This window comes from Barnesiella sp. An22 (assembly GCF_963931395.1).
In the GTDB taxonomy this organism is placed as follows: domain Bacteria; phylum Bacteroidota; class Bacteroidia; order Bacteroidales; family Barnesiellaceae; genus Barnesiella; species Barnesiella merdigallinarum.
In genome coordinates this window covers 2,583,187-2,640,857 of record NZ_OZ007014.1, presented here as the reverse complement: position 1 = coordinate 2,640,857, position 57,671 = coordinate 2,583,187, and the positions used below count along the sequence as shown (strand labels likewise).

The following is a 57,671-nucleotide window of genomic DNA, read 5'->3' as shown; positions in this document are numbered from 1 at the left end:
GGGCTGAGCGGCACTGGCCGTACTGTCGGCGGGAGCTACGGTTGTGGCCGATAAACCGGTTACAGAAAGAATACCGATAAGAAGTGTGGTCATTCGTGAACCCATAGAGTCGTATATATTTTGTCGTTTGTAAATCCATGTCTCGGAGCATGAAACCCCGGCAGGACATTTTCCTCTTGTTAAATTATTTTACAAAGATAGCAAAAGGTGAGCGACAAGCAAAAATGCTAGCATTATTTGCTTGGCCGAACCGCCATCTTTCTTCGTGTAACAAAGATAGCAAAAGGAGAGCGCAGAGACAAAAGAAAACGTAGTTTTCAATTTTGATTTTGCCGAACCGCGCCTGTCTATCCAAAGATAGCGAAAAGCGTGCGGAGTGGCAAAAAGGAAACCGGGTTTTCTCATCTGCAAATAATTCTCCGGTACATTATGCAGGTATGTAGATTATTTTTCTTAATTTTGTGCCCCGTAGTGTAAATACATAAAACCATATTTTATCGTGGAAACTAAATATATATTCGTTACGGGAGGTGTAACCTCGTCGTTGGGAAAAGGTATTATTTCGGCCTCTTTGGCCCGGTTGCTTTTGGCTCGTGGATATAAGGTGACGATTCAGAAATTCGACCCCTATATCAACATCGACCCGGGTACGCTGAACCCTTATGAACATGGAGAATGTTATGTGACGGTCGACGGCCATGAAGCCGACTTGGACCTGGGCCACTACGAGCGGTTCACCAATACGCCCACGACCCGGGCCAACAACATCACGACCGGCCGCATCTATCAGAATGTGATCGACAAGGAACGCCGTGGCGATTATTTAGGAAAAACGGTACAAATCATTCCGCACATCACCGACGAAATCAAACGCAACATCAAGTTGCTGGGCTCGAAAAACCAGTTCGACTTTGTGATTACCGAAATCGGCGGTACGGTGGGCGACATCGAGTCGTTGCCCTATCTCGAGAGCGTGCGTCAGTTGCGTTGGGAGTTGGGCAAGAACTGTGTGTGCATACACCTCACCTATGTGCCCTATATCGCTGCTGCCAAAGAGTTGAAGACCAAACCTACCCAGCACTCGGTAAAACAGTTGCAGGAGGTAGGTATCCAGCCCGATATTCTGGTGCTGCGTACCGAGCACGACCTTTCGCTGAACCTGCGCAAGAAGGTGGCCCTCTTCTGTAATGTAGACCCGGCTGCCGTCATCCAGTCGATCGATGTACCCACGATTTACGAAGTGCCTTTGAAGATGCACCAGCAGCATCTCGACGAGCTCGTGCTCACCAAGACCGGCCTGCCCATCAATGGCGAGCCCCATTTGGAGCCGTGGATGAACTTCCTCCACCGCATGAAAAATGCCACCGAAACGGTTCGTATCGGTCTGGTGGGTAAGTATGTCGAGTTGCCCGATGCCTACAAGTCCATCAACGAGTCGCTCTTCCAGGCCGCTACCTACAACGACCGCAAGCTCGATTTGCAATACATCCACTCCGAGAAGCTGAACAGCGGCAATGTCGACGCCATGCTCTCGTCGCTCGACGGTGTGATTATCGCTCCGGGGTTCGGACAACGCGGTATCGAAGGCAAGTTCGTAGCCCTCAAGTATGCCCGTGAGCACGATATACCTACCTTTGGTATCTGCCTGGGTATGCAGTGCATGGTCATCGAGTATGCCCGCGACGTGATGGGGCTGACCGATGCCAACTCGACCGAGATGGATGTAACCACCAAACACAACGTCATCGACCTGATGGAGGAGCAGAAGAGCATCACCAACATGGGCGGAACCATGCGTCTGGGTGCCTACGACTGCGTGCTGGCCGAGGATTCGATTGCCGCCAAGGCCTATGGTACCACTCACATCCGTGAGCGTCACCGCCACCGTTTCGAGTTCAACAACGAGTATCGCCAGGCCTTCGAGGATGCCGGCATGCGTTGTGTGGGCGAAAACCCCGAAACTCACCTGGTCGAGGTGGTCGAGGTTCCCTCGTTACGCTGGTATGTAGGTGTGCAATATCACCCCGAGTACAACAGCACCGTGCTCAATCCCAATCCCATTTTCGTCGATTTCATCAAAGCCGCAATCTCGAAAAAATAAATTTTTAGTAATCTCAAAACCGAAGAATGGACAAGAACACGATTTTAGGTCTTGTACTGATGGTAGTGGTCGTGCTGCTCTTCTCGTGGTGGATGCAGCCATCGCCCGAGCAGTTGGAAGCTCAACGCCGGTACAACGACTCTATTGCTGCCGTCGAGGCAGAACGTATGGCCGAGGCCGCTGAGGCAGCCGCTCCGGCTCAAACCGATACCCTCTCGCCCGAGATGGCCGACTCGCTCAAGCAGGCCGGTCTGGTGGCTCAGTTTGGCGAATTTGCTCCCTGTGCCGAGGGTACCGAAGAGTTTACGACTCTCTCGAACAACAAGGTGACCCTGAAGTTTTCGAACAAGGGCGGCCGCCTCTACGAGGCCGTGCTCAACGATTATATGGCCTACGACTCGACGCAGGTGACTCTCTTCACCGGCAACGAAAACGACTATGGCTTCATCGTGCGCACCAATGCCCGGGTAATCGATACCCGCGACCTCTACTTCGAGCCGGTAGTCAACGACAGTACCGTAGACATGACGCTGACACTGGCCAACGGCAGCCGGCTGGGTATCCGCTACACCTTGCCCGAAGACAGCTATATGCTCAAGATGGACATCTGGCAGAAGGATATGGACCGGGTCATCCCCTCGAGCGTGGTCTACTGGGATTTCATCTGGGACCAGACGATGCGTCGTCAGGAGCAGGGACGTATGTTCGAGGAGCGTAACAGTGCCCTCTATTACAAGTTTGCCGGCGACGACGTAGAGCACCTGAGCGAATCGGGCAGCGACGACGAGAAGGCGACCACCAGTCTCAAATGGATCGGTTTCAAAAACCAGTTCTTCTCGACCGCCTTCATTGCTGACGGCAAGTTCAACGACGGAGCCTTCACTTCGGAGTCTTTCAAAGAGGGTAAGTACCTGAAGCGTTTCCACGCCGAGAGCACCATCGACTACGACTCGAAAGAGCCGCAGGTGGCCGGTTTCAACATCTTCCTGGGACCCAACTCGTACCCCCTGTTGTCGTCGTATGACGACGGCCGTTCGGGCGACCAGACCCTCGACCTCGACAAACTCGTGCCGCTGGGCTACAAGTTCTTCCGCTGGATCAACACCCTTATCGTCATCCCGGTCTTCACCTTCCTCGGCAAGTTCTTCAGCAACTACGGTGTCATCATTCTGTTGTTGACGATTTTCATCAAACTCGTCCTCTTCCCCTTCACCTACAAGTCGTACAAGTCGCAGGCCCGCATGCGGGTACTGGCTCCGCAAATCAAGGAGATTAACGACAAGTACCCGGGGCAGGAGAATGCCATGGAGCGTCAGCGACTCACGATGGACCTGTACAGCAAGGCGGGTGTCAACCCCATGGGTGGCTGTCTGCCGCTGCTGTTGCAGATGCCTATCCTCATTGCCATGTTCACCTTCTTCCCCTCGTCTATCGAGCTGCGAGGTGAATCGTTCCTGTGGGCCAAAGACCTTTCGACCTACGATGCCATCGTAAGTTGGGATACCTACATACCGCTCATCACGCCTTACTTCGGCAACCACATCAGCCTTTTCTGTCTGTTGATGACCATCACCAACTTGATTTATACCAAAATCAACATGCAGAACACGGCCGGCCAACAACAGATGCCCGGTATGAAATTCATGATGTACCTCATGCCCATCATGTTCCTGGTATTCTTCAACAACTATTCGGCCGGTTTGAGCTACTACTACTTCCTCTCGTTGTTGATTACCATTATTCAAACCTACGCTTTCCGTAAGTGTATCAACGAAGAGAAGGTATTGGCCGAGCTGAAAGAGAACCAGAAGAAGCCTCGTAAGAAGAGCGGTTTCATGGCTCGCCTCGAAGAGGCTCAACGCCAGCAGCAGGCTGCCCTGCGCGAGCAACAGAAACAACGTGCCAAACAGCAACGTCGCCGTTAAGCCGTTTTAGATATTTTATATGAGAGAGGCGCTCTCCCGAGTAGGGGGCGCCTCTTTTTTTTCGTTATGACTATTGAAGTATAGTATAGAATAGCCATGCGATTGAAAAAGTTCATTTGTCTCTTTACCGCTGTTTTGAGCCTTTCGCCGCTTGCGGCGCAAGAGGTTGTCTCCAACCATTCGGTTTCGGTCGAACTGGCCGGATTGATGTATGCCTATGAGTGCCCGCTGGGCGACCGGTTTTCGCTCGTGACCCGGGTCGGAACTCAGGCCGGCATCCAATATGCGTCGTATAGCAGCTTTTGGGGCGAGCGGGAACACCGCTGGAGCGTGGGCCTCTATCCGGTCTTCTCGGTGGAACCGCGCTACTATTACAACCTCTCGAAACGCTACGAGGCCGGGAAGAATGCGTTCAAGAACAGCGGCGGATTCCTCTCCTGCAATCTGCAATACTATCTGCCGCCCTATTATCGCCGGCATGTCGATAACTCGGGAGGTTTCGTGATGACTCCCTTTTGGGGATTTCGTCGGGTGTGGTACCGTCACCTGCTGTTTGAACTGGGCGGGGGGCTGAACCTCGCCTCGACCGATTTCAAGAGCGTGTCGGTAGGCCCGGCCTTCAACGTGCGGCTGGGGTATCTTTTTTAGTCAGTCATTTACAGACATACTTTGACAGCCTGGCCCGAGGTGACTACGATATAGGTTTGCCCGGGTTGGGAGTTTGTTATTGTTGTGCAGCCGCTCTCTGCCACCGTGCTTTGGATAAGCCGTCCCTTGAGGTCATATACGGCAATGGATTGGCCCGGAGCGACACCCTCGACCTGAATAAGATTGTTGCTGGCAAAGATGCGGATTCCGTCGTCTGTTGCCGGCTCTACGGTCGAGGCGCCCCGCCGGTAAATCTTGTAGGCCGCCATGCCGTTGTTGGGTGCCAGCAAGTAGACGATGGCATAGTCGTCGACATACTCCACGCACAGCGGGGTGGTGAGGTTGGCATTGGCTCCACGTCCCATGGCCGGGGTGGTGTTGCCGATAACAGTAGCTTGTGCCAGTCCGCCGGTAATGTTGAATACTTTGAGAATGCCTACCTTATTCTCGGCCGAGACGAAAATCTCTTTCCCGCCTAATGTGAAGCATACGGCACTCGAAGCATCGGTGGCCGGTCTCTCTTCGCCGAACTCACCGATTACTTCGCCGTTGAGGTTGTAGAGTTTGCGGGGGCAGTATTGTCCGGTGATGAAGAACGAACTCGCATCGCGGATGACCGCTTGCGAAGCGGGGGCCGTCATGCCGTGACCCGGTATGACGCGAGGCTCGCCAAACGTACCGTTGGCAAAGGGTATGATAGCTGCCATTCCCGAGTTCCCGGCTGTGGCCAGATAGCCCCCTTCGGCCGAATAGAAGGCTCCGGTGGCAGCCAGATAGTCGGCCTCGCCCAATCCCGGTACGGGCAGGGCAAACTGTTGTACGATGTCTCCCTGTTCCCGGTCGCACTGTGCGATATAAAGTGTATCGGAATCGCCACCGGTACCACCCAGCAGCATGGCTCCGTCGTCGGTAATGGCCAGTCCGCTCATCTTGCGGCCCGAAAGTCCGGTGTCGTGTTCTGCGATGAGGGAGCCGTCGGTTCCGTCGACTACCACGAAGCGGCCCGTCTCGCGGTTGGGTATGTAGAGTTTCCCCTCATAAACACCCATTGCGTTTTGTCCTTCGGTCGTGAGGTAGGAGAGTTCGCTTTTCCGTTTCGACCAGAGCGACGAAATACCCACCGAGATGTCGGCCGTGATGTCCGATAGCTTGAAGTAGTCGGTCGTCATCATGTCGCACCCGTAGTCGTAGTAGGTGAGGAAGTTGCTCTCCGAGTTGACGGTCCACACGTTTACCTTCAGTCCCGCATCGTGAAACTGCTTGACGGCCTTCTCGTCGAAATAGCCTATTTGTATGTCTACGTCGAATCCCTGTTCGACACACCAGTCGAAGTGGTTGGCCCAGTATTGGCCGGTGAGGAATTGTATCTGTATCTCGGGGTAGTTGCTGCGAATGTATTCGAGGCATCCTCTCATCGACGAGAGTATCACCGCCTTCTCGGCAAGCCCCTTTTCCCGGATGAGGCCGATGAGACCGGGTATCTTTGAAAAGTCGTTGTTGCCCGATTCGTTGGAGTGTATGCCGGTGCACCATTTCAGTTCGATTACGGGGAAGCAGTCGTACTGGTTGCAGATGTCGAGATACTCGGCCAGCGTGCAGAGTCGGCCGGTATAGGCCACCCCGCCGCGGGTCTGGCTCAACTCCAACTCCTGAAGCGAGGCGAGGGTAGAGCCCTCGATCGAGACCGAATGGCCCAGGCGAGACAAATCGTCGTCGTGCGAGATAACATATTCGCCGTCGGCCGTAATCTTGATGTCACACTCCAGGCCGTCGTATCCGGCCCGGGCTCCGTTGACAAAGGCTTCGGCCGTGTTTTCCACGCCCCAATAGCTGCCCCGGTGGCCCACCAGTTGCGGCTGGGCCTGCAACAGGCTCGGGGTCAGAGCCAGGCAGGAGAGGCCGATGAGAATCTTTTTCATGGTATGCAGGTTTTTTGGTTTGTTCAAAAATAATGAAATTTTTATATACAATATTAAAAAGCCGGGTAAATCTTCTTACACACCCCGGGATGGTCGAGTTACGTTTGTATGTGGCTATGGAGGATGTTACGGAATAAATGGTCGGCCGGGTGCACATCGTTCTAGGAAAGACGCCGAATGGTGAAAAAACGAGAGAGGACTCCGTTCCCAGCCGGGAATACGGAGGCCTCTCGCTATATAAACTAAACCTATGGCTCGATCAGTTGTTTTCGGGGCGCAATTTGCGCACGGTAACACCGGCTTGCCACATTTCGCTGTCGCGCAACTCCTTCAGCTCCTTGTTCAACCCTTCGCGGTATCCCTCCTTGCTGTTGGCGTCGATCGAGCGTTGAGCCTCGTTGCCCTTGGCTACCTCGTCATACAGCTCTTCGAATACCGGTTTGGTGGCGTCGCGGAAACGCTTCCACCAGTCGAGGGCTCCCCGTTGGGCCGTGGTCGAGCAGTTGGCATACATCCAGTCCATACCGTTCTCGGCGATGAGGGGCATGAGCGACTGGGTAAGCTCCTCGACGGTTTCGTTGAAGGCTTCCGAGGGGCTGTGACCGTGAGCCCGCAGGGTGTCGTACTGGGCGGCAAAAATACCCTGGATGGCCCCCATGAGGGTACCGCGCTCGCCGGTGAGGTCGGAGTAAACCTCGCGTTTGAAGGTGGTCTCGAACAGATAGCCCGAGCCGACCCCGATACCCAGAGCCAATACCTTCTCCTTGGCGTGCCCGGTCGCATCCTGGAATACGGCGTAGCTCGAGTTGAGGCCGCGGCCTTGCAGGAACATGCGGCGCAGACTCGTACCCGACCCCTTGGGGGCTACCAGTACCACGTCGACATCGGCGGGAGGCACGATGCCTGTACGCTCTTTATAGGTGATGGCAAAGCCGTGCGAGAAGTAGAGCGTCTTGCCCGGCGTGAGGTGCTTCTTCACCTGCGGCCACACCTCGATTTGTGCGGCATCGGAGAGCAGGTATTCGATGATTGTGCCCCGTTTGCAGGCCTCTTCGATTTCGAAGAGCGTTTCGCCGGGTACCCAGCCGTCGGCTACCGCCTTGTCCCAGGTCTTGGAATTTTTACGCTGGCCTACAATCACCTTGAAGCCGTTGTCGCGCAGGTTCATGCTCTGTCCCGGGCCCTGCACGCCATACCCGATAACGGCGATTGTCTCGTTCTTGAGTACTTCTCTTGCTTTCTCCAAAGGAAACTCTTCGCGGGTAACTACGTTCTCGTCAACACCGCCAAAATTCATGATTGCCATGTTCTTTTACGTTTTGAGGTTATGGAATTTGTATTTATCTGTTTTCAAAAATGATTCGTCCTTTGCAATAGACGGTCTGGTCGTCGCGTATCTCGAGGGCGAAGTTGTCGGGCGCCTCCTCGGCTTTGAGCAGTTGCAGCGGGGTGCCGTAGCGGGCCTCGTTGGCATAGCTGATTTCGAAGCGGTGCACCTGCTGGCGGTCGTAGCGCTCGAGGTCGAAGAGGTCGAGCAGATGCTCGATATACTTCACGCTGTTGACGTGCCGGTTGAGGTCGATGTCGATGTATCCCACGCGATGCGTGGCGGGATGGTCGTCGTGCACGTCGCGCACTCGCGACTGCTTGTCGATGGGGCAGGGACGGTCGGTGATGTTGCGGGCGATGTAGTCGAGCTGGCTGAGGTCGACCGATGCCCGGGTCTCCAGGTCGATTACCACCCATATCGTGCGGGCATAGCCGCAGGGGGTTCCGTCGGCCCCGTAGATGGCAAAGTTGCGCGACGAGAAGTGCTTGTTGTACCCCTCGATCCAAGTCTCGAGCGTGTAGTTCTCGTGGATGCGTGGGTAGCGGGTCATCTCGATACTCAGTCGCGAGAGTACCCACACTTGCCGCTGTTTGATGAGGTCGCTGTACCCGATGCCCCACGATTCGGCATGCAGCGTGGCTACCTCGAGTATCCGCTTCACCAGCAGGGGCAAGGGCAGCTCCTGTTGGGCATTGGCCTCGGCCGGTTCTACCGTATAGCTGTGGGTGTAGACCGGCTGGACGGGCGATTCCGAAAGTGCTTGATTCTCTTTCATAGTTGGTTCTGGCGATATTGTTGTTCTTGTAAAAACAGGCTTACGTGCTCGACCGTCGATTTGGTGATGGCCACGCGGCCCGACCGCACGAACTGCATCACCTCGTAGCGGCTCAGCTCCTCGAAGAGGGCTTGGGTTTCGTCGGTATGCCCCGATTTCTCGATGACCGTGTAGGTACGGTTCACCTCCAGGATGCGGGCGTTGTGTTTCCGTATCAGCTCCTCGATACGGCTGTCGTCGAGCAGTTTGTCGGTAGGCACCTTGTAGAGGGCCACCTCTTGGAATACGATTTCGTCGTCGGTGTAGAAGAAGGCTCGCAGTACGTCGATGCGTTTCTCGATCTGCTTGACCAGCTTCTCCATTGTTTCGCGGTCGCTGTATGTGGTGATGGTGAACTTGTGTATCCCCTCGGCGGCCGAGGCCGATACCGACAGGCTCTCGATGTTGAGCTGTCGACGGGTGAAGATAATCGAGATTTGGTTGAGCAAGCCCACCTGATTCTCGGAGTAGACGGTTACGGTATATAATGTTTTGTCTGTCATATCGTTATTCATATTTTTCGGTAGCGTTGAGCATGATGTGGGTTACACAGGCTCCGGCGGGAGTCATGGGGAATACCATACCGTCGGGGTCTATTTGTACGTCGAGCAGGTAGGAGCCGCGGTGAGAGAGCATCCGTTCGATGGCATCGTCGAGCTCCTCGCGGGTGGCTACCCGTTCGCCGTCTATGCCGTAGGCTGCGGCTATCATTGTAAAGTCGGGGTTGAGCATGGGGGTCTCGGAGTAGCGGTGGTCGAAGAAGAGGGCCTGCCACTGCCGCACCATGCCCAGAAAGTTGTTGTTGAGGATGATGATTTTCACATCGATGCCGTATTGCATGATGGTGCCCAGTTCCTGGATGGTCATCTGTATGCCCCCGTCGCCGGTAAAGAAGCAGACGGTGCGGTCGGGGTTGCCTATCTTGGCGCCGATGGCTGCCGGCAGACCGAATCCCATCGTGCCCAGACCGCCCGAGGTGACGAGGCTGCGCGGGTGCTTGAACCGGTAGTAGCGGGCCGACAGCATCTGATTCTGGCCCACGTCGGTTACCAGAATGCTCTCGTTGCCGGTCGCCTCCGATACCTTGCGGGCCACCTCGCCCATGTTCATGAGCGGCTTTTGCGGGTGTATCTCGGGCTCGATGACCTTGACGCGCTCCGCCTCTTCGCAGGGGACAAACGACTCGAGCCACTCGGTGTGTCGGGCCGGTTCCACCTTCGGGAGCAGGGCCTGCAGCACGGCCCGGGCGTCGCCCAGTACCGACACGTCGCACTTCACGTTTTTGTTGAACTCCGAGGGGTCGATGTCGATGTGGATGATGCGGGCCTGTCGGGCATACTGGTTCACGTCGCCCGTTACCCGGTCGTCGAAGCGCATGCCTATGGCGATGAGCAGGTCGCATTCGTTGGTCTTGATATTGGCGGCCACGCTGCCGTGCATGCCCAGCATGCCCTTGTAGAGCGGGTGGTCGGTGGGGATGGCCGAGAGGCCCAGCAGGGTGCAGCCCACGGGGATGTCGGCCTTTTCGGCCAGAGCGGCCAGTTCGGCTTCGGCCTGGGCGATAATCACGCCCTGTCCGGCCAGGATAAGGGGTTTGCGGGCCTGGTTGATGAGGCGGGCGGCCTCATCGATTTCGGCCGGCTTGATGGCCGGGTAGGGGTTGTAGCTGCGGATGAACTGGCAGGGCTGGTAGTCGAAGTCGGTCAATCCCGTCTGGGCATCTTTGGCGAAGTCGAGCACTACCGGGCCGGGGCGTCCGTTGCCGGCAATGTAGAAGGCGCGGGCCACGGCCCAGGCAATCTCGTCGCTGCGGCGTATCTGGTAGCTCCATTTGGTGACCGGCTGGGTGATGCCCACCACGTCGGTCTCCTGGAAGGCGTCGGAGCCCAGCAGCGACGAACCTACCTGCCCCGTGATGACGATGAGCGGCGTGCTGTCCATCATGGCATCCGACAGGCCGGTGATGATGTTGGTCGCCGCCGGTCCCGAGGTGACCAGCACGACACCCGTCTTGCCCGATACCCGGGCGTAGCCCTGGGCGGCGTGGGTGGCGCCCTGCTCGTGGCGCACGAGTATGTGGTTTATCTGGTCGCGATAGTCGTAAAGTACGTCGAATACCGGCATGATGGCTCCGCCCGGATACCCGAAGATGTATTCTGTCTGTTCTGCAATCAAGGCTCTGATGAGCGCTTCTGCTCCGCGTATTTTTTCTGTTGCCATAATCGTTTCGTAGATTTTAGAGGGGGATTAGATGAGTCGAACGGCACCTTTGTCGGCCGAGCTGACCAGGGCCGCATAGGCCTGCAGGGCTTTCGATACGGTGCGTTGCCGTTGTCGGGGGGTGAAGGCCGCCTGGCCTCGCGCCAGCTCTTCGGCGCGCCGCCGTTCCAGTTCGGCATCGTCGACCAGCAGCTCGATGCTTCGGTTGGGGATGTCTATCTCGATGAGGTCGCCGTCGCGTACGAGACCAATATTGCCTCCCGCCGCAGCCTCGGGCGAAATGTGGCCGATCGACAGTCCCGAGGTGCCGCCCGAGAAGCGTCCGTCGGTAATGAGGGCGCAGGCTCTGCCCAGGTGTTTCGACTTGATGTAGGAGGTGGGGTAGAGCATCTCCTGCATGCCGGGGCCACCCTTGGGGCCTTCGTAGGTAATCACCACTACGTCGCCGCTTTCGACCCGACCGCCGAGTATCCCTTCGCAAGCCTCTTCCTGCGACTCGAATACCTTGGCCCGGCCCTTGAAGTGGAATATCTTTTCGTCGACACCGGCCGTCTTGACGATGCAGCCATCCTGGGCGATGTTGCCGAAGAGCACGGCCAGGCCGCCGTCTTTGACATAGGCGTGTTCGAAGTCGCGAATACAGCCTGTGCTGCGGTCGGTATCGAGGTCGCTGTAGTAGTTCTCCTGCGAGCCCAGTACCAGGTTGAAACGGTTGCCCGGTGCGCTGTGCCACACCTGTTTGGCCTTGGTCGGGCATACGCCGCCACGTATGGCATAGGCTTCGATGGCCTCGGCCAGCGTGTGGCGGTCGACCCGGTGCACCGAGGTGTCGATAAGCCCCTCGTCGGCCAGGATAGCCAGAATCGAGAGGATACCGCCGGCCCGGTTCACATCCTGTATGTGGTAGTGTGAGTTGGGGGCCACCTTGCAGAGTACCGGCGACTTGCGCGACAGCCGGTCGATGTCGCTTATCGTGAAGTCGACACCCGCCTCGCGGGCGATGGCCAGCAGGTGCAGCACGGTGTTGGTCGAGCCGCCCATGGCGATGTCGAGCGTCATGGCGTTGAGGAAGGCCGCGCGGGTAGCTATCGAGCGGGGCAGCACGCTCTCGTCGCCGTCGCGGTAGTAGGCCTGGCAGTTTTCGACAATCTGTCGGGCCGCTTCGACGAAGAGCCGTTCGCGGTTGCGGTGCGTGGCCACGATGGTGCCGTTGCCCGGAAGGGCCAGCCCGATGGCTTCGTTGAGGCAGTTCATGGAGTTGGCGGTAAACATGCCCGAGCAGGAGCCGCAGGTGGGGCAAGCCGCATGTTCCACGCGGCGCACCTGCTCGTCGTCGATGCTCTCGTCGGCCGATTCGACCATGGCGTCGATCAGGTCGAGGCCCCGTCCGTCGAGGTGTCCGGCCTCCATGGGACCGCCCGATACGAAGAGGGTGGGGATATTCAGCCGCATGGCAGCCATGAGCATGCCCGGCGTTATCTTGTCGCAGTTGCTGATGCACACCATGGCGTCGGCCTTGTGTGCGTTGACCATGTACTCCACGCTGTCGGCGATGAGGTCGCGCGAGGGGAGCGAATAGAGCATGCCGTCGTGTCCCATGGCTATGCCGTCGTCGATGGCGATGGTGTTGAATTCGGCGGCAAAGCACCCCAGTTTCTCAATCTCTTTTTTGACCGTCTGTCCGATTTCGTGCAGGTGTACATGCCCCGGGACAAACTGGGTGAACGAGTTGACTATGGCAATGATGGGGCGTCCCATCTGCTCGGCCTTCATACCGTTGGCCCGCCACAGGGCCCGGGCTCCGGCCATTCGCCTGCCGGCCGTACTGGTTGTGCTTCGTAACTGATGTTTCATCGTATCTACTGTTTACAAAAAAAAGAAAAACCTTTCCGCGCAGGTGGAAAGGTTTTACAATTACTCTTGATTGTTTATAACTATGAATTGAAGTAACTACATACGCCTTTCCACCTTACCGACTCACGACAATAAGTTCGCTAATAATAATCGATAGAGAAATGACATGTAGTATCATAATCATCATGCTGTGTGATTAAATGGTATTGCAAATGTAAAACTCTTTCGTGAAATAAGCAAGAGTTTTGAAAGAAAATTTGTGGCTGAAATTTAATTTTGCTTTTATTTTGCTTGTTTTTGCAACAAGAAGATATATAATAATGTGTCTTTGCCAAAACTCCTCAACCGGAGTGTAGCCCTCGGTTGTGCATCTCGCCGGCAAATAGAGGGGATTTGAAAAAATAAAGTGTATATTTGCAGTGCCTTATTACGATAACGAGATAGGTATAAAATCCATATAATTCGGGGAACCTTGAGAATGCGACGTTTCATAACAGCCTGTGGAGTAGCCATCGCCTGTGGGGTGTTGGTGGCGTGCAGTCCTACCCGTCATGTCCCCGACGGCAGCTATCTGCTCGACCATGTGAAGATAGAGACCGATGCGAAGGAGGTGAAACCCTCGGATCTGAAGTCGTATCTGCGACAGGAGCCCAACCACCGGATGTTCGGTCTGTTTCGTTTCACGCTGGGGCTCTACAACCTCTCGGGCAACGACTCGACCAAGTGGTTCAACCGCTGGGTGAGAAATGCCGGAACCCCGCCCGTCATCTACGACCCGATGCTGATGGAGAACTCGCGCCTGCAGATGGAGAAGGCGATGTTCAACAAGGGCTATATGTCTGCCCGGGTCGAGGCCGATACCACTTCGCGGGGCAAGCGCATGGATGTGGTCTATCGCGTGTCGGCCAATACGCCGCACTATATAGCCAATGTCGATTATCACATTGCCAACGATACTCTGTCGCGGCTGATCGAGCGGCGGTTCTCGAACCATTCGCTCTTGAAGAAGGGCGACAACTTCGACCGGAACGTGCTCGACGAGGAGCGGCAGCGCATCTCCGACATCTTGCGGAGCGACGGTTTCTATGCCTTCAACAAGGAGCTCATCACCTATACGGCCGATACCGCCGACCACTCCAAGGCGGTGAACCTGACGCTGAACATACGGCCCGATTCGATGGTCAACACGTCGGGTTATCGACCTTACGAGCGCTACTACATGCGCAAAATCTATTTCGTGCTCTCCTACGACCCTACGGCTACCGATGCTATCGACGTCTCCAACGCCGGGGAGTACAAAAACTACTATTTCATCGAGGGCGATCACCCCTATATACGTCGCGAGACACTGGTCGAAAACTGCTTTATCCGGCCGGGGCTCCTCTTCAGCAGCCGCGATGTCGACAACACCTATACCGCTTTCGGCCGGTTGCACATTGTCAAGTATGTCAATATCCGTTTCGAATCGGCCGGTCGAAGTGCCGAGGGGCGCAACGAGCTCGACTGCTATATTCTGCTCAGCGAGGACAAGCCTCAGTCGGTTTCGCTCGAGGTCGAGGGTACCAATTCGGAGGGAGACCTGGGGTTTGCCGTGGGGGCCACCTACGAGCACCGCAACATCTTCAAGGGTTCCGAGACCTTTTCGACCAAGGTGCGCGGGGCCTACGAGAGTCTCTCGGGCGACTTGAGCGGACTCATCAACGACCGCTACACCGAGCTGGGGGGCGAGGTGGGCATCACCTACCCGAAGTTTCTCTTTCCCTTTCTGCGCACCGATTTCCGTCGGCGCATGAAGGCCAGCACCGAGTACAGCGTGAACTTCAACTTCCAGCAGCGGCCCGAGTATACCCGTGTCATCTGGGGCACGGCCTGGAAATACAAGTGGACGACCAATCGCGGATTCTTCCGCCACAACTACGACCTGCTGGATATAAACTACGTCTATCTGCCCCACAAGACCGACGACTTCCTCGAGACCATCGCCCCCGACAACCCGCTGTTGCGGTATAGTTACGAGGATCACTTCATCATGCGCATGGGGTATACCTTCTATTGTTCGAACCTGAACCCCTCCAATCCCGTGCAGCGTCGCACCAACGTCTATACGCTGCGGGCTGCCGGGGAGGTGGCCGGCAACGTGCTCAACGCCTTTTCGCGGCTCACCTCGAAGTCGCAGCCGACCGACGGTTACAAGATATTCGGCATCCGCTATTCGCAGTATGCCAAGTTCGATTTCGATTACAGCTTTACCCACCTGATCGACGACCGCAACTCGGTGGCTTTTCACGTGGGGGGCGGTATCGGTATTCCGTACGGCAACTCCGATATTCTGCCTTTTGAGAAACGCTACTACTCGGGTGGTGCCAACAGTGTGCGGGGGTGGTCGGTGCGTACGTTGGGCCCCGGTAGCTACAATGGCAACAACCTGGTGTCGGAGTTTATCAACCAGTGCGGCGACATCCGGCTCGACATGAATCTCGAGTATCGGGCCAAACTTTTCTGGAAAGTCGAGTTAGGCGCCTTTGTCGATGCCGGCAACATCTGGACCATTCGCAACTACGAGGCGCAGCCCGGCGGGCAGTTCCGACTCGACTCGTTCTATAAGGAGATTGCGTTGGCCTATGGTCTGGGCATTCGTCTCGACTTCAGCTACTTCCTCTTGCGGTTCGACTTGGGTATGAAAGCCTATAACCCGGCTGCCGGACAGGAGCATTGGGCCATTGCTTCGCAGAATTTCAAGCGCGACTCGGCCTTTCACTTCACGGTGGGGTATCCCTTCTGATGCACGGGCTTGGGGGTGTAGCTAAAAAAAGTAGATTCTTATATTTGGAATATCGCGAAATATCCCTAACTTTGCAGCACTTTTCTATGAAAGGTCGGTTGAGTAGCTCAGCTGGATAGAGCAACAGCCTTCTAAGCTGTGGGTCTTGGGTTCGAATCCCAACTCAATCACCTCAAGGGAGCAAGCATTTCGTTTGCTCCCTTTTTTTATGGCCCAATCTTCAAAGCCCCCGGGTGGCAGGCTGGTATTGCCTGTACAAGGGGCTTGGCATCGCATTCGGGCGATATGTTCAATCGGGAATAGAAGTAGTGGGGTAATGTGCTTTTTCGTGAGGCGTATGTATAGCGCATGCAGCGGCCATTGATAGGTGTGTCGGTTGCCGTTACGTGTGGGGTGTTGTGTTTGATAAGAGGCGTAGAGTGGCGGTTATGCGCCCAGCGAGTCACACTCGTCGCTGCCACCGCCCACGCTGCCCACTTTTACCTGTTTGCTCGACTTGAATACCAACATGTCGGCCACCAGGTAGTTGAATACACCCGAGATGAGCAGGGCGGCGAGATTACAGTAGACTACATTCCACTCGAATATCTTCTGGAAGATGAGCAGGAATACCATCTTGATCAGGAATCCTGCACCCGACGAAAGATTGAATACCAGGAATCTGAGGCAGAAATCGCGTGTGGAGCGATGTCCCAGACGGCTTTTCCAAATCCAGAAGTAGGAGCACATGAAGTTGCTCAGTACGGCAAATTCGAAGCTGATGGTGGGTGAGAGTATGTATTTGCCGAAATAGCTGGTGAATATGAAGTGGTCACATATCCATAGCACGAAGGTGTCGACCCCTGTACCAAACAGGCGGCTGACCACGAATTGCAGATAGATGCGTAGTTTCAATATTCCGGCTTTCACGACCTTTTCGCTTCGTTACTTATTTCTGGAAGGGTTTCAACGGGTCTTGTTGCGACAGGGCGCGGCGGTCGGTTACGAATTGCACGAGCCAGGCGATGAAGAGGAAGCAGGCGATGAAGAGGCCGGCTACATCGAACAAGCCCAGTGTCTGGCCGCCGATAGTCCATTTGATATCTTCGAGCGAAGTATATATGAATATGGTGTTAATCAAGATGATAACCAGTCGCAATTCGGTGGGGCCCAGTTTACCGTAGGTAAGCAGGAATTTGCCTTTGACGATGGTCGAGATATAGGTATAAATCGAGAGCACCAGATAACCGGCCAGTACCAGCATGGCTACATCGAGGCGGAACATCGGCGACAAACCGGCACCGATACACATGATGCAGATGGTGATGGCATCGAGCGAGTGGTCGATAAAGAATCCGTAGACCGGGCGTTGCGTATTGCGCACACGTGCCAGCGTGCCGTCGAGGCTGTCGCCGTACCAGTTGATGAACAGACCCAGTGACGAAAGCCACAAGTAATTCTTATCGATATGTGCCAGTATAAAACCGACTGCGCAGATGACTGCACCCAGCAGACCCGTATAGGTGAGGAAGTCCGACGTAACCCACGAGGGCTGACGTTGAGCCAACCAAACTAATGCTTTTTTCTCTGCTGCATTGAGCAGAGAGGTCTGAATCCTTTCTGATGTTTCTTTCCCCATATCCTAAATTTTGTACAAAAGTACAGATTATTTGGAAAACCGAGTAAAAAAAATCCATGAATTTACGGGGGTGTGTAAAAGATTTGAAATTTCTGTTTCGGTTCGGTGAAGCTCTCTGGCAAGGCTTTTGTCAATTTAGGACCAAAGTCCCTTGTCATCGGCATTCTGTGAGATTCTGGCTAATCGTTTTTATATGAGAAGATTATCGTTTCGGCGATTTGGGCATGCGGCAAGCAATAACCTTTTGTTATGGAAAGTAAAAAAGAATGATAATCAAAATCGGGTTTTACTTGTTATCTTTGTTACACGAATAAAGGATGCACTTGGCATAGTCAAACTGGAAAACTTCGGTTTTCTTTTGCTTCTGCACGGCTCTTTACCTATATTCGTCATGTAGTTCAAATACGAAATACAGAACTTAAAATAAAAACGATTATGGAATTTTTGACAAACGAGAAATTGACGATCGTCGGCGCAGCCGGTATGATCGGTTCGAACATGGCTCAAACGGCCTTGATGATGCACTTGACTCCCAATGTATGTTTGTACGACCCGTATGCTCCGGCTCTCGAAGGGGTAGCCGAGGAGTTGCGTCACTGTGCTTTCAAAGGGGTGAACCTGACCTATACGAGCGATGTGAAAGAGGCTCTTACGGGTGCTGCTTACGTGGTATCGTCGGGTGGTGCTGCCCGTAAAGCCGGTATGACTCGTGAAGACTTGCTCAAGGGTAATGCCGAGATTGCTGCCGAATTTGGTAAAAACCTGCGTGCCTATTGCCCCGATGTGAAACATGTTGTCGTTATCTTCAACCCGGCCGATATTACGGGCCTCATCGTTCTGCTCTATTCGGGTCTGAAACCTTCGCAGGTATCGACGCTTGCCGCTCTCGACAGCACCCGCCTGCAAAGCGAACTGGCCAAATATTTCCATGCCGTTGCCGACGAAATCGAGAATTGCCGTACCTATGGCGGTCATGGCGAGCAGATGGCTGTCTTTGCCTCGACGACCAAGGTGAAGGGTACGCCGCTCACCGACCTGATCGGTACCGACAAGTTGCCTGCCGAAGATTGGGAGAAGATTCGCCATCAGGTAGTACAAGGCGGTAAACACATTATCGACCTGCGTGGTCGCTCGTCGTTCCAGAGCCCGGCTTACCTCTCGATCGAGATGATTGCCGCCGCCATGGGTGGAAATCCCTTTACCTGGCCGGCCGGTGTGTACCTCTCGGAAGGGAAGTTCAACCACATCCTCATGGCCATGGAGACGATTATCGACCGCAACGGCGTTCACTACAACCCCGTTTACGGTACGCCCGAGGAGGAGAAGGAACTTGAGAACAGTTACAAACACTTGTGCGAACTGCGCGACGAAGTGATTGAAATGGGTATTATCCCGCCCATCGCCGAGTGGCACAAGCTCAATGCCAACATCGACTGATTGCCGGTTTGAGAGAGATAGCCTCGTGTGAGGGGCAGAAACAGAATAGCGGTCTCGAGAATGAACTCGAGGCCGCTATCTGTTTTTATCAAATTGAAGAGGTGTGTTGTGTACCTTTAGCGTCCGAAGTTGAATATCGTGGACGGCGTGTGTTCACGGTCCATGATGACCTTCAGTTCCTCTACCTTGTCGGGGTAGGTGTTGGCCAGGTTATTGTCTTCGTGGGGATCTTCGTCGATGTTGTAGAGCTCGTGGGTAGGATTGCCGTTCTTGATATTCTGGCGTATCAGTTTCCATTCACCGGCTCTCACGGCCTGGCGTCCGTTCTCTTCGTGAAATTCCCAATAGAGGAACTCATGCTGTTGTTGCTCGCCTTTACCGGTGAGGGTAGGGAGTATCGACAAGCCGTCCATGGCCTCGTCGCGCCAGTTGGGACTTTCGCCCAACAGTTCGACGAAGGTTGGCATCATATCCCAGCCGGCAGCCATCAGGTCGGTAATCGAACCGGGTTGAATGGTTCCGGGCCAGTAAGCGATGTAGGGTACACGCATACCGCCCTCGTACAAGGCGCGTTTCAATCCTCTTAGCCGCTCTTCGGTGTTGAAGAATGTGGGGTCGGCACCGCCTTCGTTGTGAGGGCCGTTGTCGCTGGTGAAGATGAAGAGGGTCTTCTTGGCGATACCCAGCTCTTCGAGTTTGTCGATGATTTGGCCTACATAGGTATCGAGGCGGGTAATCATGGCAGCGAACTGGGTGCGCGGGTCGGTCGCCGTTCCGTAGTCGCCGTCGTTATACCAGGGTTTGGGCTCCTGGAATTTGCCTTTATACATGTCCACAATGCTGTCTTGCGGCTGGCGCAGCTCGGCATGCGGGATGGTATAGGTGAAGTAGCCGAAGAAGGCTTTATCCTTGTTGTCTTCGATGAACTTCATGGCATGCTCGTGGATGGCATCCTGCGAGTAGCGCCCGTTTTGATACTCCTTGGTCTTGTTGTTCCACAGATATTCGGGGTAGTAGGAGTGGGCCTTGCGCTGGCAGTTGTAGCCGTAGAACACGTCGAAGCCCATGTCGTTGGCTTCGCCACCAGAGCCGGGATAGCCCATGCCCCATTTGCCGAAGCAGCCGGTTACATACCCGTTTTTTTGGAACAAGTTGCCCAAGGTCTCTACGTTCGGGTCGAGCGGTTCCTGCCCTTCGGGCTGAATCTCTTTATTGCCACGGATTTTGGTGTGGCCTGTGTGTTGGCCGGTCATCAACGAGGCTCGCGAGGGGGCACTCACGGCGGTGCTGGCGTAGAATTGGGTGAAGGTCATACCCTGGTTGACGAGCCGGTTGAGGTTGGGAGTCGAAATCATTTGCTGGCCATAGGCCTCGATGTCGCTGTATCCCATGTCGTCGCAGAGCAGGTAGATGACGTTCGGACGTTCGGTCGTGGCTACGGCATCTCTTTCTTGGGCAAAGCACATGCCTGAGGTGAGGAGCAGGCCGCTGGCCGGATATATAAATTTACTGGTATTCATGTTGGTATGTTTGATATTTAGAGTTTGCTGTCGAGAAGTTTGAGTGAGGTGGTCTTTCCTGTTTCCGATTCGATGACTACGATGATGAATCGCTCGGAGTATCGCAGGTCGCCTTCGAAGGTGGTATCGGTTGCCAGATAGTCGCCCAGCAACTGTCCCGAGAGGCTGATGACTCTCACCCGGTTGCGGCCGTCGAGACCGGTTACCGTGAGGTGTCCGTCGTAGAGCCGGGCCCGAGGAGCTACGCTTTGGGTTTCATCGTCGATAGCGGTGGGTGTTTTGATTGACACCTTGTAGAAATACCAGCCCGACCCGGTACCGATACCGGCATTGTACAGCACTACGCTCCACACGCCGTCCTTGGCATTGAGCAGGTAGGAGTTGTCGCCTTCGTATTTGATCGAATAGCTGCCGTTGGCGTTTCCGCTGGGGGCGATTTCAAACCGGTTGCCGGTAGCCGAAGCCGTGAAGTTTACAGTCTCGAGCACTTTCGATCCCGATATGCGCAGGTCGGTGCCACGGTTTACAATATACACCTGATTGTTGCCGGCGTCTTCGAGCCGCCACAGGAACTTGTCGGTTTGGTTGGCCGGCTTCTCTACGCGCAATTCGGTGGTATAGTCGCCGCCGATGTTTGTGTCGTAGGCAATATAACGCTCTTTGCGGGTTTCGGAGGTGTGGGCATTCATAATCTGATACCAAATGGGATTCTCGGCCGTGCTCACCTCGGGGGTAGCCAGTTGGGGAACAGCCGCTTCGAATACGGCGATGAGGCTCGTACTCTTGCTCACGGTAAAGGTGTAGACTGCCTCTTCGCTCACGATTTCGCCGCCTTCTTGCCAGCCTTTGAAGTCAATCACGGTTTCAGACTCTTCGTTGATAACGGCCTTGACGGTAACCTGGCTGCCGATTTCGTAGCGGCCGGCTTCGTTTGGTGCTGTTTCGATAAGAGCCGTTCCCAATTCGTTGTTGTTCGAGGTTACGCTGATGAAGCAGTCGGTCCGATCCGAAGCCTCCATCACATAGACTACGAAGTCGTATATGCGTCCCGAAATCGAGGCATCGGCCGACGAGGGGGTGGACGATTCGACTCTTATCCGCACGCGGGTCTTACCCAATGCAGCCGTCTCGGGGATGGTGATGGGTTGCACGAAACTGCGGGTCGAGGCGTTTACTTGTGCCGTTTGCGACTCTTTTTCATATATACCGTTGCGGTCCCAGTCGGTATAAGCCGTGATTACGTAGCTCGACGGGTCGACCGACATCGTGGCATTGAGTTCGAAACTTTCGCCGGCAATCAGCAGCGAAGTCTCTTTCGATACGATTGTAAAGTAGCTGCTTGGGGCACTCGATTTGACATATCCCAGCGGATAGATAATGGCATTACCCGAGGTGGTAGCCGAGGTGATGTATCCGCCATTGGCCGAGCCTGCCGGCATTTGGTAGATGGGGCTGTTTTCGCTGATGCGTCCCAGACGGACCATTGTTTCGAAAGGATCCGACGTGATGTAGCTGTCGGCTGTCGTATCGGCTGCCGCTATCGGTAAGGCCGAGGCTACAAGAGGAATGATGAATAGGGATTTGAAAAATTTGTTCATGAGGAGTTTCTTTAATTTTTTTTGGGGGGGAGGGTGAGTAGAAACAAAGCGTAGGGGAGGCTTTCCGTTTGTTTTCCTCCCCTACGAGTGTTACTGGATTATTTGATGAATTTAATCACCTTTCCGTCTATGTGAGCTACATATACACCTTTAGCCAGAGCTGCAACCGAGATAGCATCGGCATTTTCGGCTTGCAGTACGACTTGGCCGGCGAGATTGTAAATGGCGGCTTTCTCCATGTGGGGTGCTACGATAGTCTGAGCCTGCGAGTCGTAGTAGATGGTCTCGGCAGCTACGCTTTCGATACCCGATGCCGGAGAAATCTGAATCTCGAAGTCATAGGCGATACCGTTTCTCAGCTCGTTGTAGAACTCACCGAATACCTTGTTAATCCAGCCGTCAACCGGATCGGGGGCCATGTAGATAACACGCATGCGGTAGGTACCGGCTTCGGTCCCTTGAGGAATAGCGATGCTGCGTTGCCAACCCTCGGCAATGCTACCGTTGGGGTCGCCGAAATTGTTGGTGGCGCTGTTTTCGCCCATCGATTCGTAGATTTCGTTTGAGCCGTTGAACTCCATGTCGTTGTTCCAGTCGACATATACGGCTTGACGAGTCCATACCAATTCGGGTTCGCAGATGAACTCTTCTTTACCGTTGTTATAGGAGATATTGTTGTTGTATTGTTTGAATTTCAAGGTAAACGATTCAACCCCTTCGGTCAGTTGAATGGGCGTTTCGGTCTTGTCGATGACAGCACCTTCGATTTGGGGGGTATGCAGTTGTACATACGGGGTGAAAGGCAGGTCGCTTTCGCTCTCGCACGAGAAGATTTCGTGAGTTTCACTGCCTGCGGTATAGGATGCTGCACTCAGGTAACGGTTTTGTTGATTCAAATCGACTACATAGAAACGGGTCATAATGGGGTAGTCCTTCTCTACAAATTCGGCCACGAGATTGATGCTCTCCTCTCCGGCATAGGAGTAGGTGGGGCGGTAGCTGACTGCATTTTCGGTACCCTCTTCAACCCAACGGTAAAACATATAGTTCTCGGCGGCCTCTGCTTTTACGGTTACGGCGTCGGTCGAGCCAACCTCTACGCTGTTTTCGTTGCTGCCCTCGATTGAAACAGAGCCTTTGCTGTCATCGCTTGATGCAATGGTGACAGTTTTTTGCACTGCCGGAGAGTAGTCGGTCTCGTAGAAGAACCAGCCCGAGGCTTGGTGTACGCCGGCGGCGTAGATGGTAACGCCGAACTGGGTGCCGCCGTCCATGGCATTCATGAAGGCACGAGCCCCGCTATATCCGATATATTGCAATGCGTATTGGTTGGCAGCACAATCGTTGCTGATACCGGTCGATTGGCTGGTGATTACGTCCCACACCGTACCGGTCTCGTTCATTTCGAGCGGGGTATTTACGTGTGTCGATCCGTCTTCTGCTGTAGCCGAAGTGGGAACAAATACCCGCTGACCGTTGCTGTTGACCAGATAGGCGTGCGTGCTTGTACCATCGTTGGCCGACTCCAAGCGCCAGATGAAGGCCTCGGTTACTTGACCTTCGGGAATGCCCGACATGAATTGTTCGGTGCACAATGTGGTGCCGTCCAATTTCAGAAAGCGGTTCTTACGGGTGTTGTCCGAGAGGTGCGACGACATCAGCAGATACCATTTGGGCGAATCGGCGGTGCTGATTTCGGGTACTACGGCTCCATCCAGAGGAGTAACGGCTGCTTCGATGTGATTGGTGGTAAATAAACCTGTTACAAAAAGTAACGATAAAAGTAAATTCTTTTTCATAAAGAGTGTTTTTAATGGATATTTGGTTTTTAAATTTGTTGTTTCATGGTAAGCGAAAGCTTGAAAAAACGAAACCTTCGCATAATATTAAACCGGGGGAATCGAGTTATCCCTAATGTGATAAATATATTTTAACAATATTGTCTCGTGTTTTTGTATTTGGTAGCGCATCTATCGATTTATTGGAACTCGTTTGGAGGTAAGAGATGTTTTTCTTCTCTTTTTATTGTGAAAGGTAAATGGATGTGTAGGGCAGAATCTTTGATGTAACTTTGAAACATAATGAAACTTGTATTGTATTTTTTCTTAAAAAAGTCGTAAATTGCGACGGATTTTAAAATTTCAGGTTATGAAAAAATATTTGGTTACCGGCGCGGCCGGTTTTATTGGGGCTAATTTCTTGAAATACATACTAAAAAAGTATGGGAATGATATTTACGTAATTGTTTTGGATAAGCTCACCTATGCCGGCAACTTGGGTACAATCAAGGAGGAGATTGCCGACCCTCGGGTACGATTCATCAGAGGGGATATACGCAATGCCGAATTGGTAGCCAATATTTTTGCCGAGACCGATATAGACTATGTGGTCAACTTTGCGGCCGAGTCGCATGTCGATCGCAGTATCACCAATCCGCAACTCTTCCTGGAAACCAATATTCTGGGGGCCCAGAACATGCTTGACTGCGCCCGCAAGGCGTGGTATCGCGGGAAGGACGCCGAGGGTAAGCCGGTCTATGCCGAAGGGAAGAAGTTCTTGCAGGTGTCGACCGACGAGGTGTATGGTTCGCTGACCAAAGACTACGACGAACCGCATCCGCTCGAAATTACCGACCCCGACGTGCGCAGGGTAGTAAGCGGCCGTACCGACCTGCACACCTATGGCAAGCACTTCTTTACCGAGACGACGCCGCTCGATCCGCGTTCGCCCTATTCGGCTTCGAAAACCAGTGCCGACCTCTTTGTGCGGGCCTATCACGAGACCTATGGCATGCCGGTAAACATTACCCGCTGCTCGAATAACTACGGGCCGTACCACTTCCCCGAGAAATTGATTCCGCTGATTATAAAGAATATCCTGGCCGGCCAGAAACTTCCCGTTTATGGCAAGGGCGACAATGTGCGCGACTGGCTCTATGTCGAGGATCATGCCAAGGCTATCGATGCCGTGCTGGAGCGCGGCCGCATAGGCGAGGTCTACAACGTGGGCGGATTCAATGAGGAGAAGAACATCAACATCGTGAAACTGGTGATTTCCATCATTGCCCGCATCATGCGCGAGGAGCCCGAATATCGTCGGGTATTGAAGACCGATGTCGAGAATATCAACGAAGATTTGATTACCTTTGTGGGTGACCGCCCGGGACACGACATGCGCTACGCCATCGACCCGTCGAAGATTGCCCGCGAGTTGGGCTGGTATCCCGAGACTCCCTTCAAGGTGGGTATCGAGAAGACCGTGCGTTGGTATCTCGACCATCAGGACTGGGTCGACGAGGTAGTAAGCGGTGATTATCAAAAATATTACGAACAAATGTATGGCAATCGTTGATTGCCTGTTAGAACAGATATACAATGAAAGGCATAGTATTGGCCGGAGGTTCCGGTACGAGATTGTATCCCATTACGCGGGGTGTGTCGAAACAGATGCTGCCCGTGTATGACAAACCCATGATTTATTATCCCATATCGGTATTGATGCTAGCTGGGATTCGCGAGATACTCATCATCAGCACGCCTACCGACCTGCCCGGGTTCAAGCGGTTGCTGGGCGACGGCAGTCAGTTCGGCGTGAAGTTCGAGTATGCCGAGCAGCCTTCGCCCGACGGGTTGGCCCAGGCCTTTATCATCGGCGAACGGTTCATCGGCAACGACACCGTTTGTCTGGTGTTGGGCGACAATATCTTTTATGGACAGAGTTTTACCCGCATGTTGCGGCAGGCCGTGGCCGAGGCCGACAAGGGCATGGCTACGGTGTTTGGCTATCGGGTGGGAGACCCCGAGCGCTATGGCGTAGTCGAGTTCGATGAGAGTGGGCGAGCCATCAGTATCGAGGAGAAACCGGCCAAACCGCGGTCCAACTATGCCGTGGTGGGGCTCTATTTCTATCCCAACCGGGTGGTCGAGGTGGCCAAGCAGGTGAAACCCTCGGCTCGGGGCGAGTTGGAGATTACCTCGGTAAATCAGGCTTTTCTCGAGTCGCAGGCACTGGGTGTTCAGTTGATGGGGCGTGGTTTTGCCTGGCTGGATACCGGTACGCACGAGTCGCTCTACGAAGCTTCCAACTTCATCGAAACCATCGAGCACCGTCAAGGCCTCAAGGTAGCTTCGCTCGAGGAGATAGCTTACCGTATGGGATGGATCGACCGGACTCAACTGCTCGAGCTGGCCGAACCGATGAAGAAAAACCAGTATGGACAGTATTTGATAAGATTGGCAAACGATGATCTTTGATCGAGTGCGATTGATTGATTTGCCCAAAGTGGCCGACAAGCGGGGCAACCTGTCGTTTATCGAGAGCGACCGGCACATCCCGTTTGAGATTGCGCGCACCTATTGGCTCTACGACGTGCCGGGCGACGAGCGGCGCAACGGTCACGCCTTTCGGCAGCAAGAGGAGTTCATCGTAGCCCTTTCGGGTAGCTTCGACGTGGTGCTGAACGACGGCACCGAGACGCGGCGCTACCACATGGCCCGCTCGTACTACGGGCTTTATGTGCCTCGTATGATGTGGCGCGAGCTCGATAACTTCTCCACCAACTCGTTGGCGCTGGTGCTTTCGTCGACCCCCTACGATGCCGCCGATTATATCGAAGATTTCGAGGAGTATCGCACGTTGTTGAAAGGAGGTCGAGATGAGTAAACGGGTTTCGGTAGACGATTGCCGCATCATCCAGTTGCCCAAGCACATGCAGGAGAGCGGCAGCATTACGGTGGTGGAGAACAACCGCGAGTTACCCTTTGCCGTGAAGCGGGTCTATTATCTCTACGATGTGCCGGGCGGCGAGGAGCGTGGCGGCCATTCGCACAAGCAGCTGTACGAGTTTCTGGTGGCAGCCGGCGGCTCGTTCGACGTGTTGCTCGACGATGGCGAGCACACCCGCACGGTGACGTTGAATCGTCCCTATTACGGCTTGCTCATCGTGCCGGGTATCTGGCGGGTCCTCAACAACTTTTCGTCGGGCTCGGTGTGTCTGGTGCTGACCTCCGACTATTACGACGAGTCCGATTATGTGCGCGAGTATAACGATTTTAAGCAGATAGACAGTCAAGAATGAAATATCCCCACCTCTCTTTGAAACGGGCGAATGAACCCTATATGGCCGAGATGAAGGCCGTCGCTGCCGAGGTAATCGAGGGCGGCTGGTATATCCGGGGCAAATATGTGTCGCAGCTTGAGGAGCTGTTGTGCCAATACCTGGGTTGCCGCTATGCGGTGGCTACGGGCAACGGGCTCGATGCGCTGCGGTTGATGTTGCGAGCCTATATCGAGAGGGGGGTAATGCAGCCGGGCGACGAGGTTATCGTACCGTCGAACACCTATGTGGCTTCGGTTCTGGCCATAACCGACAACCGACTGGTGCCGGTTTTTGTAGAGCCTTCGGTCGATACCTACAACCTCGACACCTCGCTGATCGAGCAGGCCATTACCCCGCGCACGCGGGCCATCATGGTGGTGCACCTCTATGGCCGGGCCTGTTGGGACGAGACACTGAAGTCGGTAGCTGCCCGTCACGGACTCAAGATTGTCGAGGACAATGCCCAAGCCTTCGGGGCCGTCTCGTCGGTCGCCGGACTGCAAGGTTCGCACCATACCGGGGCGCTGGGCGATGCCGCAGGCGAAAGTTTCTATCCCACCAAAAACCTGGGAGCCCTGGGCGATGCCGGGGCCGTGACTACCGACGACCGCGAGGTGGCCGATGTGGTGCGGGCCTTGGGCAATTACGGCTCGGCCGTGCGCTATGTCAACGAATACAAAGGGGTGAACAGCCGCATGGACGATTTGCAGGCCGCCTTCCTTTTGGTAAAGTTGAAACACCTCGACGAGGAGAACCGCCGTCGGGTCGAGATAGCGCGCCTCTATACCGAGTCGATTGACAACGAGCGGCTCATCCTGCCACAGGCCGGAGAGCCCGGCGAACACATCTGGCACCAGTATGTGGTGCGGTGCACCGAGCGCGACCGGCTGATGCGTTATCTCGAGTCGCAGGGGGTAGGCAGTCTCATTCACTACCCCATACCGCCGCACAAGCAACAGTGCTATCGCGAATACAACCACCTGCATCTGCCGCTGGCCGAAACGCTAGCCCACGAGGTATTGAGCCTGCCCATGTCGTCTTATCTGACCGACGACGATGTGCACGAGATTGCCTCTATCATCAATCGGTTTGCGTAATACCATATCTTTGTTTTTGAATGGGAGGAATACCGTTTGGTGATTCCCTTTCAAGAGTAATATTGACGAATGTAACTCGTCGATTCAAGCCGAAGAAAAAGAAGAATAGAAAGAGGGCAACCCTGTTGAGTCGTAGACTCTGGGGTTGCCCTCTTTTATGGTCTGTGGGGGGAGATTAGCGCACGCAGACTCTGGTCACCTGGCCGTCGGCCTTTACTACGTAGATGCCGGGCTCTACGGCGATGGATGCCGTGTCGTGCCCAATCCCGTAAATCTTGCCGTCTATGCCATATACCGCTATGTCGTCGGCTCCATCGACCCGAATCACTCTGTGCTCTACCCGGATGGAGATGCTGTCTGCAGAGAGCCCTTCCATGCCGGAGGATACGCTTGCTTCGTATTCGTTCGAAAGTCCCGATTCACCTTCGGCGTATACGGCAGTTACCTGGTAGCGGTGCGAGCCCGTCTCCGACGGGATGCCGGAGAGGTCGTCGACATACTGGGTTTCGGTCAATACCTTATCGTTGAGTCGGATGCCGTCGCGATAGATATTGTAACCTGCAATCGTGTAGCTGGGGGTACCGTATGTGTAGCTGATGTCGTCTACCAGCCAGGCCAGGGTCATGTAGGAGATGTACCGGATGGCAAAGTATTTGGTACCCTCCGGCAGTTCTACTTCTACTTGAGACCACCCCAGATTCGAGGCGTAGGTATCGCCCAGTTTCGTGAAGTCGGCAGGCGTGTTGCCCGTGGTGGAATAGAGTACTTCGAACTGGTCGAAGCCATAGTTGACATTCACCGAGCGGTTCCAGAAACTGATTACCTGTTGAATGCCGGGGAGCTCGGGCGAAATCAGCCAGTCGTCGTTGGCCTTGGTTGTCGAGGCGAAGGCTGCCAGGCATTTGGAACCCGAGTGGGCAAAGTCTGATACCATCGATTGGCTTGCTTCGTCGATACCGTCAATGTCGAATACAATATACGACATGGGTTGTCCCTGATTCTGGAACATGACACCGCCTTCAAGTCCGAATGTGTCGTCGCCGTCCATATCGTAGAAGGTATAGTTGCCGGCCTTCCCGATCGAGAACGACTCGTACCCTTCCAGGTCGTCGGTTACCTGCACGGTCTTGCTCTCCGTGTCGGGTGCCTCCCAGGAGAGGGTGACCCGATTGCCCTCTACCTCTCCATTCAGGGTTACAGTCGGGAGATTAGAGGCGGTAAATTCTACCGTCTTGGCCTCGCTGTCGTTGTTGGAGAGGTCTTCGTCTGCATCGAACGCCGCATGTATTTTGTAGCTGATTGCTTCGGTTTGGGTAACGGGCGGGCATACCGTCATTTCGACCGTCTGCTGGGCCGATACTGCAAGGTGATCGATGGTTTCGGTCTCGACTACCTCGTCGTTGGCAAGCAGTTGTACGGCGATGTGGTCGGCTTCGTAAGTACCGGCGTTGGAGATGGTGGCTGTCACTTGGTTGTCGACGCCCAGAGTCATGGTTGCGGGAGTGGTGAAGTCTGTAACGACCACATCATATCCGGCAAACTCGCGTACCTCGATGTTGTCGAGCAGGAAGTAGTCTTGCTGTGAGCGGGCATTTACATTCACACCCACTTGAACCGTTTGACCTTTGAACTGGGCCAGCGAAACAAATACGTGTTGCCAACCCGTGCCTGCCGAATTGGTATGTATCGGTTCGGTCAGATAATAGGTTTCGCCACTGGGAATGCGCACGGTGGGGGCGAGGTCAAACAGGTCGTCGGTCGTTCCGCAATAGTAGAACGACAGCCCTATCTTGTCACTCTCGGGAATTGCAATCTTGCCCGAGAGCAGCAGGTTGTTCTCCTTGGCCAGGAAGGGCTCGAGGTAGAACATGCCCTGGTCATCGTCTTGCGGCATGCACACCGGCTGGTAGCACGACTGGGCCGTGCTCCAGTATGCCCCTTCGTTCATCCACACATGTTGGAGCAGTGCCTCGGGACACGACTCCTTGAATGGAACCTGATAGGCCTCGCCTACGGGTATCATCGAGGTGTAGCCGTTGACGGGGTTGCGGCCGACACGGTTCTCGGCGAAAATATAGAATATGGCCAGAGCCTGTTCCTCATCGGCCGGTATTTCAATCGTGGTAGTCCAGCCCTTTCTGGCATCTTCGGCCGTGAGTCCGGTGGCCACAATCTGCTCGTTGATGTCGACCATCGTATAAGTAATCAGGTCGCTGTTGATGGAGTCGCCGTCTACATCTTGTGCCAGGGGATTCCAGGTGACCGTCACCTCTCCGGGAGTAGTGGCACTCTCCGTGATTTTGCAGTCGGTAGGGGTGGCAGGCAGTTTCAGACCGGCATAGGCATCCTGGTCATAGGGTATGCCCGCTCCAGATTCGTTCGAGGCTACGATGGTGTAGTGAACGGTTGTCTCTTTGCCCACTTCGTCTTTGAAGGAGAGGGGAGCGCCGGGTGATACGTTGGTGAATTGTTTCACCATTTCGCCGTCTCGGGTTACGGTTACGGATGTGATGGAGGCGAGTTGGTTGCCGGCGATGTTCTTGTCGGGGGCATTGAGGCTGACGTCGATAGCTGCCGATCCGTCGGGTTGGGCCGTGAATTTTACGTTTTCAACAATGGCCGGTGCCGTGTCGGGGATAGGAGCTTCGATGGTGAAGTTGTCGATGTAGATGGCTCCCATGTTTATCTTGGACAAGCAGTGGATACCGATGTAGTAGGTACCCGTTGTTTCGGGAGCGATGACAGCGTAGTAGGTGCGATAGGTGGCATCGGTCAGTTCTACGGTATCGATGAGTGCGGTTACCAGGGCATCCACGTTGGCCTGAGTTCCCATCTTGACCTCAAAGTGATCTTTGTAGTTAGCCTCACCTCGTGCATCGATGGCCAGGCGATAGGCTTTGCCTGCTTCCAGTTTTACGGGGGCCGACACTAACCAGTCGTTCATGTCGTTCTGCCAGCTGTACCCGATGTATGCACAGCCCGACTCGTTCCAGCCCCACGTGTTGAAGTCGTCGTTCGAGTCGATAACGGTGAAGGGGAGGAAGTCGTCGCCGGTTGCAAATGCGTTGGTATATGGCGGCATGATGCTACCCATTACTACGGCATTGGATTTGGTCTCGTTCGAGGTTACCCCTTCGAACTCGGCCACTACCTTATAGGTATATATCGAGAGCTTCTCGGGTGCGGCTACGGCGTCGGTGCATTGTGTGGCGGCGATGTGGCTGGCAACGACCGATTCCTCCACGCCGTTGTTGTAGCGAACTACCGTATAGGTCACCCGGCTTGCGTCGAAATAGCCGTTGTTCTCAGAGGTGGTCACGGCATCCCAGCTGATGTCGAATGTACCCTCTTGGTAAGCGATAGTCACGGTTGCGGGAGCGTATGGTTTGTCGGGGCCCACCCACAGGTTCACTTTGTTGCTCGAGGGAGAGTCGCCCACGCTATTGCTCACAAGCACGGTGAATTTGTACATGCCTGCTTCGGCCACTTGAACCGGTACGTCGATTGCCGCACTGGGAGCAGCCTGGCCGTGAGCTATCTCTTCGTCGTTTGCCCGGATGCTGTAGGGCAGGTCGCCCGTGAGGCTGCCGCCGGCAAACGTCTGGACGGGCATGGTGAATGTGGCGTTTCCGCTCAGAGAGCCGTCGGTGAACGATACGGCCAGGTCGGTAACCGCAGCCGGTGCGCCATCTTCGGCAAGCGGAGCGATGAGGTGCATGCCGCATACCTCGCCCTGCAAGTCGCAGATTTTGGCCACGGCATAGGCGTTGTTGAAGTCGATCGAGTAGAGAGCGGTCTCGGTGTCGGTACAGGATGCGTAGTAGAGAATCCCCGTTTTGCTGTCATAGGCAGCTGAAGTAAGGTGGTTCGACACGATGCCCGTGTTGGCGAGTGGGGTCTCTTCGCCCGTACTTTTATTGATTTCTACCAGGCGTCCGTCGCCATAGATTCCGTATAGCGCCTTGGCATCGCATGCCAGTGCGATATAGGGCTCGTCGAGCGAGCAGATGGTGCCGGTCCGTTTCACGGGAGTCAGACTCATTTTGCCCAACTCGTATCCGCTCAGGTCCTGTTTGTAGAAGCAGCCGTATATGTCGCTGCCGTCGGAGGTCATACACTCGGCCATCAGGTTGAAGTCGGCCTGGTAGTTTTGTTCGAGCAGCGACCAGTCATCTATGTCGAACAGCCGGTAGTATGCGCCGTATACCTGCCCCATGTACTGGTCCATGAAGCAGCAGATGTATTTGCCGTCCAGGGCGGCACCGCCATTGCTCGCATTCAGGGTATAGTCGGTTTTGATGGCGGTCAGCCCGTTTGCTTGTATCGAGTAGATGCCCACGTCGAGACCTGCGTTGCTCTGGACTACCGACCCGATGAGGTTGGGCATCGTTACCGTCTGTGCGGCGGGTATCTTTTTGAGTGAAAAGGCGGTGGAGGCGATGTTGTTTGGCGCTGTTGCCCGGTTGCCTCGAATGGTGTTGACACTTCGATGCTTGAAGTGGGCCTTTACTTCGCGTGGTTTCTGGATAGTCGTTTGTGCATTTTGTTTCACAACGGCATGGTGCGATGTGACTGCCGGTGCCGGAAGTATCAGACACCACAATGCAGCTAGCACTGCTAAAAGTTTGAATTTTTTAGGCATAATGTTGTGTGTTAAAATTATAAAATGTCTATTCAATGTGATGATTTGATGTGTAAAAGTAATGTTTTTTTGATAAAATGTGGAATAGTTTGTAATAAATATGATAGATTTTCTTGCTTTTTGATGGTGATGTGTTTAAAAGGGAATCGCCTCTCCACACCAGTCGGGAAAGGCGATTCTCGGGTTTGTCGAATGAGGCGAGAGTGCCGTTACCAGTTTTGTTTCAGCGCGTTGATGGCCGCCTCGTAGTTGGGTTCGTGGGTGATTTCGGGCACGAGTTCTTCGTAGATTACCCGGCCGGTTTCGTCGATAACCACTACGGCGCGAGCCAGCAGGCAGGCCAGGGGACCGTTGACCATCTCGACACCATATTCCCTGCCAAATTCGGGCGAGCGGAAGGCCGAGGCGGCGATGAGGTTCTCGATGCCCTCGGTCGTGCAGAATCGCGACTGGGCAAAGGGGAGGTCTTTCGACACGGCTACGACGGTGGTATTGTCGAGCGAGGCTGCCAGTTGGTTGAACTTGCGCACCGAGGTGGCGCAGACGGCGGTGTCGAGGCTGGGGAAGATGTTCAGGACGATGCGTCGTCCCTTTAGCTCTTCGCTGCGCAGTTCGGTCAGGTCGCCGCGGGTGAGGGTGAACTGGGGAGCGATGCTCCCGACTTGAGGCAGTTTGCCGTAGGTATGTACGGGGGTGCCTTTGAATGCTGTTGTTTCCATTGTAGTGAATGTATAAATGATTTTTAATGTGGAGGTTGTTTCGACGGGTGGCGCATCTGTCGGATGGCCAGTTCCAGCTCCTCGGCCAGCGAGGGGGTGTAGCCTACCTTGACCCAGCGAATTCTCCCCTCGGGGTCGAGCAGAAAGAGGGTGGGGTAGCCGGTCACGCCGTAGGCGGTAGCGGTGTTTGCCGCGTGCTCCAGTACGATGGCTCCGGCCGGATTGGGGGTCGTCTCGGGTTGCCTCTCTTCATAGAGAAATACGGGGGTAAGCCCCTCTTGTAACGACAGAGATTCGGCTGTTTGTCGCACCGGGGTGCAAAACTCTCCTTTAGAGTCGAGGAATAAAAGCAAGGCCTCCTGCCCTTTCAGGTGGTCGGAGGTGAAACGGCGCCCGCCCCAGGGCAGGTCGAACTGGGGAGCCTGTTGTCCCACGCGGTCGCTGGCGGCATAGCTCCCTTCGCGAAAGAGGTGGAACACCTCGTTGTAGGCGTGTAGCAGATGCTCTTCGCCGAAGTGGTCGGGAGAGAAACGGGTGTCGGTACGGCTCGGGCCATACCTCACCACAACCGTTTGCGAACCCAGATGGCCGGGATTGTTCTCGGTCTCGCGGTAGAGAGGCAGTCCGGTAGTGGGGTCGAAGGTATAGAGTATGGTGCGGGCCACCTCGCCCCGCATCGAGTCGGTCACCAGTATGGCGTGGCAGCGTTCTCCCTGCACCGTCGTGTCGGGGAAGAAGAGCACCCGGCAGTCGGGTTTCGCCCGAAATTCGTTCAGTTGCCGGGCCATCTCGGCCGGGAAGAGTTCGGCAAACAACCCCGAGCGGTGCACCCCGAGATCGCGGCCCCGTGGAACAAAGGGCTCGGGGTTTTCGTCGTGGTGATACTCCCGCAGCCGGTTGCGGTCGAATCGAAAGCAGTGACCCGAGGCATACGCCGCAAAGTTGCGATAGTGGCAGGTGTCGTTCTCGGCCTTGTAATCAATGAGGTAACTGTACCCGCACAAGGTATCGGCCGGCTCCCTGCGGTAGTCGAGTCGGGCGCGGTATTCGATTTCAGAGTCGGTGATGGGCAGCGTCACCCGGTAGGTAAACGAGCTCTGGTAGTTCGACGTCGTGTCGAGCCGGGCGATTAGGTCGTCCATATCCGCCTGAGCCTGAGCAAGCGCGATGCCCGCCGACAGTGCAAGGAGGAGGACCCGAAGGCGATGGTGTGTCATAGTTGTGATGATGATTGGTCTGTCCCGGCTATAACAATCGCAACGGGTGGTTGGTTCGATGAGATTTGTTAATTCTCTGTGTGGGTTAAAAATTACGAATCATACCGAGAGCCATTTGGTTGTGGCCTCGAGCGAGAGACCCCGCTGACGGGCATACCGCTCGCGCTGGTCGGGGGCGATGTGGCCGATGTGGAAATAGCGGGCATCGGGGTGAGCCAGGTAGAGCCCGGCGGTCGAGGCGTTGGGATACATGGCCCCGTTTTCGGTGAGGGTAATCTCTATCTCTCCGAGGTCGAGCGCCCGGTCCCAGTCGAAGAAGAGCGAGTGGTCGGGCAGCGAGGGGTAGCCTGCGGCCGGGCGTATGCCGCGGTAGTTTCCGGCCAGGAGAGCCGGCAGACCGAGAGCGGGTTCGTCGGGAGCATATCCCCACAGTTCGCGTCGCACCTTCAGGTGCAACCACTCCGAAGCGGCTTCGGCCAGGCGGTCGGCCAGCGATTGCAACAGCAGGGCGTTGTAGTCGTCGCCGGTGAGGCGCAGCCGTTCGATGCGTCGCTGTATGTCGCCGCCGGCCGTGACGGCAAAGAGTCCGGCATAGTCGGGGGCTCCGGTCTGCTCGGGGCGTACAAAGTCGCTCAGGGCATAGTAGCAGGCATCGGCTTCGGGCTTGCGTACCTGTTGGCGCAGGCAGGGAATTTCGAGCACGTCGCCCTCGGGCAGATGCAGGCGTATGAGGTTGTCGCGGTTCGATGCTTCGGTCAGCAGATAGACCCCTCGGGGCGAATCGTTGTTTTCGCGTTCGAGGGTGTCGAGCAGTCGGTTGGCCTCCTTGTAGAGTTGCATCGCTTCGGTGGCTTTGGCCCGCTCGGCCGTGGGGAATGCGGCGAGCCAGGCGGCCCGGCAGTGGTCGCAGCCCCGCATGTCAGCTATGGCGGCATATTGTGCTCCTATCTTCCACACGGCAAAGAAGGCCCGCCAGTTGATGTAGGGGCGAATCTCGGTGATGGTGGGGGCAATCGTGTGGCGGCCCAACTCCCGGGGACGCGGCGCAACGTAGTGGGCCCAGTCGATGCGGGGAGCCCGCTGTTCGGCCTCGGCCAGGGGCAGGGTGTCGGCCGGTTTCTGCGAACGGCGCAGAGCCTCCTGCTCGGCTTGCAGCGAGACGATGAAGCTCTGGCGGGTCTGCGGGTTGAGCAGTTGTGCGGCGATGAGCGGATTTTGCGAGGCGTCGCCGGCGTGGACGACGGGTCCGCTATACCGGGGGGCTATCTTCACGGCGGTATGCAGTCGCGAGGTGGTGGCCCCACCGATGATGACCGGGGTGCGCAAGCCGGCCTTCTCCATCTCGGCCACCACGTGTCCCATCTCCTCGAGCGAGGGGGTGATGAGTCCGCTCAGCCCTACGAAGTCGGCCTTTTCGGCAATGGCTCGTTCGACAATGCGTTCGGCCGGGACCATTACGCCCAGGTCTATCACCTCGAAGTTGTTGCAGGCGAGGATGACGCCGACGATGTTTTTGCCGATGTCGTGCACGTCGCCCTTGACGGTGGCGATGATGAATTTGCCCCGTTTCGCCGTCTCGCCCGTGCGGGCATTCTCCTGTTCGATGAGGGGTTGCAGGATGGCCACGGCCTGCTTCATGGTGCGGGCACTCTTGACCACCTGGGGCAGGAACATCTTTCCCTCGCCGAAGAGCTGGCCCACGCGGTTCATCCCCTCCATGAGGGGCTGTTCGATGACGGCGATGGCCGACCCGTATTGGGCCACCGCTTCGGCCAGGTCGCTCTCGAGGTGGGTCGACAACCCTTTGACAAGCGCCTGTCGCAGCCGGTCGGCTACGGGTACACTTGTGCGTTCCTGCGGTTCGGTCCTATTCGGTTTGTCGGCCTCCTCCCGGTGCCGGGCGGCAAAGTCGATGAGCCGTTCGGTCGCATCGGGCCGACGGTTCAGCACCACATCCTCGATGAGCGTGAGGGTCTCGGCAGGCAGGTCGTCGTAGGTCACCGAGGTGGCCGGGTTGACGATGGCCATGTCGAGCCCTTGGGCAATGGCGTGGTAGAGGAAGACGGCGTGCATCGCCTCGCGTATGTAGTTGTTACCCCGGAAGGAGAAGGAGAGATTGCTCACCCCGCCGCTCACCTTGGCCTCGGGTAGGTGCTGGTGAATCCAGGCCGTAGCGCGGATGAAGTCGACGGCGTAGTTGTCGTGGCTCTCGATGCCGGTGGCTATGGCCAGCACATTGGGGTCGAAGATGATGTCGCAGGGAGCCATGCCTGCTACCTCGGTGAGCAGCCGGTAGGCTCGGGCACAAACCTCGATTTTGCGTTCATAGGTATCGGCCTGCCCCTGTTCGTCGAAGGCCATCACCACCACAGCCGCCCCCATCCGTTTGATTTCGCGGGCGTGTTGCAGAAAGAGCTCTTCACCCTCCTTGAGGCTGATGGAGTTGACAATCGCCTTGCCTTGCAGGCACTTGAGGGCTGCCGAGATGACCTCCCATTTCGACGAGTCGATCATGACGGGTACCCGGTAGATGTCGGGGTCGGAGACGATGAGGTTCAGGAAGTTGACCATCTCGTCGCGGGCGTCGAGCATGGCGTCGTCCATGTTGATGTCGATGACCTGTGCTCCCGCCTCGACCTGCTGGCGGGCGATGTCGAGCGCCTCGGCGTAGTTCTTTTCGTGAATGAGCCGCAGGAATTTGCGCGAGCCGGCTACGTTGCATCGCTCGCCGATGTTTACGAAGTTGGTCTCGCGCGAGACTACCAGGTCGTCGAGTCCGCTCAAGTGCAGCCTATGGTCGCGGGAAGCCGGACGACGGGGTGCGGCCCCGGCCACGAGTTCGCGATAGGCCGCAATGTGTTCGGGGGTGGTTCCGCAGCAACCGCCCACGATGTTGACCAGCCCCTCGTCGATAAACTCTTTGATTTGTACGGCCATCGACTGGGGTGTTTCGTCGTATTCGCCCAACTGGTTGGGCAGTCCCGCGTTGGGATAGGCGCTCACGTAGCAGGGGGCCATGGCCGCCAGGCGTTGCAGCCAGGGCTTCATGTCGCGGGCCCCGAACGAGCAGTTGAGTCCCACGGCCAGCAGGGAGGCGTGCGATACCGAGGTGAGGAACGCCTCGAGGGTTTGCCCCGAGAGGGTGCGGCCGCTTTCGGTAACGGTGACCGAGAGCACCACGGGCACCTCGCGACCCGCCGACTCCATGGCCTGGCGGGCGGCCCACAGGGTGGCTTTGGCATTGAGGGTGTCGAAGATGGTCTCGACGAGCAGCAGGTCTACGCCTCCCTCGACGAGCGCCTCCATCTGTTCGCGATAGGCTGCGGCAAGGGTGTCGAAATGGAGGCTGCGCAGGGCGGGATTCTCCACGTCGGGCGACATGGAGCAGCTCTTGTTCGTAGGTCCTACCGACCCCGCTACGAAGCGCGGTTTCTCGGCAGTCGAGTAGTCGTCGGCCGCTTGGCGGGCCAGACGGGCGGCGGCGAGGTTGATTTCGCGCACGGCCCCTTCGAGCCGATAGTCGGCCATCGATATGGCGTTGGCATTGAAGCTGTTGGTCTCGATAATGTCGGCCCCGGCCTCGAGGTAGGCCCGGTGTATTTCGTCGATGATGTGCGGGGCGGTGAGGCATAGCAGGTCGTTGTTGCCCTTCAGCTCCACATCGGTGTGGGCAAAGCGTTCGCCCCGGAACTCCCGTTCGCCGAGTCCGTAGCGTTGTATCATGGTTCCCATGGCTCCGTCGAGCACGAGAATGCGTTGGTCGAGTAGTTGTTGCAGTGTAGTCATATCATCTATAGGTATGGCGTGAATACAAAACGGGCAGGATGGAAATCCCGATGTACAAAGGTAACGCTAATTATCGTTCGGCCTCTCGAAATAATCTCTTCTTTGGGGTGGGTGCGGTGGTGAAATATTCTGTTTTTCGACCGATAAGGCAGAGGAAACAAACAAATTTTCTGCCCGATGTGGAGATAATGTGTAGCCGAGGGCCGGGGCGGGAGCTGATGCGACGCGGGTCGGACGCTATTTCTTGGGCGAAGGTTTCCCGTTCGAGACCTTGTCGGGGTTCTTGCTGATGAAGTCCTTCCAGCTGTTGTAGCTCTTGGGCACCTGAGGCCGGTTGGTCTGGTAGAAGTGGCAGAGGGCGGCCGCCAGACCGTCGGTAGCATCGAGCTGGGGCAGCATGTTCTCATCGGGGATGTGGAGGATGCGTTGCAGCATGGCGGCCACCTGCTCTTTCGAGGCACCGCCGTTGCCGGTAATCGACATCTTTATTTTCAGGGGGGCATATTCGGTGATGGGAATATCGCGCGAGAGGGCGGCCGCCATGGCTACCCCCTGGGCGCGGCCCAGTTTGAGCATCGACTGCACGTTCTTGCCGAAGAAGGGAGCCTCGATGGCCATCTCGTCGGGCAGATATTGCTCGATGAGGCCCAGCACCCGGTCGAAGATGCGCCGCAAACGCAGGTAGTGGCTCTCGAACTTGTTGAGCTGAATCACCCCCAGCGCCACCACCTCGGGCTTGTTCTTGACTACGCGCAAGATGCCGTAGCCCATCACGTTGGTGCCGGGGTCGATGCCTATGATTACTCGGTCGTTCTCGGGTGTCATTTACAAGTCGATTACTTCGAGCAAGGTGCTGAATCCCAAAACCTGATCGCCAAACCGTTTTTGCATCTCGGCAAGCAGCGCCTCGCCGCACTCCTCGTGCCAGCGTTCCAGCGATTCGGTATCGGGCGATTTGAACTGGAGCGAGAGGCTGGTGCCTTCGTCTTCGTTATCGGCAAAGATGCGGGTCAGTTGCGGCTCCCGCAGCAGGCCGTGCTCCACGACGGCGGGGATATACGACTCTTTCAGCCAGTCGATGAACTCGTCTTTGCGAGCATTGTCGGCGTGATAGGTGGTGTTGAAGATAATCATTTCGAACGGTTTTTGAACGGTTATATCAGTTACAAAGGTAAGAAGATTTTGCGAAAGTCGTATGGAGATGGATGTCTCATTTGTCATTGTGCTTTTCTATTTATATATTTGTAGAATCTGTTATTTGTCCAACCTATAAGTGCTTTAATCCTTATGAAATCGATTGACTCCAACTGGCTTTATGCCGTAGCCTCTTTTGCGGTAGTGGGTAGTTTGGCTTCGTGCCAGAACACCAAGAGGGAGGCGCTACGCCCCAATATCATCTATATTATGACCGACGACCATACGGCTCAAATGATGAGTTGCTATGATACCCGCTATATCGAGACTCCCAATCTCGACCGCATCGCTCGCGATGGCGTGCGGTTTACCAACAGCTTCGTGACCAACTCGCTGAGCGGTCCCAGCCGGGCTTGCATGATTACCGGCAAGTTCAGTCATAAAAACGGTTTTACCGACAACACTACCTGCTGGTTCGACAGCTCGCAGCAAACCATGCCCAAACTGTTGCGGCAGGCCGGTTACCAGACGGCTATCGTGGGCAAGTGGCACCTCGAGTCGTTGCCTACGGGTTTCGATTTCTGGGAGATTCTGCCGGGACAGGGCGACTATTACAACCCCGATTTCATTACACAGAACAACGATACGGTGCGCAAGCACGGCTATGTGACCAACATCATTACCGACGAGAGTCTCGACTGGCTGCAAAACAAGCGCGACAAGTCGAAACCCTTCTGCCTCTTTATCCACCACAAGGCGATTCATCGCAACTGGATGGCCGATACCTGCAACCTCACGCTGTACGAAGACCGTGAGTTCCCTTATCCCGAGACCTTCAACGATACGTATGAGGGCCGTCTGGCCGCTGCGGCTCAAGAGATGAGCATCGCCAAGGACATGGACCTGATTTACGACCTGAAGATGTTGCGCGCCGATAAGGATAGCCGACTGAAATCGCTGTATGAGTCTTTTTACGGACGTATGGATTCGGCCCAGAAGGCTGCCTGGGACAACTTCTATAATCCCATTATCGACAAGTTCTACAAGGACAACCTGCAGGGCGAGGAGCTGGTGCACTGGAAATACCAGCGCTACATGCGCGACTATGCCAAGACGGTGAAGTCGCTCGACGACAATGTGGGCCGGGTGCTCGATTACCTCGAGAAAGAGGGGCTGCTCGACAATACGCTCGTGGTCTATACCTCTGACCAGGGTTTCTACATGGGCGAGCACGGCTGGTTCGACAAGCGCTTCATGTATGAAGAGTCGATGCACACGCCGCTCATCATGCACCTGCCCAAGGGGCTCGACAAACGGGGCGACATTCCTCAGATGGTGCAGAATATCGACTATGCGCCCACCTTCCTCGAACTGGCCGGGGTTACCGTGCCCGACGACATGCAGGGCGAGTCGCTGGTTCCGCTGTTGCGGGGCGAGTCGCCGGCCGACTGGCGTACCTCGATGTACTACCACTTCTACGAGTTCCCTGCCGAGCACATGGTGAAGCGCCACTATGGCGTACGCACCGATCGCTACAAGCTCATCCACTTCTACAACGACATCGACGTGTGGGAGCTCTACGACTTGAAGAACGACCCTTGCGAGATGTACAACATCTACGGGCAGGAGGGTACCGAGGAGATTACCCGTGACCTGAAGAAGGAGCTGAAGCGGCTGCAAATACAATACGACGACCCGATCTTGAACGAGTTTCCCATTAACGAATAAACGAGGGGAGAGCCATGAAAATAAAACTATGGATTGCTTGCGCTCTGGGGTTGAGCCTGCCGGTATGGGCGGGCGAGTCGGTCGGGGCCGAGGCGTTGCCGGTGATACCGGCGCCGATGACATGCAGCGTAGACAGCGGCTATTTCTACTTTACCCCCTCGACAACAATCGGGGTGGAGTGTGAGTCGCAGTTGCAGATGGTCTCGACTTTTGTCGACCGCTTGGGCCGCACGGCCGGTTTTCTGCCGGCCATCGAGGTAGGAGCTCCCGAGCCCGATGTGCGGCTGACGACGGTGCCCTCGATGCCCCCCGAGGCTTATCGGCTCGAGGTGTCTGCCGGGCGGATGACGATAAAGGCGTCGGGCGATGCCGGTTTCTTCTATGCCTTGCAGACGTTGCGTCAGTTGCTCCCGCCCGCCATCGAGGGGGTGGAGCCTGTGGCGCGTAACCTTTGCCGGGTGCCGGCGATGACGATCGACGACGCTCCGCGGTTCGGATACCGGGGGCTGATGATTGACGTGTCGCGCTACTTTATGCCCAAAAAAGATTTGTTGCAGATTATCGAGGCGGCCTCGATACTGAAAATCAACAAGCTGCACTTGCATCTGGTCGACGACAACGGCTGGCGCATCGAGATTAAGAAGTACCCCCGCCTCACGCAGGTGGGAGCCTGGCGCGTGAAGCGCGACGAGCTCTTTCCCAACCGCCGCAACCAGGAGCGGGGCGAGGAGGCTACCGAGGGCGGATACTATACGCAGGACGATATTCGGGAGATTGTGCGCTATGCGGCCGAACGTCAGATCGAGGTAATCCCCGAGATTGAGATGCCGGCCCACACCAATTCGTCGCTGGCTGCCTATCCGCAGTTGGCCTGCCCCGTGGAGGACCGCTTTATCGGGGTGTTGCCGGGCATCGGCGGGAAGAACTCCGAGATTGTCTATTGTGCCGGCAACGACAGCGTGTTTTCGTTTCTCGAGGATGTCATCGACGAGATTGTCGAACTCTTCCCCTCGAAATACATACACCTGGGTGGCGACGAGGCTTCGAAGGTAAACTGGGCACGATGCCCGTTGTGCCAGGCCCGCATGAAGGCCGAGCACATCGACCATATCGAGGAGCTGCAAAGTTACTTTATGACCCGCATGTGCGACTATGTGCGCAGCAAGGGCAAGGAGGTGATGGGCTGGGACGAGCTCACCAACAGTACCCTGCCCGAGGGGGCCATCATCTACGGTTGGCAAGGTTTGGGCAAGGCGGCTCTCAAGGCGGCCGAACAGGGGCATCGGTTTGTGATGACTCCGGCCCGGGTGCTTTACCTCATTCGTTATCAGGGACCCCAGTGGTTCGAGCCGTTTACCTATTTCGGCAACAATACCCTGAAGGATGTCTACCAGTATGAGCCGGTGCAGCAGGATTGGAAACCGGCCTACGAATCGCTGCTGATGGGGGTACAGGCTTCGATGTGGACCGAGTTCTGCAACTCGCCGGCCGATGTGGAGTATCTGCTTTTTCCCCGGTTGCTGGCCTTGGCCGATGTGGCCTGGACTCAAAAGGGCACGAAGGATTGGCCCGGATTCCTCGCCCGGCTCGACCGGGTGTTGCCTCACCTCGAGGCATTGGGCGTGACTTGCGCCCGCTCGATGTACAACATCGACCACCGGGTTACCCCCGAGAAGAAGAGACTGCGGGTAGACCTCTCGTGCATCCGCCCCGATGTGGAGATACGCTACACCTGCGACGGCACGGAGCCGGTGGCCACGTCGCCGCTATACGAAAAACCGTTTACGGTCGATGCCTCCACCTGTGTTCGGGCGGCTACCTTTGCACAAGGTGTGCAGATGGGGAAGACCCTCACCCTGGATATGCAGTGGAATCTGGCTACGGGCAAACGGGAGATAGCCAACAACGGGAGTGCCGGTGTACTCACTAACGGTGTGCGGGGCAGTTTGCGCCATACCGATTCGGAGTGGGTGGGCTGGTACGACCAGGATGCCACGTTTGTGATTGACCTGGGAAAGAAGACCCCGGTGAGCGAGGTGACTCTCGGCTGCATCACCAACTCGGGCATGGCGGTTCACAAGCCTGCCGTAATCAGGCTGTCGGTTTCGAACGACAAGAAGAACTACCGCCCGGTGGGCGAGATTCGCTATTCTCGGGAGGAGATTTTCGAGAACCGCATGGCTATCGAGGATGCCCGTTTCGACAACCTCGGGGTGAAAGCCCGTTATCTGAAGTTCGAGGTGGTGAATCCGGGTCTCTGTCCGGCCGGCGATGTGCGCGAAGGGCAGAAGGTCTGGATGTACTTCGACGAGGTGATGGTGCAATAGTCGCCCGACAGCCCAGGGGATAGCCCTGATACGGCTTCCCGAAGAACAATTTTTTTTGACTTTTACCGCACCCTGCTCTATGCGGGGCAAGGGTGCCATCCATACGATACACAAAACAGAGAAAGAGATGAAATCGATACCTTTGATATTACCTTTGATGGCTCTGCCGCTTCCTTTCGCGAGCCATGCCGCCGAGCGGGAGTCGCAAACGCCCAACGTCATATTCATTTATGCCGATGACATCGGCTATGGCGACTTGAGTTGCAACGGCGCCAAGACCATCAGCACGCCCCACGTCGAACAACTGGCCGCCGAGGGGGTGCGCTTTACCAATGCCCACAGTGCGGCGGCCACCAGTACGCCGGCCCGCTATGCCATGCTCACCGGCGAGTATGCCTGGCGTCGGCAGGGCACGGGCATTGCCGATGGCGATGCCGGTATGATCATACGCCCCGACCGTTACACCCTGGCCGACATGTTTCACGAGGCTGGTTACACGACCGGTGCCATAGGCAAGTGGCATCTGGGGTTGGGCGACAAGAAGGGGACGCAAGACTGGAACGGGCTCATTTCGCCCAACCTGTCGGACATCGGGTTCGACTACTCCTACATCATGGCGGCCACGGGCGACCGCGTGCCCTGCGTGTTTGTGGAGAACGGGCGGGTAGCGAATCTCGACCCCGACGACCCCATCTACGTCAGCTATCAGAAAAATTTTCCCGGCGAACCTACGGGCAAGAACAACCCCGAGTTGCTCACCATGCTCCCTTCGCACGGTCACAACCAGAGTATTGTGAACGGCATTTCGCGCATCGGGTTTATGAAGGGGGGCAAGTCGGCTCTGTGGAAAGACGACCGGATTGCCGATGAGTTGACGGCCAAGGCCATCGACTTCATCGAGCAGCACAAGAACGAGCCCTTCTTCCTCTACTTTGCCACGCAGGATGCTCATGTGCCCCGGGTGCCTGGCCCCCGTTTTGCCGGCAAGTCGGGTATGGGACCGCGAGGCGACGTGCTGCTGCAGTTCGACTGGAGCGTGGGCGAGGTGATGGCTGCGCTGAAGCGGCTGGGGCTCGACGAGAATACGATTGTGATTCTCTCGAGCGACAACGGGCCGGTGGTAGACGACGGTTATCGCGACCAGGCTGTCGAGCTGCTGGGCAACCACAAGCCGGGCGGACCCTTCCGCGGAGGCAAATACAGCTTGTACGAGGCCGGTACCCGCGTGCCGTGCATTCTTCGCTGGACCGGTCATGTGCAACCGGCAGTCTCCGACGCGCTGGTTTGTCAGCTCGACTGGATGGCTTCGCTGGCCTCGCTGCTGGGGGTGTCGATGCCTGCCGGAGCTGCTCCCGACAGCGAGAACTGGCTCGATGCCTGGCTGGGCAAAGACCGTCAAGGGCGCAGCTCGCTGGTCGAGCAGAATGCCCAGAACAACCTCTCGATTATTACCGCCGACTGGAAATACCTCGAACCGGGCGAGGGTAGCCCCTACAACAGCAACGTGGGTATCGAGACCGGTAACAGCCCCGACCCTCAGCTTTACGACATGCGCAGCGATAAGGGCGAGACGAAAAACGTGGCTGCCCAATATCCGGCCGTTGTCGAGGAACTGGCCCGCAAGCTGGCCGAAATCAAGGACGGTCGGGTAGGGCTCCCGCTGGAGTGAGGATGTGTGAAGGTAACTTTTTTTGAAATCTATACTTTTTTGAAACGATGAAGAGAACAATATGGACGGGCCTCTGCCTCGCTTGCCTGACGGCAGCGACCATGCAGGCCCAACAGAACCAGCCCGAGTGGCAAAGCCAATATGCCACGGGACTGAACAAACTGACCCCGCATGCCTATGTGTGGCCTTATGCGGCGGGCGATGTCGAGGCTATTCGCGAGCAGGCCTGTGAGTCGTCGCCCTACTACATGAGTCTGAACGGAGCCTGGCGGTTCAACTGGGTGCGCAACCCCGACACGCGGCCGGTCGACTTCTACCGCCCCGACTACTACGTGGGCAACTGGAACGAGATAGAGGTGCCCGGCAACTGGGAGCGTCAGGGATACGGTACGGCCATCTATGTGAACGAGTCGTACGAGTTCGACGACCCCATGTTCAATTTCAAGAAAAATCCGCCCCTGGTGCCTTACGCCGAAAACGAGGTGGGCTCGTATCGCCGCACCTTCACCGTGCCCGACTCGTGGGCCGGGCGTCGCATCGTGCTCTGTTTCGAGGGGGCCGCGTCGTTCTACTACGTGTGGCTCAACGGCGAGCTGCTGGGCTACAACCAGGACTCCAAGACCCCGGCCGAGTGGGATGTGACCGACCGCGTGAAACCGGGCGAAAACGTGCTGGCCGTCGAGGTCTATCGCTGGAGTGCGGGTTCGTATCTCGAGTGTCAGGATATGTGGCGGTTGAGCGGCATCGAGCGCGATGTCTATCTGTACAGCACGCCGCAGCAGTATATTGCCGACTACAAGGTGGTGTCGCCGCTCGACCGGCAGGACTACCGGGATGGCGAGTTGTCGCTGGCCGTGCATGTGGGCGGAGTCGGCGGGATTGAAAAGCCTACCGTGGCCTACGAGTTGTACGATGCCGACAACCGGCTGGTGGTGCGCGATACCCGCGAGGTGTCGGCCGACAGTATCGTGAGCTTCGAGCAGGTGATACCCGATGCTCACCCCTGGAGCGCCGAGCAGCCCTATCTCTATACGTTGGTTGTGAATCTGAAGGACGAGGCCGGACGGGTGGTCGAGACGACCGGTTGCCCGGTGGGCTTCAAGACCTCGGAAATCAAGGAGGGCCGCTTCTGCATCAACGGGGTGCCCGTCCTAGTCAAGGGGGTGAACCGCCACGAGTTCTCCGACCGCGGCCGCACCGTGAGCAAGGAGCTGATGCTGAAAGATATACAGCTGATGAAGCAGAACAACATCAATACGGTGCGTTGCGCCCACTATCCCAACAATCCCTATTGGTACTACCTGTGCGACCGCTATGGACTCTATGTCATCGACGAGGCCAACATCGAGTCGCACGGCATGGGTTACGGCCCGGCTACGCTGGCCAAGGATACCACCTGGCTCAAGGCTCACATGGACCGCACGCGGCGCATGTACGAGCGGAGCAAAAACCACCCTTCGATCTCCATCTGGTCGCTGGGCAACGAGGCCGGCAACGGTGTCAACTTCGAGCACACCTACCGCTGGCTCAAGTCGGTCGAGACCAACCGCCCCGTGCAGTACGAGCGCGCCGAGCAGAATTTCAATACCGACATCTATTGCCGCATGTACCGCAGCATCGACGAGATAAAGGCCTATCTGGCCCAGCCCGACATCTACCGCCCCTTCATCCTGTGTGAGTATGCCCACGCCATGGGCAACAGCGAGGGCGGTCTGCAGGACTACTGGAAGGTGTTCGAGTCGGAGCCGATGGCTCAGGGCGGTTGCATCTGGGACTGGGTAGACCAGTCGTTCCGCGAGGTCGATGCCAACGGCCGCTGGTACTGGAGCTACGGTGGCGACTACGGCCCCGAGGGGATACCCTCGTTCGGCAGCTTCTGCTGCAACGGTCTGGTCAACGCAGCCCGCGAACCGCATCCCCATCTCCATGCCGTCAAGCATGTGTACCAATACATCAAGTCGACCCTCACCGATGCCGACAACCTCACCGTCACGGTGAAAAACTGGCACGACTTTACCGACCTCGACGCCTATACCCTGCACTGGAACGTGACGGCCGACAACGGTACCGTCGTGGCCCGGGGCGAGCAGGTGGTTGCCTGCGCTCCGCACCAGACGGTCGATGTCGCCTTGGGTCGTGTGGCACTGCCCCGCGACGCCCGAGAGGCCTACCTCAACCTCAGTTGGACCCCCAACCACGCTACGGCTTTTGTCCAGACGACCGACGAGGTGGCCTACGACCAGTTCGTGCTCGAGGCCAATCCGCGCTACGAGGCAAAAATCGATCTGCCTTCGGGCCGGTCGCTGAAACGCGACGGCTACACCTGGAGCAACGACCGGGTATCGGCTTCCGTATCGCCCGAGACCGGCGCCCTGACCTCCTATCGCTACAACGGCGCCGAGATGATAGCCTCGCCCCTGGTGCTCTCGCTCTACCGCCCCTTGACCGAGAACGACAAGAAGGACAAGACCAGCGGCCAGTTGTGGGCGAAGGCCGGCCTCTCGTCGGTATCGCAGCGGGTCACCTCGATCGAGCCGGGCAAGAACGGATGCGAGGTGGCCATTGCGCTCACCAATGCGCAGGGCCAATCGATAGGAGAGGGCACACTCACCTACGCCTTCGACCGTAAGGGCGTGTTGACGGTACACACCACATTCACCCCCGACACCACGGTGGTGAAGTCGTTGCCCCGCGTGGGCCTCACCTTCGGGATGCCGGCCGGGAACTGCCGTCGGGTAACCTATCTGGGTAGGGGCGATATGGAGACCTACGTCGACCGCCTCGCCGGCAAGATAGCCGTTTACGAGACCAGCCCCGACGCAATGTTCCACTGCTATGTGGTGCCCCAGGCTACCGGCAATCGCACCGATACCCGTTGGGTAACCTTCGGCAGCGAGGCCGGTAACGGCTGGAAAGTCACGGCCGATGCACCCTTCCAGTTCAGCGCCACGCCCTACACTGATGCCTGCATCGATGCCGCCACCCACGTAAACGAGTTGCATGCCGACGGTACGGTCACCGTTCACCTCGATGCCGCCCAAACCGGGGTAGGTACCGCCACCTGTGGCCCCGGCATATTGCCCGCCTACCGGTTGCCGCTCGACACCTATCGGTTCGATTTCACCTTTGTCCCGGTGACAAAATAGCATAAAAGCAAGAATAAGAGAGAAACGTAAAAGATTTCATCTCCTTGCGAGCGGGGCGGATGTTCACTACATTCGCTCCGCTTTTTTCTATGGTCTATTTTTTTTTTTTTCGGGATATAACTCTTTGAAGATGAGGCTCTCGATTTTAAATGCAGAAAAAAGTTGAAAATATCTTTGCACGGTTCGAAAAAAGCGCTTATCTTTGCAGCGCAAATCAGCTCAAGGGGTATTAGCTCATCTGGCTAGAGCGCGACACTGGCAGTGTCGAGGTGAGCGGTTCGAGTCCGCTATACTCCACTTCATTATCTATCTTTCAAAACATATCATTGGGTGAGTTTCTCGTATCGAGGAACTTTTTTTATTGGCATAAAAAGGTAAGATAATGAAAATCAACAGTGTAAAACATTTGAGGTTATGGGCCGTGGCCACATTGTGGCTGCTGGCCGTGTCGGCTTGGGCGCAAGAGCGGGCCGAACAGATACGGGAGCGGTTGTTGGACCGCGAACTGTCGTCGGTAATCGTGGTTGCTCATCGGGCCGACTGGCGCAACTTCCCCGAGAACTCCCTGGCGGCGATACAGAGCGCCATCGATATGGGGGTCGACATGGTCGAACTCGATTTGCAGCGCACCCGCGACGGCAAGTTGATTTTGATGCACGACGACACGCTCGACCGCACCACAACCGGCAGAGGCAAGGTAGGGGAGTGGACGCTCGACTCGATACGCACCCTGTACCTGAAAAACGGGTGCGGCATCAGGACCCGTCACCGGGTACCCACCCTCGAGGAGGCCTTGCGGCTGGCCCGGGGAAAAGTCATGATCAACCTCGACAAGGCCGACCGCTACTTCGACCAGGTGTACGAGCTGCTCGAAAAGACAGGAACCACCCGCCAGATTGTGATGAAGGGGAGTCGTCCCGCCGCCGAAGTCAGAGCCCTCTACGGCAAATACCTCGACCGGGTCATCTATATGCCGGTGGTCAACCTCGACAAACCGGGAGCCCGGGAGCAGGTAGAAGCGTTTGTCCGCGCCATGCAGCCGGCCGCATTCGAACTGCTGTATGCCCGTGACGACAATCCGCTGCCCCGTCAGCTGGCCCGTTCGCTCCGAGGCAAGTCGCTCATCTGGTACAACCTCTTGTGGGACACCCTCGCTGGCGGACACGACGATGACCGTGCGCTTTCGGCACCCGACCGGGAGTATGGCTGCCTTGTCGACTCGCTGGGCTGCCGCATCTTGCAGACCGACCGCCCCGCCTTCCTGCTCGACTACCTGCGCCGCCGGGGCCTGCACGAGTGAGGGCCGTGGCATCGCATTTTGCCCGCGGCATATGCCGCGGGGGAGCAAAGCCGTTTCATCTGGGACGAGGCGTCTAATTTCTCCCGTAAATGGTATTTTTTTTGTAAAAGTTGTTACCTTTACTCCAAATATCCCATTTGTGAGTATCTATGGCAGCAATGAATACAGCCGATATAGGCTTTGAGAAGGAGATTTGGAAGGCAGCCGACAAGATGCGCGGCAATATCGACGCGTCGGAGTACAAGTCGGTAGTTCTGGGCCTTATCTTCCTGAAATACATATCCGACAAGTTCGAAACCAAATACCGGCAGCTCGTCGACGAGGGCGAGGGATTCGAGGAGGACAAAGACGAGTATACGGCCGAGAACATCTTCTACGTTCCCGCCGAGGCCCGCTGGGCGACCATTGCCGCCCAGGCGCACACCCCAGCGATAGGCACTGTCATCGACAACGCCATGCGGGCCATCGAGCGTGAGAACCGGCGCCTCAAAGACATCTTGCCCAAGAACTTCGCCCGTCCCTAAAAAGGGGGGATTCATAAAATCAGATATACATTGAGGTTAATCGGAGCAAATCTTCTCAATTCTTCCTTTTCGTCTCTATACTTGTTCTGTCAAAAGGACCAAAAAGGGCTATTGGTGGAGCCAAGCCGTTCATTATATTTGCTAACAAAAATTAAAAAAACAGTTACTATGAAAACAAAAAATTGGATAGCAATCGGTGTAATGGCCTTGTTGGCAGTCTCATGCAAACCTCTTGATCCTGCCGAAGAGGCTGCACGTGTCAATCGTGAAACCGATAGTTTACTCTCGGTTTATGATTCGATAGCCACGCCGTTCGTAAGGTATCAGGCTCTTATGGACATCAAGAACAAGGCTGACTCCATAATCGCGACAGCCGGGAAAAATTTCAAAAAAGAGAAATACGAAATCTTCAGCAACGCGGTTGTCTATATTGAAGATAATCCTCGTTACGAGTCAGCCTGGACATCGATGATCAACGATAATGGTGCAGAACTCGATAAGATTCCATCCAATACCTGGCTTATCAATGCCGATTCGTCTACGGTCAATACCATATTCAAGTTCAACCGGAATAGAGAACAGATTATCCCATACAATATTAAAGGTTCGAACTTTATAGAATCGAGTCAAAAGGATGGACTGATTTATGGAGAAGGTCTTATTGACAATCCTCTGTTTTTTCACTGTGACGATTCGACGAAAGTCTACGAAATATCCATAGCACCCAATCGTACTGCCCGATTCAGGAAGGCCGGGATGAAAGACCTTGCGCAAGGATATTACACTGCCGTATATGACTATAGAATTAGTTATGAGGAATATAACTATCTGGAAATAGAAAATGGAACAATAAAATATGGAGGTGGGGAATATCCACTTGTGATGGGCACAGAGAACTTTCTGGGAATGAACGTGAAAAAAATGAAGGTTGGAGATCTTATAATCATGTTCCTTCTTGAAAGATATTGCCGGGATGGATGTTACGACTGTTGGGGACCAGTTGACGATTTCAAATTCCGTTACAAGTACTCTCGCAGAATTCTCGACAAGGCAGAAAACATATCATATATCTTTGGAGAACCAGAAGAGGTATGGCGGCCCAAAAAGACCGAATCGGCTTCTTTGGATATTCCGGCAGATGGTGATTGGGATGCCGTACTCGATCTCTACGAAGAGTGTGTCGACGAATATGTGGCTGCGGTCAAAAAGGCGGCCTCGGGAGATTTGTCAGCAGCTGTGTCGTATGCAAAGATAGCCCAAAAGGCGACTGAACTCTCTGAGAAACTGTCTGGGGTAAATGACGAACTGACTCCGAAACAACAGAAAAGATATGTTAGCATACTCAACAAGATGACCGAGATGGCTAATAGGGAATAGCTTTAATTCCATAAATTTCAGAAGAGATTACTCTCACATTTCTTGGGGCTGTGTCGTAACGCACGACGCAGCCCCTTTTTTGCAGGGTATCCTTCACCCTGATTTTTCGGCTTGCAGACAATACAGCCGGGATTCTTGTATGGATTTTGGAGTATGTCGGGCATCATGTTTCTCGTTTTGCATGAGGTGCAACCGAAAAAAAGTGATAACTTTACGGCTGAATTTTTGAGGGAAACGTAAAAAGCGTTCGGAAATTATCTCGTTTTCAGAATCTGGTAAATTCTTAACACACAGAGATAATGACAACTGGACGCTCACGCTTGTTATACAACGGGCGTGAGCTTGTCGTTTGTCTTGTGTGTGGGTTTACCAGAGCCTTGAAAACGGATGGATGATGCAGCTTACGCCCTTTTTGTATAACCGCTGCCGGAGCGTCGGCGGCATAACGATAGGGATGAGGTATGACGAGTATCGTAGCGTGTAAATTGTTTTCGGCTTTGGGGTGCTGGTTGTGGAGTGTGGTGCTGCCTTGGTCTGCCGGATGGGAGGCAAGCCGTAGTCTCGAGATTACATCGTGGCAGATTACCGTCGAAGGTCGGTGCTGGAGTTTTCGGCTTGCCGACGACGGAGACCGGTCGTGCACCTTTTGTCTGGAGGTCGAGGGGGCGGGTTGGACCGTAACGGTTCAGCATTGAATCTGGCGGAGTGTATTTGTAGCTGGTTAAAAATAGCTGAAACAGGGGGAGGAGGTTTTTATTCTTCTCTCACTTTTTGCTATCTTTAAATAAGATAGGAGTCGGTTCGGGATAATTAACCTTGAAAACTGTGTTTTCGGTTTGCCTCTCCGCTCACCTTTTACTATCTTTACGCCTCGAAAATTAAAAAAAGAAACGAGATATGAAGAAAATCAGAGCTGCCATAGTAGGATATGGCAATATAGGCCACTTTGTATTGGAGGCCTTGCAGGTGGCACCCGACTTTGAGATTGCGGGTGTGGTACGTCGTAGGGTAACCGATATTCCCCGGGAGTTGGCGGACTATCGGGTGGTGACGTCGCTCGACGAATTGGAGGGGGTGGATGTGGCTATCCTCTGCACGCCTACCCGCGAGGTGGAGCATTATGCCCTGAAGGCTCTCGAGAAGGGTATCCGCACGGTCGACAGTTTCGATATTCACACCCAGATAGGCGACTTGCGCAAGACGCTCGATGCCCAGGCCAAGGCGCACAACTCGGTGGCCATCATTTCGGCCGGCTGGGACCCGGGTACCGACTCGGTGGTGCGTGCCCTCATGGAGGCTTGTGCGCCCAAGGGGGTTACCTATACCAACTTCGGCCCCGGCATGAGCATGGGTCACACGGTGGCCGTGAAGGCGATTGCCGGCGTGAAGGCTGCCCTGTCGATGACTATCCCCCTGGGTACGGGCATCCATCGCCGCATGGTCTACATCGAACTCGAGGAGGGTTACCAGTTTGACGAGGTGGCCCAGGCTATCAGGACCGACGACTACTTTGCTCACGACGAGACGCACGTGATGCAGGTCGAGAGTGTCGATGCCCTCAAGGATATGGGCCACGGTGTGAACATGGTGCGCAAGGGTGTTTCGGGCAAGACGCAGAACCAGCGTTTCGAGTTCGACATGAGCATCAATAACCCGGCCCTGACGGCGCAGATTCTGGTGGGTACGGCCCGTGCTGCCATGTTGCAGCGCCCTGGTTGCTACACGCTTATCGAGATACCGATGATCGATTTGCTCTATGGCGACCGCGACGAGCTGGTGCGCCGGTTGGTATGATGTGACGAAAGAATCGGGGCGGAAGATTCCCGTTTTCGCCGACAAATATGTATCTTTGTCCCTGTCTGTGTGTTTGCACGGGCAGGGCATTGTTTTTTACGAAGGTTATGATTACTGATTTTATCACTTGGACTGCCAACCCGGCACTGTTCGACGGGGTTATTCAGCTTCGTTGGTACGGGCTCTTTTTCGCGATTGGTTTCATCGTAGGGTATAGCCTGATGGACCGCATGTATCGCCACGAGCAGTTGAATGTGAAGTGGCTCGATTCGCTCTTTATCTATGTGGTGGTGGCTATGGTCATCGGGGCGCGGTTGGGGCATTGCCTGTTTTATGAATGGGACCTCTATTCGCAGCACCCGATCGAGATTCTGAAAATCTGGAAAGGCGGCTTGGCCAGTCATGGCGGTGCAATCGGTATTCTCATAGCCATCTGGATTTACTCGCGCCGGGTGACGCATCGCAGCATGCTCTTTACGCTCGACCGTCTGGTGGTGCCGGTGGCTCTGGTGGCGGCCTTTATCCGCACGGGCAACCTGATGAATCACGAGATTTACGGGCACGAGACTTCGCTGCCGTGGGGCTTCCGCTTCATCGAGAATCTGCCGGAGTGGATGGCCGGTGCGCCTCCCGTATTTTCGGCTCCGTCGCATCCGACACAGATTTACGAGGCCCTGTGCTATCTGCTGCTCTTCGGGCTGTTGCTCTACATGTATTGGCGTCGCAATGCCGAGGAGCGCGAGGGGCTCATCTTCGGTACCTTCCTCATCGGTACCTTCCTGTCGCGATTCCTGATCGAGTTTATCAAGAACGACCAGGTGGCCTTCGAGGCTTCGATGTCGTTGAACATGGGGCAGTGGCTCAGCATCCCGTTTGTCATTGGCGGGGTGTGGCTGGTGGTGCGGGCCATGCAGCGTCCGCGACTCCCTATCAAGTATGCACCGGCCAAGGCCAAAGGCAAGGGCAAGCGATAGAGGCGGCGGTATGCCGGGTGAGTGTATGGCCCGGTTCAGAACCGACGTTGAATGAATTTTTTTTGAAGAGAGAGGCGTCATTTATATGATCGACGAAGAGTTGTTCCCGGTAATCGGGGGCAGCTCTTTGTCTGTTTTTTGGGGGGGGAAAGTCTGTTTTTAGAGGAAAAGGTTTGGAGGTTGTCGTGCGGGCGGTTTATGACCCGAGGTCCATGCGGAGGATATGGAGACGAAACACCGAGGCCCTGCCTCCTGCTCGTAGCAGAGTGGGGCAGGGCCTCGGTGTATGGTGTGGGCCCGATGGCCGGGCGAGGTGTCAATAGTCGTATTCGAGCGAGAAGTCGTCGATGAAGAGCACGCTGCCGTCGCCACCCGTGAAGTAGTCGCCGTATTTGCTGGCCGAAGCTACCACAATGATGTAGGAGGGGATGCGTGAGGTATCGCGGTACTCGAGTTCGAGGGTGAAGGGGGTATATTCCGGAACCGACTCTCCCGATGAAATCTCGGCATAGGCAATCACGTGCGGGTCGTTCTTGTCGAACACCTTGCGGTCGCTGGGTTTGGTGCGAATCTCTACCGGGTCGCTCCAGTCGCCCAGGGCGATGTATATCTGGCAGGTGTCGGGTTGTCCCATGAGGGCGGTCAGGTCGCTGTTGGTCTTGTTGATGGGCACCGTGGTGTACTTGAAGTATCCCTTCAGACGAGTGGGCCGCTGGGTGAAGGGTTTGCCGAAGTTGAGCACACCGTTGGAGCCGTCGGTACGCAGGTAGTTGCCCACGTACATGTTGCCGGCTGCCAGTTTGCCCAGCGAGCCGATACCCACGAATTTGGTGGCCAGTTTGGCCGCTTGCCCGGTACCCGACCAGGTGTCGTCGGTGGGCTGGGTGTTGCTGTCGCCGAGTGTTGTTGCCCCCTTGTTGCCGGTATCCCAGAAGTTCTCGCTACCCTCGGGCCAGGGGTTCCATACCTTGCCGTCCAGGTTCCAGTAGTCGAAACTGCCGTTGGGCAGTTCGGCTGCCGAGCCGGTGGTGAAGGTCACCTCGTTGCCCGTGAGGTCGCCCGATACGGCGCGGCACACATAGGTGGTGTTGGCCTTGAGGTGAATCATGCGGGCCGTGAACGAGCCTTTGTCGTGGGTGATATAGGAGTCGGGTACCTGTTCCCAGGTTTCGGCGGTAGCCTCTTTGATTTCGAATCCGTTCTGAGCCCCCTCCTTGCCGCTGCCATGCAGCCAGGCCACATTGGTCCAGGCATCGACCCCGTCGGTCGACACTTCGCTTTCAGTGGGTACGACGTAGAGAGTCCACTCTTCCATGATGTCGTGGTAGGTGATGATTACCTTTTGGTATCCCAGCGAGAAGTCGGAGATATTCTCGATTTGGGGCGAGTAGGTGGTAATCCCCTCGGGACCCAGCACCAGTTCGGTGATGTGGATTTTCGAGAGGTCGGCATCCTTGTTTACATAGGCGACAGCCCGGTGATTGTAGGCGTCGAATACCGGGGCACCGATTTGCCCCTCGACGCTGAAGGCGCGCGCGATGTTTTGGGCCGCCTGTATGGTCCAGGTGTAGTCCTGGTAAATGGAGAGGGTAATCGAATAGTCGTGAGTGAGGTCGATGGTCGAGTCGGCCGGTAGAGTAGAGGTGGCTCCTTCGGTTACGGAGAGCGACTCAATGCGTACCCGCCGCATGTCTACGGTGTCGGCCAGTTCTATCCGCACGGTCTGGGTGGCGTTGTCGATGGTAGCCGCACCCACCTGACCTTGGGCGGAAATGGCAAGAATCTGAGCCTTGATGCGGGGGTAGGGGATGTCGTTCTGGATGCACGATGCCAATAGCAACGCGCAGAACAACGGGATTATGTAGCTTATCTTTTTTCGCATGACTTTCATTCTATATGTGCAGGCACATGCCTATGTTGATGTTGAAGAGGTTGAGCTTGAAGTCGGCCCCGCTCGAGCGTCGGCTACCCGTCTCTACGTTGTTGGTGGTCTGTTTGATGGTGCCGTAGCGCAGACCGGCTACCCCGAAGGAGACGCTGGTGCTGATGTTGTTCATGATGAACACGCAGAAGCCCGGGTTCAACCCCAGTTTGATTTCCGAAGTGGTCGTTTTGGTGTTGCGCAGGTTTTCGTCGGTACCTCGCACGAAACGGTTGGAGCCGCTCGAGAAGGCCAGCTCGGTTTCGTTGAAGAAGCCGAACCGCTTGTTGCGGTCGATACCGATGTAGGCCCGGTGGAATATCGAGGCCGAGAAGGTCTCGCCCAGATAGCGCATGTCGCTCAGGTTGAACTGCATATCCTCGTCGATGTCGATGCTGAGGTTGTCGAGGTTGGCGCTCAGGTGACTGTATCCCAGTTTGATACCGATACACTCGTTGTCTTTGATGAAGTATCCGATAAAGGGGTTGAGCGTGGTGATGTTGCCCTTGAAGTTGAAATCCTTGACAAAAATCAGCAGGTTGTTGTCTTTGCTGTCAAACTCGCCGTGCGAGAGGGTGAGACCCATAATCCACTGCTTCTTGGGTATGAAGAGGTAGTTTTTCAGTCCGCGTTTGTACTTTTTGCGATTGAACCCGCGTTTTTCCACGATGGTATCGGGTTCGGTCGGCGTCGTTGCGGCGACAAGCGAGGCGGCAGGTACCTCTTGTTGCACGGGGTAGGCTACGGCCGTCGAGTCGAGCTCTTGAGCGTGGAGCAGCGATTGACCGGGGAGCATGAAGCCTATGGCGATGAGTATGTATTTCCAGTTTTTCATAAATAAAAAGCGATACCTAATCCCAGAGAGAAGATGTTTACTTTGAAGTTGGCCAGGTTTTGCGACCGTTTACCGGTGTAGACCTGGTCGGTCGTTTGGGTCACGTGGCTGTAATTGAAACCCAGCACACCCACATTCACCTCGATGGCGGTGTAGTCGTTGATAAAGGCCATGAGCCCCGGTGCGATGCCAATCTTGAAGTTGAACGACCGCTCGTAGGTGCCGGTGAGCGCGTCGCCCGAGCCGTTTACCATCTTCGACTCGCCACCGCCCAGGTTGAGCTGCAGTTCGTTGAAGAGGCCGAACCGGCTGCTGTTGCCTATGCTGATGTAGTTGCGCATGATGGCCATGCCCGAGTAGGTGTGGCTGAGGCTGTAGACGTTGTTGACATCGAAGTTGAGGTCGTCGCCCAGTTGTATCGAGGCGCTGTTGAGCTTGGTGAGGCTGCGCTCGTAGGCAAAGCGGCCGCCAAGGCCCAGGTTGTCCTTGACAATGTAGCAGAGCATGGGGCTTATCTTGAAGTTGTAGCCTATGCCGTCGATGTTCTCAATGACGAGGAACTGGTAGTTGTTGTTGCTGTACTCCGAGTAGGAGATCGAGTTGCCCACAACCCATTG

39 protein-coding genes, 2 tRNA genes and 1 pseudogene (2 of these 42 only partly in view) are annotated in these 57,671 nt (G+C 55.7%); 21 read left to right on the top strand and 21 right to left on the bottom strand.

Annotated elements, in window-relative coordinates:
• Window positions 1-105: the 5' end (the start) of a DUF3078 domain-containing protein gene (locus ABGT88_RS10920; RefSeq protein ID WP_087408635.1), read on the bottom strand. The gene continues 1,350 nt to the left of window position 1, outside the view; only the first 105 of its 1,455 coding nucleotides appear in the window; it begins with the start codon at window positions 103-105; its stop codon lies beyond the left edge, outside the window.
• A 391-nt stretch (window positions 106-496) separates the two neighbouring features.
• On the opposite strand from ABGT88_RS10920, the gene ABGT88_RS10915 reads away from it, so the two are divergent.
• From ABGT88_RS10915 to ABGT88_RS10905, 3 genes are all read left to right on the top strand, one after another.
• Window positions 497-2,101, top strand: coding sequence for a CTP synthase (locus ABGT88_RS10915; protein ID WP_087408634.1), 1,605 nt, complete (start codon window positions 497-499; stop codon window positions 2,099-2,101).
• Between the two features lie 26 nt (window positions 2,102-2,127).
• A complete protein-coding gene (yidC, locus tag ABGT88_RS10910) occupies window positions 2,128-4,026 on the top strand; it encodes a membrane protein insertase YidC (protein WP_087408633.1) in 1,899 nt (632 codons plus the stop codon).
• Window positions 4,027-4,128: 102 nt separating this feature from the next.
• On the top strand, window positions 4,129-4,674 hold the full coding sequence (locus ABGT88_RS10905; protein WP_258328175.1) for a hypothetical protein: 546 nt from the start codon (window positions 4,129-4,131) through the stop codon (window positions 4,672-4,674).
• Window positions 4,675-4,682: 8 nt separating this feature from the next.
• Here ABGT88_RS10905 and ABGT88_RS10900 read toward each other — a convergent pair whose 3' ends face one another.
• The 6 genes from ABGT88_RS10900 to ilvD all read right to left on the bottom strand — a co-directional run bounded on the left by ABGT88_RS10900 (window position 4,683) and on the right by ilvD (window position 12,811).
• A complete protein-coding gene (locus ABGT88_RS10900; RefSeq protein ID WP_346702087.1) occupies window positions 4,683-6,593 on the bottom strand; it encodes a glycerophosphodiester phosphodiesterase family protein in 1,911 nt (636 codons plus the stop codon).
• 259 nt (window positions 6,594-6,852) lie between these two features.
• The gene (ilvC, locus tag ABGT88_RS10895) at window positions 6,853-7,899 is read right to left on the bottom strand and encodes a ketol-acid reductoisomerase (protein ID WP_087408630.1); all 1,047 of its coding nucleotides are present in this window, start codon (window positions 7,897-7,899) and stop codon (window positions 6,853-6,855) included.
• Window positions 7,900-7,933: 34 nt separating this feature from the next.
• Window positions 7,934-8,698 (bottom strand): acyl-ACP thioesterase domain-containing protein, encoded by a 765-nt coding sequence (locus ABGT88_RS10890; protein ID WP_346702085.1) that lies wholly within the window; start codon window positions 8,696-8,698, stop codon window positions 7,934-7,936.
• Window positions 8,695-9,240, bottom strand: coding sequence for an acetolactate synthase small subunit (ilvN, locus tag ABGT88_RS10885; protein WP_087408668.1), 546 nt, complete (start codon window positions 9,238-9,240; stop codon window positions 8,695-8,697). The genes ABGT88_RS10890 and ilvN overlap by 4 nt, the downstream gene beginning before the upstream one ends.
• Before the next feature lie 4 nt (window positions 9,241-9,244).
• Entirely contained in the window at window positions 9,245-10,957 is a 1,713-nt protein-coding gene (ilvB, locus tag ABGT88_RS10880) for a biosynthetic-type acetolactate synthase large subunit (RefSeq protein WP_087408628.1), read from the bottom strand.
• A 27-nt stretch (window positions 10,958-10,984) separates the two neighbouring features.
• The gene (gene ilvD / locus ABGT88_RS10875; RefSeq protein WP_346702082.1) at window positions 10,985-12,811 is read right to left on the bottom strand and encodes a dihydroxy-acid dehydratase; all 1,827 of its coding nucleotides are present in this window, start codon (window positions 12,809-12,811) and stop codon (window positions 10,985-10,987) included.
• A 478-nt stretch (window positions 12,812-13,289) separates the two neighbouring features.
• Between ilvD and ABGT88_RS10870 the strand changes: the two genes are divergently transcribed.
• On the top strand, window positions 13,290-15,593 hold the full coding sequence (locus ABGT88_RS10870) for a BamA/TamA family outer membrane protein (protein ID WP_346702080.1): 2,304 nt from the start codon (window positions 13,290-13,292) through the stop codon (window positions 15,591-15,593).
• Between the two features lie 96 nt (window positions 15,594-15,689).
• Window positions 15,690-15,763, top strand: a tRNA-Arg gene (locus ABGT88_RS10865).
• Between the two features lie 256 nt (window positions 15,764-16,019).
• On the opposite strand, the gene ABGT88_RS10860 is transcribed toward ABGT88_RS10865, so the two are convergent.
• Together ABGT88_RS10860 and ABGT88_RS10855 are read right to left on the bottom strand one after the other, a co-directional pair.
• On the bottom strand, window positions 16,020-16,502 hold the full coding sequence (locus tag ABGT88_RS10860) for a GtrA family protein (RefSeq protein WP_241147826.1): 483 nt from the start codon (window positions 16,500-16,502) through the stop codon (window positions 16,020-16,022).
• Between the two features lie 19 nt (window positions 16,503-16,521).
• Window positions 16,522-17,211 (bottom strand): CDP-alcohol phosphatidyltransferase family protein, encoded by a 690-nt coding sequence (locus ABGT88_RS10855; RefSeq protein ID WP_087408625.1) that lies wholly within the window; start codon window positions 17,209-17,211, stop codon window positions 16,522-16,524.
• A 435-nt stretch (window positions 17,212-17,646) separates the two neighbouring features.
• Here ABGT88_RS10855 and ABGT88_RS10850 point away from each other — a divergent pair, with 435 nt between their 5' ends.
• Window positions 17,647-18,648, top strand: coding sequence for a malate dehydrogenase (locus tag ABGT88_RS10850; RefSeq protein WP_087408624.1), 1,002 nt, complete (start codon window positions 17,647-17,649; stop codon window positions 18,646-18,648).
• A gap of 116 nt (window positions 18,649-18,764) precedes the next feature.
• Here ABGT88_RS10850 and ABGT88_RS10845 read toward each other — a convergent pair whose 3' ends face one another.
• The 3 genes from ABGT88_RS10845 to ABGT88_RS10835 form a co-directional block, all read right to left on the bottom strand.
• Window positions 18,765-20,168: an arylsulfatase gene (locus ABGT88_RS10845; RefSeq protein ID WP_346702077.1), complete on the bottom strand. Its 1,404-nt coding sequence runs from the start codon at window positions 20,166-20,168 to the stop codon at window positions 18,765-18,767.
• A gap of 17 nt (window positions 20,169-20,185) precedes the next feature.
• Window positions 20,186-21,766, bottom strand: a complete 1,581-nt coding sequence (locus ABGT88_RS10840) for a GEVED domain-containing protein (protein ID WP_206422483.1) — start codon at window positions 21,764-21,766, stop codon at window positions 20,186-20,188.
• Between the two features lie 98 nt (window positions 21,767-21,864).
• Window positions 21,865-23,565: a T9SS type A sorting domain-containing protein gene (locus tag ABGT88_RS10835; protein ID WP_346702075.1), complete on the bottom strand. Its 1,701-nt coding sequence runs from the start codon at window positions 23,563-23,565 to the stop codon at window positions 21,865-21,867.
• Window positions 23,566-23,914: 349 nt separating this feature from the next.
• Here ABGT88_RS10835 and ABGT88_RS10830 point away from each other — a divergent pair, with 349 nt between their 5' ends.
• Genes ABGT88_RS10830 through ABGT88_RS10810 form a run of 5 tightly spaced genes read left to right on the top strand, consistent with a single transcriptional unit; the run spans window position 23,915 to window position 27,961 of the window.
• Complete coding sequence (locus ABGT88_RS10830) at window positions 23,915-25,117, top strand: dTDP-glucose 4,6-dehydratase (RefSeq protein WP_087408621.1); 1,203 nt, start codon at window positions 23,915-23,917, stop codon at window positions 25,115-25,117.
• A 23-nt stretch (window positions 25,118-25,140) separates the two neighbouring features.
• Window positions 25,141-26,019 (top strand): glucose-1-phosphate thymidylyltransferase RfbA, encoded by an 879-nt coding sequence (rfbA, locus tag ABGT88_RS10825; protein WP_346702073.1) that lies wholly within the window; start codon window positions 25,141-25,143, stop codon window positions 26,017-26,019.
• Entirely contained in the window at window positions 26,009-26,428 is a 420-nt protein-coding gene (locus tag ABGT88_RS10820) for an FdtA/QdtA family cupin domain-containing protein (protein WP_346702071.1), read from the top strand. Before rfbA ends, ABGT88_RS10820 begins: the two co-directional genes overlap by 11 nt.
• Window positions 26,421-26,843, top strand: a complete 423-nt coding sequence (locus tag ABGT88_RS10815; RefSeq protein ID WP_087408618.1) for an FdtA/QdtA family cupin domain-containing protein — start codon at window positions 26,421-26,423, stop codon at window positions 26,841-26,843. The genes ABGT88_RS10820 and ABGT88_RS10815 overlap by 8 nt, the downstream gene beginning before the upstream one ends.
• Window positions 26,840-27,961, top strand: a complete 1,122-nt coding sequence (locus ABGT88_RS10810) for a DegT/DnrJ/EryC1/StrS aminotransferase family protein (protein WP_087408617.1) — start codon at window positions 26,840-26,842, stop codon at window positions 27,959-27,961. Before ABGT88_RS10815 ends, ABGT88_RS10810 begins: the two co-directional genes overlap by 4 nt.
• 175 nt (window positions 27,962-28,136) lie before the next feature.
• On the opposite strand, the gene ABGT88_RS10805 is transcribed toward ABGT88_RS10810, so the two are convergent.
• The 6 genes from ABGT88_RS10805 to ABGT88_RS10780 form a co-directional block, all read right to left on the bottom strand.
• A complete protein-coding gene (locus ABGT88_RS10805; RefSeq protein ID WP_346702068.1) occupies window positions 28,137-32,513 on the bottom strand; it encodes a choice-of-anchor J domain-containing protein in 4,377 nt (1,458 codons plus the stop codon).
• Between the two features lie 299 nt (window positions 32,514-32,812).
• Window positions 32,813-33,322: a thiol peroxidase gene (gene tpx, locus ABGT88_RS10800; protein ID WP_258327327.1), complete on the bottom strand. Its 510-nt coding sequence runs from the start codon at window positions 33,320-33,322 to the stop codon at window positions 32,813-32,815.
• A gap of 23 nt (window positions 33,323-33,345) precedes the next feature.
• A complete protein-coding gene (locus ABGT88_RS10795; protein ID WP_346702066.1) occupies window positions 33,346-34,464 on the bottom strand; it encodes a hypothetical protein in 1,119 nt (372 codons plus the stop codon).
• Between the two features lie 174 nt (window positions 34,465-34,638).
• A complete protein-coding gene (gene metH, locus ABGT88_RS10790; protein ID WP_346702064.1) occupies window positions 34,639-38,325 on the bottom strand; it encodes a methionine synthase in 3,687 nt (1,228 codons plus the stop codon).
• Window positions 38,326-38,562: 237 nt separating this feature from the next.
• Window positions 38,563-39,150, bottom strand: coding sequence for a crossover junction endodeoxyribonuclease RuvC (ruvC, locus tag ABGT88_RS10785; protein WP_087408611.1), 588 nt, complete (start codon window positions 39,148-39,150; stop codon window positions 38,563-38,565).
• Window positions 39,151-39,546 (bottom strand): DUF4286 family protein, encoded by a 396-nt coding sequence (locus tag ABGT88_RS10780; protein ID WP_298663293.1) that lies wholly within the window; start codon window positions 39,544-39,546, stop codon window positions 39,151-39,153. It lies immediately after the preceding gene.
• 66 nt (window positions 39,547-39,612) lie between these two features.
• On the opposite strand from ABGT88_RS10780, the gene ABGT88_RS10775 reads away from it, so the two are divergent.
• The 10 genes and pseudogenes from ABGT88_RS10775 to lgt all read left to right on the top strand — a co-directional run bounded on the left by ABGT88_RS10775 (window position 39,613) and on the right by lgt (window position 54,298).
• Window positions 39,613-41,187 carry a sulfatase gene (locus tag ABGT88_RS10775; RefSeq protein ID WP_346702061.1) on the top strand — a complete coding sequence of 525 codons (1,575 nt, stop codon included), beginning with the start codon at window positions 39,613-39,615 and terminating at the stop codon, window positions 41,185-41,187.
• Between the two features lie 14 nt (window positions 41,188-41,201).
• A complete protein-coding gene (locus tag ABGT88_RS10770; RefSeq protein WP_346702059.1) occupies window positions 41,202-43,514 on the top strand; it encodes a glycoside hydrolase family 20 protein in 2,313 nt (770 codons plus the stop codon).
• A 127-nt stretch (window positions 43,515-43,641) separates the two neighbouring features.
• On the top strand, window positions 43,642-45,183 hold the full coding sequence (locus ABGT88_RS10765) for an arylsulfatase (protein ID WP_300131032.1): 1,542 nt from the start codon (window positions 43,642-43,644) through the stop codon (window positions 45,181-45,183).
• Window positions 45,184-45,230: 47 nt separating this feature from the next.
• Complete coding sequence (locus tag ABGT88_RS10760) at window positions 45,231-48,329, top strand: glycoside hydrolase family 2 TIM barrel-domain containing protein (RefSeq protein WP_346702057.1); 3,099 nt, start codon at window positions 45,231-45,233, stop codon at window positions 48,327-48,329.
• Window positions 48,330-48,552: 223 nt separating this feature from the next.
• Window positions 48,553-48,626, top strand: a tRNA-Ala gene (locus ABGT88_RS10755).
• Between the two features lie 85 nt (window positions 48,627-48,711).
• On the top strand, window positions 48,712-49,629 hold the full coding sequence (locus tag ABGT88_RS10750) for a glycerophosphodiester phosphodiesterase family protein (RefSeq protein ID WP_087408606.1): 918 nt from the start codon (window positions 48,712-48,714) through the stop codon (window positions 49,627-49,629).
• 149 nt (window positions 49,630-49,778) lie between these two features.
• Window positions 49,779-50,150: pseudogene (locus tag ABGT88_RS10745) on the top strand (type I restriction-modification system subunit M N-terminal domain-containing protein); the annotation flags it as partial.
• Window positions 50,151-50,321: 171 nt separating this feature from the next.
• Window positions 50,322-51,530, top strand: a complete 1,209-nt coding sequence (locus tag ABGT88_RS10740; protein ID WP_087408605.1) for a hypothetical protein — start codon at window positions 50,322-50,324, stop codon at window positions 51,528-51,530.
• Between the two features lie 897 nt (window positions 51,531-52,427).
• Window positions 52,428-53,324, top strand: coding sequence for a diaminopimelate dehydrogenase (locus ABGT88_RS10735; RefSeq protein ID WP_346702055.1), 897 nt, complete (start codon window positions 52,428-52,430; stop codon window positions 53,322-53,324).
• Window positions 53,325-53,434: 110 nt separating this feature from the next.
• A complete protein-coding gene (lgt, locus tag ABGT88_RS10730; protein WP_087408664.1) occupies window positions 53,435-54,298 on the top strand; it encodes a prolipoprotein diacylglyceryl transferase in 864 nt (287 codons plus the stop codon).
• Window positions 54,299-54,614: 316 nt separating this feature from the next.
• Here lgt and ABGT88_RS10725 read toward each other — a convergent pair whose 3' ends face one another.
• The 3 genes in view from ABGT88_RS10725 to ABGT88_RS10715 are tightly spaced (at most 10 nt apart) and all read right to left on the bottom strand, a layout consistent with a single transcriptional unit that may run on beyond the window.
• Entirely contained in the window at window positions 54,615-56,180 is a 1,566-nt protein-coding gene (locus ABGT88_RS10725) for a PCMD domain-containing protein (protein ID WP_346702053.1), read from the bottom strand.
• A 10-nt stretch (window positions 56,181-56,190) separates the two neighbouring features.
• Window positions 56,191-57,054, bottom strand: a complete 864-nt coding sequence (locus ABGT88_RS10720; RefSeq protein ID WP_087408602.1) for a hypothetical protein — start codon at window positions 57,052-57,054, stop codon at window positions 56,191-56,193.
• Window positions 57,051-57,671: the 3' portion of a hypothetical protein gene (locus ABGT88_RS10715; RefSeq protein WP_298663755.1), read on the bottom strand. It continues 111 nt past the right edge of the window; the window shows 621 of its 732 coding nt (coding positions 112-732); its start codon lies off the right edge, out of view; its stop codon occupies window positions 57,051-57,053. Before ABGT88_RS10715 ends, ABGT88_RS10720 begins: the two co-directional genes overlap by 4 nt.

What these genes read in the sequence shown, in the direction of transcription:
- yidC (WP_087408633.1), top strand. Translation starts at nt 2,128, where the DNA reads ATGGACAAGAACACGATTTTAGGTCTTGTACTGATGGTAGTGGTCGTG.
- ABGT88_RS10900 (WP_346702087.1), bottom strand. Translation starts at nt 6,593, where the DNA reads ATGAAAAAGATTCTCATCGGCCTCTCCTGCCTGGCTCTGACCCCGAGC.
- ilvC (WP_087408630.1), bottom strand. Translation starts at nt 7,899, where the DNA reads ATGGCAATCATGAATTTTGGCGGTGTTGACGAGAACGTAGTTACCCGC.
- ABGT88_RS10890 (WP_346702085.1), bottom strand. Translation starts at nt 8,698, where the DNA reads ATGAAAGAGAATCAAGCACTTTCGGAATCGCCCGTCCAGCCGGTCTAC.
- ilvN (WP_087408668.1), bottom strand. Translation starts at nt 9,240, where the DNA reads ATGACAGACAAAACATTATATACCGTAACCGTCTACTCCGAGAATCAG.
- ilvB (WP_087408628.1), bottom strand. Translation starts at nt 10,957, where the DNA reads ATGGCAACAGAAAAAATACGCGGAGCAGAAGCGCTCATCAGAGCCTTG.
- ilvD (WP_346702082.1), bottom strand. Translation starts at nt 12,811, where the DNA reads ATGAAACATCAGTTACGAAGCACAACCAGTACGGCCGGCAGGCGAATG.
- ABGT88_RS10870 (WP_346702080.1), top strand. Translation starts at nt 13,290, where the DNA reads ATGCGACGTTTCATAACAGCCTGTGGAGTAGCCATCGCCTGTGGGGTG.
- ABGT88_RS10855 (WP_087408625.1), bottom strand. Translation starts at nt 17,211, where the DNA reads ATGGGGAAAGAAACATCAGAAAGGATTCAGACCTCTCTGCTCAATGCA.
- ABGT88_RS10850 (WP_087408624.1), top strand. Translation starts at nt 17,647, where the DNA reads ATGGAATTTTTGACAAACGAGAAATTGACGATCGTCGGCGCAGCCGGT.
- ABGT88_RS10845 (WP_346702077.1), bottom strand. Translation starts at nt 20,168, where the DNA reads ATGAATACCAGTAAATTTATATATCCGGCCAGCGGCCTGCTCCTCACC.
- ABGT88_RS10840 (WP_206422483.1), bottom strand. Translation starts at nt 21,766, where the DNA reads ATGAACAAATTTTTCAAATCCCTATTCATCATTCCTCTTGTAGCCTCG.
- ABGT88_RS10835 (WP_346702075.1), bottom strand. Translation starts at nt 23,565, where the DNA reads ATGAAAAAGAATTTACTTTTATCGTTACTTTTTGTAACAGGTTTATTT.
- ABGT88_RS10830 (WP_087408621.1), top strand. Translation starts at nt 23,915, where the DNA reads ATGAAAAAATATTTGGTTACCGGCGCGGCCGGTTTTATTGGGGCTAAT.
- rfbA (WP_346702073.1), top strand. Translation starts at nt 25,141, where the DNA reads ATGAAAGGCATAGTATTGGCCGGAGGTTCCGGTACGAGATTGTATCCC.
- ABGT88_RS10820 (WP_346702071.1), top strand. Translation starts at nt 26,009, where the DNA reads ATGATCTTTGATCGAGTGCGATTGATTGATTTGCCCAAAGTGGCCGAC.
- ABGT88_RS10815 (WP_087408618.1), top strand. Translation starts at nt 26,421, where the DNA reads ATGAGTAAACGGGTTTCGGTAGACGATTGCCGCATCATCCAGTTGCCC.
- ABGT88_RS10810 (WP_087408617.1), top strand. Translation starts at nt 26,840, where the DNA reads ATGAAATATCCCCACCTCTCTTTGAAACGGGCGAATGAACCCTATATG.
- tpx (WP_258327327.1), bottom strand. Translation starts at nt 33,322, where the DNA reads ATGGAAACAACAGCATTCAAAGGCACCCCCGTACATACCTACGGCAAA.
- ABGT88_RS10795 (WP_346702066.1), bottom strand. Translation starts at nt 34,464, where the DNA reads ATGGACGACCTAATCGCCCGGCTCGACACGACGTCGAACTACCAGAGC.
- metH (WP_346702064.1), bottom strand. Translation starts at nt 38,325, where the DNA reads ATGACTACACTGCAACAACTACTCGACCAACGCATTCTCGTGCTCGAC.
- ruvC (WP_087408611.1), bottom strand. Translation starts at nt 39,150, where the DNA reads ATGACACCCGAGAACGACCGAGTAATCATAGGCATCGACCCCGGCACC.
- ABGT88_RS10780 (WP_298663293.1), bottom strand. Translation starts at nt 39,546, where the DNA reads ATGACAAATGAGACATCCATCTCCATACGACTTTCGCAAAATCTTCTT.
- ABGT88_RS10775 (WP_346702061.1), top strand. Translation starts at nt 39,613, where the DNA reads ATGAAATCGATTGACTCCAACTGGCTTTATGCCGTAGCCTCTTTTGCG.
- ABGT88_RS10770 (WP_346702059.1), top strand. Translation starts at nt 41,202, where the DNA reads ATGAAAATAAAACTATGGATTGCTTGCGCTCTGGGGTTGAGCCTGCCG.
- ABGT88_RS10765 (WP_300131032.1), top strand. Translation starts at nt 43,642, where the DNA reads ATGAAATCGATACCTTTGATATTACCTTTGATGGCTCTGCCGCTTCCT.
- ABGT88_RS10760 (WP_346702057.1), top strand. Translation starts at nt 45,231, where the DNA reads ATGAAGAGAACAATATGGACGGGCCTCTGCCTCGCTTGCCTGACGGCA.
- ABGT88_RS10750 (WP_087408606.1), top strand. Translation starts at nt 48,712, where the DNA reads ATGAAAATCAACAGTGTAAAACATTTGAGGTTATGGGCCGTGGCCACA.
- ABGT88_RS10740 (WP_087408605.1), top strand. Translation starts at nt 50,322, where the DNA reads ATGAAAACAAAAAATTGGATAGCAATCGGTGTAATGGCCTTGTTGGCA.
- ABGT88_RS10735 (WP_346702055.1), top strand. Translation starts at nt 52,428, where the DNA reads ATGAAGAAAATCAGAGCTGCCATAGTAGGATATGGCAATATAGGCCAC.
- ABGT88_RS10725 (WP_346702053.1), bottom strand. Translation starts at nt 56,180, where the DNA reads ATGCGAAAAAAGATAAGCTACATAATCCCGTTGTTCTGCGCGTTGCTA.
- ABGT88_RS10720 (WP_087408602.1), bottom strand. Translation starts at nt 57,054, where the DNA reads ATGAAAAACTGGAAATACATACTCATCGCCATAGGCTTCATGCTCCCC.